We start from the raw sequence: 55,563 nt of genomic DNA on the forward strand, positions 1-55,563 counted from the left end.
CGGGCCCAAGCTCCCCAGCGGTCTAGGCAACCTAGGTGACAGCGGGCTCACGAACGGAGCGGGTTGGGGCGCTAGCGCCCCAACCCGCAAACCCATCATGCACCAAATTCAAGATACAAGGTGGCAGCCGCGCCAGCGGCTGACGGAGGGGGCTGCCCACCCATCCCCGCAAAACCGTTTCCTAAATCCGTCCGATCTGACAAGGCGGACGCCATGATCCGTGCGCCCCGCCCTGCCCTTTCACCGCCCCGCAACCGGCGCCGGGGGCCGCCTTCGCCGTTTTGCTCCAGAACCGTGTCAACCGTGTCAACCACCCCGTCATGCTGACGCCCCGATGCTCACGCTAGCCACCACCACTCCGGGCGAGCCCGAGATCTTTGCCTCGCTGCAGGGCGAAGGGCCGTCGCTGGGCCGGCCGAGCGTGTTCGTGCGGCTGTCGCGCTGCAATCTGGCCTGCCACTGGTGCGACACGGCCTACACCTGGCGTTTTGCCGGCGACAATCGCCCGCACCGCGACAACCTGGCCTTCGACCGCGCGGACAACCAGGTCACCCTGGATGAGGCCGAGGTGGCGGCGCGGATCGGTGCGCTGGGGGGCAACCGGCTGGTCGTCACCGGCGGCGAGCCGCTGTTGCAGGGCGCCGCACTCGCCCGGCTGGTCGCGCTGCTGCCCGCCATGCATGTGGAGATCGAGACCAATGGCACGGTCGCGCCCCATGCCGCGCTCGATCCGCAAGTCCACCAGTACAACGTCAGCCCCAAGCTGGCGCACAGCGGCAATCCGGCCGACCTGGCCCTGCCGCCCGAACGCCTGGCGGCCTGGGCCGTCGACCCGCGCGCCTTCTTCAAGTTCGTGGTGGCCAGCCCCGACGATCTGGCCGAGGTGCGGACACTGGCGGAGCGCCATGCCTTCGCCCCGGATCGCGTGTTCATCATGCCCGAGGGCACTCACCCCTCGATCCTGACCGAGCGGCTGCGCTGGCTCGCCCCGCTGGTCCTGGCCGAGGGCTGGCGGATCACGGACAGGTTGCACATTCACCTTTACGGCGACACACGGGGAACATGACCAAGGCCCTCTCCGAACCCGCCGCGGCCGATTCCGCCCCCGCCGAACGCCCGGCTGACGGTGCCCCGGGCGGCACACGTCGCGGGGACCTGACGCAGGGCCCGATCCTGCGCACCCTGCTGCTGTTCTCGATCCCCACGCTGATCTCCAATCTGCTGCAGACGCTCAACGGATCGATCAACGCGATGTGGGTGGGCCGGCTGATCGGCGAAAGCGCGCTGGCCGCCACGGCCAATGCCAACGTCATCACCTTCCTGCTGTTCTCGGCCGTGTTCGGCTTCGGCATGGCGACGACGGTCAAGGTCGGCCAGCACTTCGGCGCGCGCAATGTCGACGCGGCGCGGCGCACCTTCGGGGCGGGCACCGGGTTCTGCACCCTGGTCTCGCTGGCCGTGGCGATCGCCGGCTGGTTCGCCTCGCCGACGCTGTTGCGGCTGATGGCGACGCCGGGGGGCAGCATGGCCGAGGCCGACGCCTATCTGCGGGTGATCTTCCTGTCATTGCCGTTCGGCACGGCCACCATGATGCTGTCGATGGGGCTGCGCGGCGCGGGCGACGCGCGCACGCCGCTGTATGCGATGATCCTGACCGTGGCGATCGACGTGGCCTTCAACCCGCTGCTGATCCGCGGCGCCGGGCCGATTCCGGCCATGGGCATCGCCGGATCGGCGCTGTCGACCGCGCTGGCCAACATTGCCGGGGTCCTTCTGCTGGTGGTGGTTCTGTACCGCAAGGACCTGCCGCTGCGGCTGCGCGGGGCCGAGCTGCGCTACCTGCGGCCGGCCTGGGACGAGCTGGGCTACATCATCGGCAAGGGCCTGCCGATGGGGGCGCAGATGCTGCTGATCGCCGCGGCGCAGCTGGTCATGGTCGGGCTGGTCAACCGCGAGGGGCTGGACACCACGGCGGCCTATGGCGCCTCGATGCAGCTGTGGAATTACCTGCAGATGCCGGCCTTCGCGATCGGATCGGCGGTCAGCGCGATGGTCGCCCAGGCGATCGGCGCGGACAACCACCGCCGCGCCGGAGCGGTCACCCTGTTCGGGGTGACCACCAACCTGGTGATGACCGGGGTGCTGGGCCTGCTGATCGTCACCTTCGACCGGCCGCTGCTGGCGATCTTCCTGGGACACGACAGCCCGGCGATCCCGATTGCGCGGCATATCCAGCTGATCTGTACCTGGTCGTTCATGCTGTCGGGCGTGATGATGGTGATGACCGGGACCATGCGCGCCTATGGCGCCGTGGTGGTGCCGCTGCTGATCCTGTTCGTCTCGTTCTATCCGGCGCGGATGGGGTTCTACTTCGGAACCTATCACTGGCTGGGCAGCGAGGCGCTGTGGTGGTCCTATCCGGCCAGCTCATCGGTCGCGCTGGTCCTGACGGTCTGGGCCTACACGCAGGGCAACTGGCGCCACAACCGGGGCAGCGCCTATCGCGCGGGCGGTCCGCCGGCGGATTGACCTGGCTAGCGGCCCTGGGCCCGCCAGCGCAGCACGGTGCGGGCGACCATGTCCTCCTCGCCGCCCGAACAGCGCCACAGCTCGGTGATCGACGGGTCGGCCGAGGCGGGGCGACGCGGTTCCTCCAGCTCGTCGAAGCAGACGCGCACCGGGATCGAGACGCCCTCGCCCGAAATGATGCACTCGCGGTTGCGCAGCGAAGGGATCGAATCGAGGAAGCCGCGCGCGCCTTCGGGCATGGCGGCCCGGACGAAGGCCTGGTCGCGATCGTTGTTGAGCCGCATGGCGATGATCGTGCCGCACTGCGACAGCACGCCTTCGGCCAGATCCGAAGGGCGCTGGGTGATCAGCCCCAGGCTGACCCCGTACTTGCGGCCTTCCTTGGCGATGCGCGACAGCACGCGGCCGACCGACGAACCGTCGGCATTGCGCTCGTTGGGAACGTAGCGGTGGGCCTCCTCGCAGACCAGCAGGACCGGGCGGGTCTCTTCATCCCGGGCCCAGATCGCGAAGTCGAAGATCAGGCGCCCCAGCACGGCGACCACGGTGGAGGTGACCTCGGACGGAACACCCGAGACGTCGACGATGGAGATCGGCTTGCCCAGCGCGGGCAGGCGGAAGATCTTGGCGATGAAGTCGGCCATCGTATCGCCGACCAGCACGCCCGAGAACATGAACTGGTAGCGCGGATCACCCTTCAGCTCGTCGAGCTTGGTCTTGATCCGCATGTAGGGCACCGAACTGGTGCTCTTGTCGAGCTTGCCCGCCTCGTTCTGGAGGATCGCGGCGAGATCGGACAGCAGGTAGGGGATCGGGCTGTCCACGGTAACCTTGCCCAGCCCTTCCGCCAGGCGGCTCTTGAGCCGGGCCTGGAGCAGGCACTTGCCCAGGATGTCGGCGTCGATCTCGCGGTCGGTCCCGTGCGAGGTGAGGAGGACCTCGCAGTGCTCCTCGAAGTTCATCAGCCAGTAGGGCAGCTGCAGGTTGGTGGTGTCGAAGATCACCCCGGTGTTGCGGAACGCGGCGGCATACTCGCCGTGGGGATCGATCATCACCACATGACCCTGCGGGGCCATCTTGCAGATGCGGTGCAGGATCAGCGCGGCCCCGGTCGACTTGCCGGTGCCGGTCGAGCCGAGCAGGGCGAAATGCTTGCCCAGTAGGGCATCGACATAGAGCCCGGCGCGGATGTCGCGGGTGGGGAAGACCGTGCCGATCTGGATCGCGAAACGGCCGTCGCTGGCATAGATCTGGCGAAGGTCGCTGGTGCTGGCCGGATAGACCAGCGCGCCGGGGATCGGATAGCGGGTGACGCCGCGCCGGAAGCCATGGATCCGGCCGGTCAGCTTCTCTTCCTCGCCCTCGCCCAGGAAATCGATGTTGGCGAGCACGCCGCTGCCCGACTTGGGGTCCTGCCGCTGGGTCCGCACGCTGGCCAGCAGCCAGCCGCGCCCGACCCGGATCTTGATCGCGCTGCCCACCTGCCCGGCCAGGGCAATCGAGGGGTCCTCGTCGTCGCTGCATTCCTGCAGGCGCTGGAGATCGAAGGCGATCAGCGAGGACGAGCCGGCGATGTCCAGCACCACTCCAATCGGATCGCTCGCGTTGTCGTGCACCGGGATCGCGCCGGGGCCGCCAGGCAGCTCCGTCACGCTCGCTGACGCGCTGCCGTCAAACCCGCCGCTGCTCATGCTGTTCATGCTTTCGCCGCCCGTCGCTGTCGCCTGTCAGAACGTTAGCGCAGAGAGGGTTAACGTCGCGCAAATGGTTGCCTCGGGAAACGGGGCGTCAGGTGCGGGTCAGCAGCCGACCGGCGATCCAGCCCATCGCCACCGAGACCGCGACGGCAAGCAGCCCGTAGATGAACGAGGAGCGCTGCGCGAACTCGGCAACGATCCGCTCGAACCCGCGCTTCTTGACCTCCACCCGGGCAATCGCCGAGGCCACCACGGAGCCGCGCGAAACGGCGAAGGTCTCGGCCGTGTAGGTGCCGGTCTGAACATTCGACGGCAGCTTGATGCGGGCCTGGTACAGCACCTGCTCGTTCACGGTGACCCCGGTGGGGTCCTCCTGGTACAGCTTCTGGTTGGTCATCAACTGGACCAGCCCGGCGGCAAAGCGGATCTGCTCCTCGGTCTGGAAGCTGCCGATCGGGGACAGTTGCAGGAACGGCAGGCCCAGCTCGTAGATCGCGGCGGTGCGGGGATCGACGATGCGGTCGAGCGGTCGGGACGAGGCCACCGCGTAGAACGACGGCGCCGAGCGGAACCGCGCGCTGGCCGCATTGACCCAGATCCCGGCATGCTTCTGCTTTTCGCGCAGGGTGATCGACTGGGTCGGTCCCTTCAGCACCACGACAATATCGTAATCCCGTCCGGCGCGGGTGCCCTGCGGATCGAGGATCGCGCCATAGAGCAACAGTTCGGTGCCGGTGAAACCCTGCCGCACCTGCACCTCGTGCTGCGACACCTCGGGCACAAGGATCGGATCGCGCGCGGCGCCGAGCAGGATCAGGCAGACCAGGGCGAAAAGGCGGCGCAGCATGGCTAGAGCGGGGTCACTGTGTAAATGGCGTCGGGCTGGTAAGTGAGCCCCAGCGCCATGCGCAGGGCCACGCTCAGCACGATGATCGCCAGCACCAGGCGCAACCGCTCGGGGCGGACCCGCAAGGCGATCCGCGCGCCGAGCTGGGCCCCGGTGACCGAACCGAGCAGCAGCAGGACGGCCAGGACGATGTCCACCGCCTTGGTCGTCAGGGCATGCATCATCGTGGTGGCCATGGTCACGAACAGGATCTGGAACAGCGAGGTGCCGACCACGACGCTGGCGCTCATGCCCAGAATGTAAAGCATCGCGGGCACCAGCACGAAGCCGCCGCCGATGCCCATCAGCATCGTCAGGACCCCGGTGGTCATCCCGAGGAGCAAGGGCGCAAGCGGGGAGATGTAGAGACCCGAGCGATAGAACCGCCAGCGCAGGGGCAGGTTGGCCACCAGGGGATGATGCCGCCGCTTCCGCGCCGGCAGGGCCTCGCCGCGGGTCTGGGCCTTGATCTCGCGCCAGGAATCGCGCGCCATGAATCCGCCGATGCCGCCCAGCAGCACGACATAGAGGACATTGATCACCGTATCGATCTGGCCCAGCGCGGTGAGCAGCCGGAACAGCACGGCCCCGATCCCGGTGCCGATCACTCCGCCCGCGACAAGCACGCCGCCCATCAGGTAGTCCACCCCGCCGCGCCGGCTGTGCGCAAAGACGCCCGATACGCTGGCCCCCGTCACCTGGCTCGCCGCCGAAGCCGCCGCGACCGTCGGCGGGACCCCGTAGAAGATCAGCAGCGGCGTGGTGAGAAATCCGCCACCGACCCCGAACATGCCCGACAGCAGCCCGGTCAGCCCGCCCAGCGCGACAATAATCAGGCCATTCACCGCAAGGTTGGCGATCGGGAGGTAGACGTTCATCTTGCGGCCGGAGCCTAGTCCCTCTCCCGCTGCCGGGAAAGCACCAATGCGGAGGTCATCGGGCATAAACCGGCACGATCCGGCCGGGTCAGAACGATGTGGCGAGGACGAAGGCCGGTCCCGAGCCGGGCGCCGCGTTTCCGGCCACGCGCTGGCGCCAGTCCGCCTGCAACCGGGCGCGGATTGCCGGCCCCAGCGGGACCGAAAGGCTCACGGTCGCTCCCACGTCCACCCTGCCGGCCCCGGTCTGTCCCGCGCTCCACGCCGCCAGCCCCAGCCGCAGGTCGGTCGCGGCGTTCGACGACACCGCGCGTTCGATCAGGACCTGCCCATCCCCATAGGTCACGGCGCCCTTCCCGCCCACCCAGCCTGCCTGGGCATAGGCGCTGGCGGCAAAGCCACCGGGCAGCCGGTGCGGCCCGGTCTGGCCGACCAGCCCCGCTGCGGGACGCACGACCACGCTCCGTCCGGTCTCGACCACCCGCACCTCACCCAGCACATCCAGACGCAATCCGTTGCGCGGTCGCCAGTCGAGCCCGAGCGCCACATCGCGCGACCGAGCGTTTAGTGCCGCGCTGCCGCGCAGATAGGCCTGCAAGCCGGGCCCAGGGGCAGAGCCAAGCCGATGGCGCAGCACGGCCCCGGCCTGGCTGCCCCCATAGGTCGGCACGGTACCGGTCGGGACCCCGGCCACGGCACGCACCAGCACCCACGCATCCCCGCCGAGACGCGAGTGCTGCCGACGCTCAGGTTCCGGCCAGTCCTCCCCGGATGGCGGACCAATCTGGATCTCAGGCACGTGAGCGGCTGCGGCCGGATCGGCCGGGGACTGATTGTCCGGCGGTCCAGGGTCGGCCCGGTCCAGAGACATGACCACATCACCGGTTCCATTGCCTGAAGCCGGACAGGGGCTCCCCCCGACGTGGCGAGCGAGGGTCATGCCCTGCGACATCCCGCTTGCCGGTCGGGCCAGGTGACCCTCCGCACCGGGTCCCGCAGCCAAGCCCGCCTGCACGGCTTCGGGCTGAAGGCCGCCCGGGACCAGTGAGCCGGGCCGGTCCCCGGGGGGCACGAAGTCGGTCAACATCCGCATGCAGACCCAGCCGCCCAGCACCACGACGAGCGTGGCAACCGGTTGCCCGCGCAAGCCGCCGCCCTGGTTCATCGGGGCGACCGGGGCGCCGCGGGATGGCTGTCATGCCGCGTCTTGTCCCATACCGTCGGAGTGCCCCGCAGCGAACCCAGGTAGGCCCGCAGGGCGCGGTGCGCAGAGGCGATCGCGATGACGTTCGACAGCGGGGCGCGAGCCAGGCTGCGGAGCCCCTCGACCAGGCCGCGTTCGTGGGTCGAGAACAGAAAACGGCAGACCAGGCGCCACACCAGACCAGCACCGCTGGCCAGCAGGAACAGGTCGGTCCAGGGTGTAGGGGCCAGCGCCGCGATCCCGGCAGGCGGACCGACAGCCGCCAGGATCAGGCCGGTAACAAGGCTGGCATAGGCCGCCAGCAGCACCAGGGCGGCCATCGGCGCACGGCGGTCCCGCAAGGCCATCCAGCGATCGACCAGTGTCCCTGACCAGCCCAGCCGATCCCAGCCCTGATAGGCGATGCCATGGGTCCAGCGCGTCTTCTGCCGCACCGCGCAGGCAAAATGGGCGGGGAAGTGCGCCCGGGTCGCAACCAGCGCCCCCCCTGCGTCGCGCACCCGCACGAAGCGGCTGCGTCCGCCCATCCGGGCTATGCGCCAGCCGATTTCGTAGTCCTCGGTCAGGCACTCGGGGGCAAAGGGTCCAGACGATCCGCCCCCATCGGTCTGGCGCTGCTGGTCCAGGCGGGCCAGCACCGACCGAGCGATGGCGCACCCCACTCCCGCCGCCGGCAGGGCCCCTCCCAACGCATCCCGCACGACCATGGTCTTGGTGTGAGCCTCGGCGAACTCGTCGATGTAATGGCCTGCGACCCAGGGGGAACCAGCGAGCGGCTCTGCCCGGACCGGCAATTGCACGAAGTCCACGCTGGCCAGCACCTGTTCGAACAGGACCAGTTCCGCCGGATGGACCATGTCCTCGGCATCGTGCAGCACCACCGCCTGCACGGACCTGCCCGCTGCGACCTCGTCCCGCTCGAGCGCCCGATAGAGGCGGTTGAGGCAATCGGCCTTGGTGCTGGGCCCAGCGACACCGATGGGCACGGCGCACAGTCGCGGGTCGCCATGACCGGCCGCCAGCACCGCCCGGGCGGTGTCCGGGTCATTCGCATAGCAGCCGACGTAGATCCTGACCTTCCGCTGCGGCCAGGCATCCAGCGCGTGCTGCACCGTCGTGCCGATAACCTGGGATTCGCACCATGCGGGAATGAACACCGCCATGGGCGCCGACAGTTCGCGCTGTTCGAACCCCCGTGGCAGACAACGGGCCTGCACCCGGCCTCGCAGCACCAGCATCAGCCACAGGAAATCGACCAGCAGATCGTCAATCAGCCCGACCAATAGCCAGAACGCTGAAAACACCGTCAGTTCGCGATAGGCGCTGACCAGCCATGGCAAAATCTGCCCCGAGTGCGGCCACGGATCGGGCAACACCCAACCTTCCAGCACCCAAACCCCCGCAGCACCGCGCGCCCCGAATGAATGTAATATATTCTATTACACTATCGAACGCTTGCCAAGCCGGGGCTTGCTGCCGCACGGTGCCCGGCATGTCCCGTTCCCGACACGCGTTCACCCGGCTGTCCACCCGCCTGATGCGCCTGGCCGGGGGGGAAGCCGGCGCCGCCCTGCTGCTGATGGGTGCAGCCGCCGCGGCGATCGGCCTGGCCAACTCGCCCTGGCATGACGGCTATCACCATGCCCTGCACGGCCCGCTGGCCTGGACCCCGATCGCCAAGCTGGCCTCGCTCGAACTGTGGATCAACGACGGGCTGATGGCCCTGTTCTTCTTTGTCGTCGGGCTCGAGATCAAGCGCGAGGTGCTCGATGGCCAGCTCGCCAGCCCGGAACGGCGGCGCCTGCCCGTGCTCGCAGCCATCGCGGGTATGGCCTTGCCCGCGCTGGTCTACCTCGCCGTCACCGGAGGCCAGCCGGCGCTGGCCCCGGGCTGGGCCATCCCGGCGGCGACCGACATCGCCTTTGCGGTCGGGGTCCTGGCCCTGGTCGGCCGCGGACTTCCCGCGTCGCTGCGGCTGTTCCTGCTGACCGTGGCGATTGTCGATGATCTGGGCGCGGTGGCGATCATCGCGCTGGCCTACACGCCGTCGATCGCACTCGGCTGGCTGGGGATTGCCGCCGCGATCCTGCTGGTCTTGGCGCTGCTCGGCCTGCGCCGTTTTCCCCATGCCTCGGTCTATGCCGTGCTGGCCGCGGGGCTTTGGTTCGCCGTGCTCCATTCGGGCGTTCACGCCACCGTGGCGGGAGTCCTCGCGGCCTTCACCATTCCGCTGGCCCCGTCCCGCGAGAATGGCGACAGCCTGCTGCTGCGGCTGGAACATGGTCTGGCTCCCTGGAATGCCTATCTGATCGTGCCGCTGTTCGGCTTTGCCAATGCCGGCGTGGCCTTGGGCGGCGGCCAGACGGAGGGCCATTCGGCGGCTCTGCCGCTGGCGGTTGCTGCCGGGCTGTTCGTGGGCAAGCAGGCGGGCATCTTCGGCGCGATCCTGCTGGCCGAGCGGACCGGGTTCGCCGAACGGCCCGCCGGGGCCACCACCCGGCAGTTGTGGGGCCTGTCCGTGCTCTGCGGGATCGGATTCACGATGAGCCTGTTCATCGCGAACCTGGCCTTTCCCGCCAACCCGGAGCTGGTCGACCAGGCCAAGCTGGGTATTGTCGGCGGGTCCATCCTGGCAGCCCTGCTGGGCTTCGTCCTCCTTCGCGCAGGCCGGGAACCCGATTGATCCGCTGCGTTCTTGCCGGACCGGGCGGACCGTGCGAGGAGCCCGGCAAGGAGGACCGCCACGATGCCCAAGTTCCTGCACGCGATGATCCGGGTGACCGATCCCGAGGCGACCATCGCGTTCTTCCGGCTGATCGGACTTGAGGAGGTGCGCCGGCACGACAGCCCCCAGGGCCGCTTCACCCTGATCTTCCTGGCAGCCCCCGGCGACGCGGGCGTGGCCGAGGTCGAGCTGACCTACAACTGGCCGCCGGAGGACGGTTCGCCAGCGGAGGTCTATGGCGGCGGCCGCAACTTCGGCCATCTGGCTTACCGGGTCGAAAACATCTACGACACCTGCGCCCGGTTGCAGGCCGCCGGCCACACGATCCACCGCCCGCCGCGGGACGGACACATGGCCTTCGTCAAGAGCCCGGACGGCATCTCGATCGAGCTGCTGCAGGACGGACACCTGCCGGCTCAGGAGCCTTGGGCCTCGATGCCCAACATCGGCACCTGGTAGACGCCGAAACGAAACCTTTCCCGCTGCGTTCGTCGCAGATTGGCACGATTGGGCCGTCGGAGGCACGGTTGGGCGATCCGGAAAGCCTGCACTCGTTTGCTGCGGGATGACGGTGTTGCCGCGCCGGGTCGTGAAGCATATGGCGGGCCGATCCGGAGACAAGGCGTTCTGTTCAACTTGCGAAACCTCCTGCGTGCGCGCGGCCGGGACAAGGCCGCCGCGCCGTCGATCCCGCCGGGGCAGCGGGTCTATGCGGTCGGCGATGTGCACGGCCGGCTGGACCTGTTCACGCCGCTGATGGCCCGGATCGAGCAGGACGACGCCGACCGCGGGCCGGCCGAGACCACCATCGTGCTGCTGGGTGACCTGATCGACCGCGGGCCCGACAGTGCCGCCGTAGTGGCCGCAGCGCGCGCGCTGGCGGCGCGGCGCAGGGTTCGGCTGCTGACCGGCAACCACGAGGAAATGCTGCTGCGCGCGATGAACGAGGCCGACGTGCTGCGCCCGTTCCTGCGCCACGGCGGTCGGGAAACCCTGCTGAGCTATCCGCTGGACCCGCACCTGCTCGACACGGCAGACGACTACGAGGTGATCCGGCTGGCGATGCGGACCGCGATTCCCGCGGACGACATTGCCTATCTGGAGCAGGGCGAGGCGATGGTCCGGATCGGTGACTACCTGTTCGTCCACGCCGGCATTCAGCCCGGCGTGGCGCTGGACGCCCAGTCCGAACACGATCTGCGCTGGATCCGTCAGCCGTTCCTGTCCCACGCGGGCGATCATGGCTGCGTGGTGGTGCATGGCCACACCATCGCCGAGGACGTGGAGGTCCGGGCCAACCGGATCGGCATCGACACGGGCGCCTTCTACACCGGGCGCTTGACCGCGCTGGCGCTGGAGGGCACGTCGCGCTGGCTGATCGAGACCCGCGTCGACCCCGATGGCGGGGTGAGCTGCCACAGCAGGAGTGTCGAATGAAAATCGCCATGGTCGGTTCGGGATACGTGGGCCTGGTTTCGGGCGCCTGCCTGGCCGACTTCGGTCACGATGTGACCTGCATCGACAAGGACCCTGCCAAGATCGAGCGCCTGCAGGCAGGAATCATGCCGATCTACGAGCCCGGCCTGGCCGAGCTGGTGGCCGGCAACGTCAAGGGCGGACGGCTGTCGTTCACCACCTCGCTGGCCGAGGGGATCGACGGGGCCCAGGCGATCTTCATCGCGGTGGGCACGCCGTCGCGGCGCGGCGATGGCCATGCCGACCTGTCCTTCGTCTATGCCGTGGCCCGCGAGGTGGCCGAACACCTCAAGGGCCCGGCCGTGATCGTCACCAAGTCGACCGTGCCGGTCGGCACCGGCGACGAGGTCGAGCGGATCCTTCATGACGCCGGGCTCCCCTTCCCCGTCTCGGTCGTCTCCAACCCCGAATTCCTGCGCGAAGGCGCCGCGATCGGGGATTTCAAGCGACCCGACCGGATCGTGGTCGGCGCCGAGGACGAGTTCGGCCGCCAGGTCATGCAGGATGTCTACCGCCCACTGTTCCTCAACCAGGCCCCGCTGCTGTTCACCAGCCGGCGCAGCTCCGAACTGATCAAGTACGCCGCCAACGCCTTCCTCGCCACCAAGATCACCTTCATCAACGAGATCGCCGACCTGTGCGAGAAGGTCGGCGGCAATGTGCAGGACGTGGCGCGCGGGATCGGCCTGGACAACCGCATCGGCAGCAAGTTCCTCCACGCCGGTCCCGGCTATGGCGGATCGTGCTTTCCCAAGGACACGCTCGCTCTGCTCAAGACCGCCGAGGACTATGACAGCCCGCTGCGGATCGTCGAGGCGGTCGCCAAGGTCAACGACAGCCGCAAGCGGGCGATGGGCCGCAAGGTGATCGAGGCGATGGGCGGCGCCGAGCTGGCCCGCGGCAAGACGGTGGCGCTGCTGGGCCTCACCTTCAAGCCCAACACCGACGACATGCGCGACGCCCCCGCCATCGCGATCGCGCAGACCCTGCAGGACGCGGGCGTGGCCGTGGTGGCCTACGACCCCGAGGGCATGGAGATGGCCGCCCCGCTGATGCCCGGGGTGCGGATGGTGGGCAATGCCTACGAGGCGGTGACCGGTGCCGATGCGGTGGCCCTCGTGACCGAATGGGATGCCTTCCGCGCGCTCGATCTCGATCGGGTCAAGGCCCTGGTGAAGGAACCGGTGCTGGTCGATCTGCGCAATGTCTATCGCCCCGACGAGGTTCGCGCCAAGGGCTTCGCCTATACCAGCATCGGCCGGGCGTAGGACAGCGCGACGTCACCGTCGTCCCGGGCCGCGCCCGGTGGCGACGGGGCTGCCGAGTTGCACCGGGGAGCCTGTAAGCCGGGTTCTGTCCGACCGACGGTATCCCTGAAGAGAGACCGTATCGGCCGGGGCAGCCATTCCTCTCGGCGACGCATTGCTGCGGCGCTCCAGCGACCAACCCGGGCGATCAGGTCCGAAACAGACCCGCTGTTGCCAGCACGCCGCCCCTATTCGGTCTTGCTCCGGGTGGGGTTTGCCTTGCCGCTTCCGTTGCCGGTCGCGCGGTGCGCTCTTGCCGCACCCTTTCACCCTTGCCGCCCGGCCGGAGCCGGGTTTGGCGGTCTGCTCTCTGTGGCACTGTCCCTGACCCCGGCCTGCGCCGGGGCCGGCGGGCGTTACCCGCCACCCTTGTTTCGTGGAGCCCGGACTTTCCTCGGCAGGGTTGCCCCTGACGCGGCTGCCCGGCTCCCCGGTGCGCGCCCGCCCTAACAGGTTCAGCGCGCATGGCCAAGGTCGCGTTCGAGCAGGAGCTCGAACAGCAGGGCCCCGCATTCGCCATCGGGCACCCCGTCGATCAGCGAGGTGCGGAACCGCCGCTGGAAGGCGCGCACCGCCGCCGGCCCGTCCGAGATGTCATAGCCGAACCGCTCGAGCGCCAGGGTGAAGGCGCCCGGATTGTCATAGAGCAGCCGCATCGAGGGCCTGGGCACCGGCAGGCAGAGGTTGTGCCGCGCCAGGATAGGCCAGGGGAACCGCTCGCCCGGGTCCTGCTTGCGCGCCGGGGCGACATCCGAATGGCCCACCACGTTGGCGCGCGGCACCCGGTGCCGCTGGCGGATATCGGCCACCAGCGGCAGCAGCGCGTCGATCTGGGCCTTGGGAAAGTCGCGATAGCCGAACTCGTGCCCGGGGTTGACCAGCTCGATCCCGACACTGGCCGAATTCACGTCGGTGATCCCGCGCCAGTAGGCCTTCCCCGCGTGCCAGGCCCGCTCGCCCTCATCGACCAGTTGGGTGACCGTGCCGTCCTCGTCGATCAGGTAATGGGCCGAAACCTCCGCGGCCGGATCGCACAGCCGCTCCAGCGCTTCGGCCGCGGTGGGCATGCCGGTGTAGTGCAGCACGATCATGTTCACCGGCAGCTTGCGTTCGTTCCGGTTGGGGGAACGGACATGCCGTTGGACAAGCCAGCTGCGGATATCCATCAGGTGTTCACCGCGTCGGCAGGACGGCGCCCATCACCAGCGCCTCTCCGGTCAGCATCGACTGCAGCGAACCGCCCATGCCATCGGCCAGTTGGCGCAGCATGGCGGCCGGAGCGGTGCGACTGGACAGTTCCGCCGGGTCCAGCGTGCCTTCAAGCGCCTTGCCGACCAGCGGATCGAAGGCCACCCGCGGCCCTGCGGCGCGGATCACGATCTCGGTCTCGCCCTCGCGCAGTTCGGCCCCGAGATCGAGCGTGCCGCCGCGCACCAGCGCCTCGATCCCGATCATCGCCAGGTTGAGCAGCATCTTGATCGCCGGCTTGGGCAGGGCATTGCCCGACAACGCCCAGCGCGCCTCGATCCGGCCGTTGTTGCCGATCAACGCGTCAATCACCGCGCGGGCCTCGTCCACCGGGACCATCTCGCCAAAGCCACCCGCCGCCCCGAAGGCCAGGCGGAAGAACTTCAGCTTGTCGGCGCTGGTCTTGGCGCTCTGTTCAAGCAGTTCGACGATCCGCCCGCGCATTGCCGGGTCCTTTTCGTCGGCAAACAGCTCCAGCCCGTTGGTCAGGGCACCGACCGGGCTCAGCATGTCGTGGCACAGCCGCGAGCAGAGCATGGCAGCGAGGTCGAGCGAATTGTTCATCTGTGGGCGATCTCGACTGAACAGGTTGACACAGTTGACAGGGTTCTGCGGTGGAACCCATGGCCCCTGCATCAGCAAAGAACCAAGGCTTCGGACCTAAGTCTTAGCCCTCATGAACGGAGTAGGGAAGCGGCGCGAATCCGTCCAGTCCATCCTCCCACAGATTGACCGCACCGCCGGCGACGATGGCCCAGATCCGGCCGTCGCCGCAGGCCATGGCCCGGTCGGTGGGCGAAGGCCCGGCCAGCCCGTTGGGGTGCGAATGCCAGTAGCCCAGCACCTGCGGCCCGCCCTGGCGCGCGGCGCGGTGCGCGGCGATCAGGGCGGCGGGATCGATCTCGAAGCGGGTCAGCGGCTCGGGCGCGACGTTGGCGGTGACCGGCGCCGTGCGGACATGCCGCCCTTCCCCCAGCAGCAGCCCGCAGGCCTCGGCCGGGGCAGCGGCGGCGGCGGCGCGGCACATGGCCGCCAGTGCCGTGGCGGACAGCGTCACTCCGCTCACGCGTTGCCGACCACCCAGCAGGCCAGCGCCATCAGCAGCCCGGCACTGCGGTTGGCGCGAAACCGGGCCAGCGCGTTGTCGCCATCGTCGGGCCGCAGCGTCGCCACCTGCCACAGCAGGTGCAGCGCCAGCGGCGCCAGGGCCAGCAGAGCCAGCGGGTCCGGCCGCAGCCCCCAGAAGGCCAGGGCCCAGCAGGCCAGGGCGGCACCATAGAACAGGGTCACTCCGCCCCGCACCCGCGCGCCCAGCGCCCGCGCGCTCGACCGGATCCCGACCAGCGCATCGTCCTCGCGGTCCTGCAGGGCATAGATCGTGTCATAGCCGATCACCCAGGCGATCGCCCCGGCATAGAGCAGGCCCAGCACCGGCAGGTAATCGTCCCGCACCTCGACCCAGCCGACCAGCGCCCCCCACGAGAAGACCAGGCCCAGCCAGGCCTGCGGCCACCAGGTGATCCGCTTCATGAAGGGATAGGCCGCGACCGGAAGGATGGCGCCGAGCGCGACGAGCTGCGCCGGCCAGCGCAATTGCAGCAGCACCACCAGCCCCACCGTGCAGAGCAGCAGCAGCCAGGCCCAGGCGGCCCTGGCGCTGACCCGCCCGCTCGCCACCGGCCGCGCCGCGGTGCGCGCCACCTGGCGATCGAGATCGGCATCGACCAGATCGTTGTAGACGCAGCCCGCCCCGCGCATCGCGATCGCACCCAGCAGCAGCCACGCGATCAGGTCCCACCGCGCCGCGCCGCCCGCAAGCAGGACGCCCCAGGCACAGGGCCAGAACAGCAGCCACCACCCGATCGGCCGATCGAACCGGGCGAGCAGCGCCAGGTCACGCGGGAACTGCGGCAACCGGGCGACCAGGCCGCGGTGCTGGCTGTCGGGGACGATCTCGGCGGTCATGGCCTTGCGCATAGCGGGGGCTGCGCCGTCTCGCTAGGTGTGGGATGGGGTCACCGAAAGCCCCCTCCGTCTGCCCTGCGGGCAGCCACCTCCCCCGTTGTGCTGCGCAAAACGGGGGAGGATCTGTCGTGAGGATTGCGATCCTCCCCTGTTTCGTCCGCAGGACGCAACGGGGGAGGTGGCAGACGCCGTAGGCGGCTGACGGAGGGGGCCATCTCGACTTCCCCCGCCATCAGCGGTTAAGCAACCCCGATGACGGCACCCCACAACCCCGCAATCCCGGCCTGGCCGCCGCGTTCCGCGCCGCGGCTGTTCGTGCCCGGGCCGCTGGACGTGGGTCAGGCGGTGGAGATCGACGGGCCTCAGGCGCATTACCTGGGGCGGGTGATGCGCATCGGCGTGGGCGATGCCGTGGTGCTGTGCGACGATGCAACCGGCGAATGGGCCTGCCGCGTGGCCGAGGCGGGCAAGCGCAGCGTGATCGTGGTGCCCGAAACGCTGACCCGCCCGCGCGAGGCCGTGCCCGATTTCTGGTTGGTCCCGGCCCTGCTCAAGAAGGACCGCTTCGATCTGGTGCTGGAAAAGGCGACCGAACTGGGCGTGCGGCGGATCGCCCCGGTCCTCACCCGGCGCTGCGTGGCGGACAAGCTCAACCCCGAACGCGCCCGGGCCATCACTGTGGAAGCCGCGGAACAATGCGCCCGCACCGCCCTGCCCGAACTGGCCCCCGTGGCGAAGCTGGAGGCGCTGCTGCGGGACTGGCCGGCGGACCGCACGCTGTTCTTCGCCGACGAGACCGGCGGCGATCCGGCCGCCGCGACCTTCGCCGCCCACCCCGGCCCGGCCGCCTTGGTGGTCGGCCCCGAAGGCGGCTTCGACGAGGCCGAACGCGCCGCGATCCGCGCCCTGCCCCAGGCCCGTGCGATCACCCTGGGCCCCCGCATCCTGCGCGGCGAGACCGCGACCCTGGCCGCCGTGGCGCTGTGGATGGGGGTGGCGGGAGACTGGGGCGGGTCGATCACCGTCATGCCAGCGAAGGCTGGCATCTCGGGCCTAGAAGCGGAATGCTGACGGCGGGTGGCGGCACGAGGTGACAGATGCCAGCCTGCGCTGGCATGACGGCTGGTGAGAGGTGAACAGCACGCTGATCTCTCCCGGACCGCCCTTCGTCATGCCAGCGCAGGCTGGCATCTCTAATGTGTAGTTGCCTGGACGATGTGCTCAAACAGGTCGTTCCAGTTCGGGTTGGTTTCCTCGATCAACCTGATCTTCCAACCACGCTGCCAAGCCTTCAGGGCCTTCTCGCGGCTGATCGCCTCCTCGATCGTCTCATGCCACTCGGCCAACACCAGTGTCTTAATGCCATAGCGACGGCAGAAGGCCGAACCGGTGCCGGTACGGTGTTGGCTCATGCGAGCCGGAAGGTGACTGGTGACACCCATGTACAGGACACCGCGCGGCTTGTTGGTCAGTATGTAGGTCCAGCCGCCCTTGCGCATGTAAATGAGCGTTTCACAATTGGGCGAAAGATGCCAGCCTGCGCTGGCATGACGACGTTGTTTTCCGGAAGGGTATCGATCCGCGCCAATACCCCCTTCGCCGCGTCATGCCAGCGCAGGCTGGCGGCTCTGGCCGAATCCCCCGCCCCGACGATTCCGCTTCCCCTTGCCCGGCGGAAACATTAACGCGCGGGGCATGAGTACGCGCCAGGCATCCGACGCCAACGACCCGCTGATCGAGAGCCGCGATCAGCTCGCCCAGCCCATGGCCAAGGGCGAAAAACCGCGCGAGGCGTGGCGCATCGGGACCGAGCATGAGAAGATCGTCTATTCCACTCGGGACTATCACGCCCCCAGCTATGACGAACCCGGCGGCATCCGCGATCTGCTGCTGGCGCTGACCGAGTTCGGCTGGACCCCGATCGAGGAAGGCGGCAAGGTTATCGCCATGGCCGGGCCGGACGGCACGGTCAGCCTGGAGCCGGCCGGCCAGCTCGAGCTGTCGGGCGCACCGCTGGAAAACCTGCACCAGACCTGCGCCGAAACCGGGCGGCACCTGCAGCAGGTCAAGACCATCGGCGACCGCTTCGGGCTGGGCTACCTCGGCCTGGGCATGTGGCCCGACAAGCGCCGCGACGAGCTGCCGATCATGCCCAAGGGGCGCTATGCGATCATGCTGCGGCACATGCCGCGCGTGGGCACCATGGGCCTCGACATGATGCTGCGCACCTGCACCATCCAGACCAACCTCGACTATTCGAGCGAGGCGGACATGGTGCAGAAGTTCCGCGTGTCGCTGGCGCTGCAGCCGCTCGCCACCGCGCTGTTCGCCAATTCGCCCTTCACCGAGGGCAAGCCCAACGGCTACCTCTCTTATCGCAGCCACATCTGGTCGGACACCGATCCGGCGCGCACCGGCATGCTGCCCTTCGTGTTCGAGGACGGCTTCGGTTACGAGCGTTACGTCGACTACATGCTCGACGTGCCGATGTACTTCGTCTTCCGCGACGGGAAATACATCGACGCTGCCGGGCAGAGCTTCCGCGATTTCATGGCGGGCAAGCTGCCCGCGCTACCGGGTGAGCTGCCCAGCCTGTCCGACTGGAACGATCACCTGTCCACCGCCTTCCCCGAGGTGCGGCTGAAGTCCTTCCTGGAAATGCGCGGCGCCGACGGGGGACCGTGGAACCGCATCTGCGCCCTGCCCGCGCTGTGGGTCGGGTTGCTGTACGATCAGGGCGCGCTCGACGCGGCGTGGGATCTGGTCAAGGACTGGGACATGGCCGGGCGCGAGACGCTGCGCTCGTCCGTCCCCAAGCTGGGGCTCGACGCTCCGCTGCCGGGCGGAGGCACGCTGCGCGACATCGCCGCCGAGGTGCTCGCCATCGCCCGTTCGGGCCTGCGCGCCCGGGCCAAGCTCAACGAGGTCGGCGACGACGAGACCGGCTATCTGGGCCCGCTCGACGACATCATCGCCAGCGGCAAGGTGCCCGCCGAGATGCTGCTGGAGCGCTACCACGGCGAATGGCACGGCGATCTGGCCAAGCTTTATGAGGCCAAGAGCTTCTGATGCTGCTGCTGATCGGCCACCTGCGCTTCCCGTCCGAAGCGCGGGCGGGCGTGCTGGCTGCGCTGGCCGAGGTCACCCATGCCACGCGGGCCGAGCCGGGCTGCCTGTTCTACGATTTCGCCGAGGACGTGCTCGAGCCCGACCTGTTCCGGGTCAGCGAGGGCTGGCACGATGCCGATGCCCTGCGCGGACACTGGGCCAGCGCGCACATGGAGCGTTTCCGCACCGCGCGCGAGGCCCTGGGCATGAGCGAGCGGGTTGTGACGCTCTACGAGACGGCAGGGCCGACGGAGATCTGAGCAGGAGCCGGACGGGTCCTACCCCCGGCACCGCTCCGCCAGCAGCCGCGTGGCCTGGCTGAGGTCCAGGTCGGCCAGCAGCAGTCCGGCCTGTCCATAGGGCTGCCAGCACAGCACCGTGCCATCGGGCCGGGCCACGGCCGAGGTCATCGGCGCGCCCTCGCTCGCGCAGTTGACCGAGGCGACGTAGATCGTGTTCTCGGCCGCGCGGCACAGGACCGCCTTTTCGTGAAAGGTGTTGGCCGGATCGCCATGGGTGGTCGGGCGGTATGACCCCGGTTCGGCCACGGCGGCAAAGGGATGGAACACCAGTTGCGCGCCTTGCCGGGCGGCCTGTCGCACGGTTTCGGGATAGCGGAAACCCTCGTGGCAGATGACCACGCCGAAGGTCAGCGGTCCCACGGTGAAGACCGGGCGACCCGTCCCGTGGCAGGGATAGATCCCTTCCTCCCCCGGATCGAGCTGGACCTTGTCCTGCCAGCCGAGCAGCGCGCCATCCGGACCGATCACCGCCGCCGCGATCTGCAGCCCGGCCGGAGTGATCCGCTCGGTCCCCAGCACCACCGCCACCCCGGCCGCCGCCGCCGCCGCCCGGACCTGTTGCAAGGCCCGATCGAGGAAAGCCGCATCGGCCGGCGCCATCGCGCGGCCGGGCCAGCGATAGCCGGGCACGAAGCATTCCGGAAAGCAGACGACCAGCGCCCCGGCCTGGGCGGCTGCCGCGACGCCCCGGCAGGCCAGCTCGATCGAGTCGGCCGGCCCGACCGGCTCGCGCAGGTTGGCAAGGGCGATGCGCACCATGGTCATGGCACGGCAGGATAGATGCGCCAGCCGCGCTGGCAAGGCCGCAGCGCGGCTATTCCGCCGGCTGGACCACCGCGCGGCGCGGCGTGGCCGCGCGCAGGGCGCGGCCCAGCGCCCGGGTGATCGTGGGGTTGCGCTCCATCCAGGCGTGGTATTCGCGGTATTTGGCGTCCTCGGCGAGGAGGTGCCTCTCCTCGGTCCTGGCGCGCCAGAAGTAGACCGCGCTGACCAGCGCGAGCACCACCGTATCGCGGATCGCGTCGTTGGGATTGCGGGTGGTGACCAGGAACGGCAGGGTGGAGAGCCACCAGAACAGGTTCTTGGACAGATAGGCCGGATGGCGGCACCAGCGATAGGGTCCGTTGGTCAGGACGCCGCGGTAGGTGAGGTTGGAGAAACGCAGGCCAAAGGCCACGGTCGCCCAGGCGTAGATCGCGGTGAGCACGACCAGCACCATGCCCCAGACCCACAGCAAGACGGTGCGGCCTTCCATCCAGTAGGCCCAGTCGGCCGTCCCGAAGTGATAGTCGAGCGGCCCGCCGCCGCCCATCAGGATGAACGGTGGATAGCACATCAGCGCCGCCACCCAGGCCTGCAGGTGCGGGTTGGCGCTGCGGATCTGCGCGTCGAGCGGCTTCATCGTGACCAGGTAGCCGACCATGGCGATCTGCACGTCGATCAGGAACAGCAGCTCGGTCAGCCAACGGCTCCATTCGACCGGATCGCTGCCGACATCGTCGATCTGGACCGAGGTCACCGCGTTCCACCCGCCCGGCAGGATCGAGATCATGAAGGCGCAGAAGAAGCCCTTCACCAGCCAGGCGCGCCAGTGGATGCGGACCTGCTCGGGATCGAACGGCTCGCGGCCGACCAGCATGGCGCCGAAGTGCCAGGCCCCGTCACGCGGTTCGACCAGGACCCGGTCGAGCCACAGGACATAGGGGATGGACAGCACGAACAGCGGCACCGCAGCCGCGCCGATGACCTCCATCGCGAACAGGTACTGGCCGTCCCAGTACCAGCGCGCGATGCAATAGGTGAAGCCGATCAGCGCCCAGGTGGCCCACAGCCCGGCCAGCTTGGTGACCGACAGATCGACCACGGCCGAGAGCGGCCGGGGCCGGTCCCAGTCGATTCCGGTCGACGGGCGGCGGTGGACACGATCGACCAGCACCGACCAGAGCACCATCGGGGTGCCGGAAAACAGCAGGGCGGCCAGCGCCGCATAGGGCCCGGACAGCGGCTCGCGCGGCCCGGGAAGATCGAAGGCCAGCGCGATCGCGGCCCAGTTGCGGCAAATCAGCAGCCAGGTGAACAGCCCGGCCAGACCGACCAGGCCGGTGGCGGAGGAAACGTCGCTGACGGGTCGCGGATCGCGCTGCATGGCGCGCAGGCATAGCCGGCAAGGGTGCAGAAACTATGAAGAGTGGCGGCGCAGACCGCGCGCGCCGCCGGCAACGGTCAGACTGCCTCGGGATAATGCTCGCGGAAATGGCCGATCATTCGCGGCAGGAACGACGGCGTCAGCTCCCACCCGGAAGGCCGGAACTGGACCAGACCATCGGCCTGGAGCAGCGACAACCAGCGCACCGCGACGGTGGGACTCAGCTCGGCAGCAGCGGCCAGCGCCTCGAGCGAGGTCTGTGCCGGGTCTCCGCGATGGGCCAGCAGGTGCAGCAGCAGATCCCACGCGACATCGACCAGCATGCCGCTGGGCAGCAGCACGCGCCGCGCCCGGCGCCGGGCCTGGACCGTGCGCGCCAGCCGGGCATAGCGACCGAGGACGAGCTCCGTCGGCAACTCGTGCACCTGGCCAAGCTCGGGGCTGCTGTTCATCGTCGTCTCCGCCGGGGCATCACGCGGTGCCGGCTTCCCTGCCGCGATCCTTAGTCGACAAGACAGGGCCGCGAGTTACCGGGCTTGGGTAACGGCGAATTCACCATGATCCGGCCCGGCGCGGGCCAGCGGCTCCGCGATGAGGCGTCATGCGCCTCAGCCCCGCGGGATCAATGCCGCGCGGCGTTCTGGTCGAGATAGCGCGACAGCGCGTCGAGGGCGGTGGCGGTATAGGCCGCCGCCAGGTGCGCCTGGCTGCCATCAAGCAGTTGCAGCGCCTCGGTCAACAGGCGCTCCGCCTCGGCCAGAGGCGATTCGTCTACCTTGCATTGCGTATCCGGCGTCATGCTGCGCGATCCCGCGGCCTGTTCCGTCGACTGGCGATTCGGAACGTGTGGTCCATGCGCCAGCCAAGCCCGATTTCCCCGCCCCCGCAATCGCTTGCTGGACCGGTGTCGCAATCCGGGACACAAGGTTACCGGAGATTTTACGGTCTTGGCAGTGCCTGACCCCCCTCAGCGGAAGGCGCTGATCTTGCCGCCGTCGTCCAGGATGTAGAGCGTGCCGTCGGCCACCACCGGCGCCAGGGTGACGCTCTTGCCCAGCTTGGTGAACAGTGCGGGCTGTCCGTCCTCGACCTTCACCGACGAGATTTCGCCGCGCGAATTGGCGATCCACAGCTTGCCGCCGGCCAGCACCGGGCCGGTCCAGAAGATCGGGTTCTTCTTCTTCTTTTCGTTCTGGTAGCGCGGCAGCTGGGTGGACCAGCGGGCCTTGCCGGTGCCGCGCGCGATGCACAGCAGCTTGGCATCGTCGGTCAGGGTGAAGATCCATTCCCCGGCTATGGCGGGCGTGGAGATGCCGGCCAGGTTGAGCTCCCAGATGCGCTGCCCGCTGACCAGTTCATAGGCCGCCATGCGCCCGCCCTGACCCAGGGCATAGACCCGGCCGCGATCGACGATCGGATCGGCATCGATATCGGTCAGCACGCCCACGCTGGTCGACAGCGAGGTCCGGGCCAGCGCGTCGGACCACAGGGTGCGGCCGTTCTCGTAGCGGTAGGCCACCAGTTCCCCGGTCGAGAAGCCGGCAACGACGGTGCCCTGCCCGGCCGCGGGAGCGGCGACGCCGAACACGCCCGACTGGCCGACCGAGGCGCTGACCGTCCACAGCACGGCGCCGTCGGTCGCCTCGATGGCGACCAACTGGTTGTCCTGGGTCATCGCATAGACCGCGCCGAAGGCGACGGTGGGCGATCCGCGCAGCGGACCAGCCGGCTTGACCCGCCAGATCTGGCTGCCGGTGGCGGCATCGAGCGCCGCGACCTCGCCCAGCCCAGTGGTGACGTAGAGCCGGTTGCTGTCATAGCTGGCCCCGCCACCGAACACGGCGGCGGCGCTGTCCCCCTTGATGCGGAACGGGGTGGACCACTGGGCCTTGCCGGTCTTGGCATCGAAGGCATGAACCAGCCCGTCGGTGTCCATCACGAACAGGCGCCCGCCGCCGATCACCGGCGCCGCGGCGAGCCGCTGGCGCGGGGTGGTTCCGGCGATCGAGGCGGTCCAGACCCGCTGCGGCGCGTCAGCCAGAGCCAGGTTGCCATAAGCCTTGCCCGGCGTGTTGCCCGCTTGCGGCCATTCCGGGTTCGGCTCGGCCACGGGGACCACCACACTGACCTGGTTGAGCGATTCGTCCACCTTGGCGCCGCTTTCCACTCGCGACAGGATCGGAATGCGATTACCCACGGTCGGCGTGGTCACCCGCTTCTTGCCGCCGCAGCCAGACAGCGCGAGAGCCAGCACAAGCGGGGCTAACGCGAGGGCGGCGGTGGTCCGGCGAAGGGCGCTGGGACGGGTCATGCAGGCATCTCTCCAGGACTTCAGGGGGCTCGACACCCGTTATGGGCGCCCGTTATCGGCGCCCGCGCCGCCGTTCGCGGCTTCGTTCACATCATCGATCGCATCAACCCCGAGCTGGCCAGCCATCTGGCGGGCGCGGTCGCGCAGGGTCGACGGCACCGCCTTGTCGCGCGCGACCGCGGCGAACAACGGTCCCGCCAGGTCGGGGCGGTTCTGCTTGAGGTAGGCCGCGCCGAGCATCTCGCCCGCGCTGCCGAACCAGGCACCGCCCGGCACGGCGAGCGGCTTGAGCCGGGACACCACCTGGTCCACCGGGATGGTGTCAAAGCCCAGCGCCACGTCGCGCAGGGTCGCCAGATCGCGATAGGCCTGCGGCGCCTTGGGGTCGGCGGCCACGGCGGCGAAGCGGGTGCGGGCATCGGCCAGCTTGCCCTGTTCGATCAGGACCCCGGCCTCCATCAGCCGCGCCGCCGCGCCGATTCCGTCACCTGCGCCGGTCAGATCCTTCAGACGGGTCTGCCCGGCGTCGAGCCGCCCGGCCTCGATCTGGTCGAGCGCCAGGGTGAGTTCCTCGCCGCGGGCTCCGGCGGTCGCCTTCTGGCTGTTCTCCCACCACAGGTATCCGGCCAGTCCGACCAGGAACACGACGATGACAATGGCCACGTTGCGCCCGTGGCGCTTGATCGCGTTGAGCAGTTCCTGCTCGCGCAGCGCCTCGTCCACCTCGCGCAGGAAGCCCTCGCCCTGTTGGCCGGCACCTCCGGCACCCGGCGCGGCACCGGCCGGAACAGGGGGACGGCTACGGTTGGAGTGGGGACGAAGGACCAAGTCTCAGCCTCTGGACAGCAAGGGAAGATGCCGGGTGTTTAGCGGATGACGGAGCCAATTCAACGTCAATCGTTGCCCGATCCTTGCCGGATCGTAGCCGATCGTGACCCGCCCGCGCTGCCGCCCGGTCCACCGGTCGGGGAATGGTCGAGGCGGGCTGAAGCGGGCCTGAACGGGGGCATGGCAGCGCCAGCCCCTGCGCCAGTCGCGGCTTCGTCAGGATGCGGTGCGGCACGAGCCAGCGGCCGACGCCGGCCTGGGCCGGCATCAGGGGCGTTGTCAGGGAAAGCGGCTCGCGCCAAGGGCCTCGGCATAGACCGCGCGGTAAGCGGCCACCATGGTCGCCTCGTCGTACTCGGCCAGGGCGCGGGCGCGGTTGGCCTCGCCCACGGCACGGCGCAGGGCGGGATCGGCGCAGAGCCGCGCGAGCGCCTCGGCCAGCGGGTCATCCCGGCCCGGGGGGACCACGAAGGGGCGATTCTCGGCCGCAACCATGGTCGCGACGTCACCGACGTCGGGCGAGGCCACGGCTAGTCCGGCGGCCATCGCCTCGACCACCGAGATCGGGAACTGTTCGCTGTCCGATGACAGGGCGAACAGGTCGAACAGGCCGACCGCCCGGGCCGGGTCGGCGACGAAGCCGGGCAGGTGGACGCGGTGGGCCACGTTCAGCCGCAGCGCCTCGTCGCGGATCGCGTCGCGCTCGGGGCCGTCGCCCAGGATCACCAGTTGCCAGGCCTCGGGCAGGGGCGCGAAGGCACGGACCAGGCGCGGCAGGTTCTTGACCGCGCGGAGCCCGGCCAGCGTGCCCAGCCACAGCTCGCCCGGGCGCTTCACCACCCGGGGAATCGCATCGGGCCGCGGCTTGCGGGCATAAGCGGCGATGTCGATCCCGTTGCCGATCCGCCGCACCCGCGGGCGCGGCTGCTGCCAGACCTCCAGCGCGATCCGTTCGAGCCGCTCCGACGGCACCACCAGGGCGGAGGTCCAGCCCAGGGCGATCCGGCGGTACCAGTTGCGCATCGGGCGCAGCCCCGCCGCCTCATCCTCGTTGAAGCCGTCCTCATGGTGGACCAGCGGCGGCAGGCCCAGCGCGCGGGCGAACAGGGTGTGCGCCATGACCCCGTCCATCGCGCCCCAATTGTAGGTCAGGACCAGGTCATGCCCCCGCATCGCTTCGGCCAGGCGGTGGAGGCGAGCCAGGCCGGGGCGGCCAGCCAGCGGCGGGAAGTCTTCGGGATAGGTCACCGGCACGGCCCGGTCGACCGCCGCACGGGCGCCCAGCGCCCCGGGCTGGGCCGAGACCACGGTGTGGCTCAGCCCCGGACCGAACACCGACATCAGCCGCGCGGCGCGCAGCTCCTTGCCGCCCGGGTTGAAGCTGGAATGGAGGTGCAGGATGCGCATCGCCGCAGGCGGGGCCGATCAGCCCACGCGCTCCAGCAGCCGCGCGATCGCGGCGACGGCCTCGGGCTCATCCAGGGTCGGCGCATGGCCGATGTCGGCGAGGGTCACGGCCTCGGCGGCGGCATTGCGGCGCAGCATCTCGTCCAGCGTGGCGACCGAGAACAGGTCGGACAGGGCCCCGCGGACGATCAGCAGCGGCCGCCCGACCAGCGCATCGTAGGCCGGCCACAGGTCCAGCGCCTCGCCCTTGGCCAGCGCGGCGAACGGCTCGGCGATTTTCATGTCATAGTCGAACACGATGCGGCCGTTCTGGCCCAGCGTCATCACGCGCTTGGCCATGGCAAGCCAATCGCTGATGCCATAGCGCGGAAAGGCCTCGCCCTGGCTGTCCTGCAGGGCCCGGGCCGCGTGCATCCAGGTGGGAAAGCTGCGCCCCTGCCCGACATACTCGAAAATCCGCTCCAGCCCGGCTGGTTCGAGCACGGGCCCGATATCGTTGAGCACCGCGCCGGCGACGCGCGCCGGACCGCCCGATGCCAGCATCATCGTCATCAGTCCGCCCAGCGAGGTGCCGATCGCCACGAACCGGGTAATCCCGGTCTCCTCGAGCAGGGCCTCGATGTCCTCGACGTACTGGGCCGGCTGATAGGTGCGCGAATCCCGGGCATAGGCGCTGTCGCCCCGCCCGCGCAGGTCCGGGCAGATCACGCGCCACTCGGGCGAGAGCCGCTCGGCCAGATTGGCGAAGTCGCGCGCGTTGCGGGTCAGCCCGGGGAGGCACAGCACCGGCGGACGCTCTGCATCGGCGGGGGTCCCGGGATAGTCGCGGTAATGCAGGCGCAGCCCGTCCCGGCTGGACCAGAAGCGATCCTCGAACTGACTCATCAAAACGGCCCGTGATCCTTTTCTGGTCGTACCCGCCTTGCACCCCCGGGTCCGTCGCCCCACTATCGCCTGATGTTCACGGAACCGCAAGCCGCCGCCTATCGCCCCGATCCGCAGGTCCTGACCCTGGCGGACTGGCTCGCCGATCCGGTCGCCGCGGCGGACTTCCCCGCGACGACCCTGCGCTTCCGCAACGATCGCTGGGCCCCCGCAGTGGGGCTCGACGGGCTCGACGAGGCGGCCTGGCTCGGCCATTTCGGCCGCTTCGCGCCGCTGCCCGACAATCTGCCCCAGCCGCTGGCGCTGCGCTATCACGGGCATCAGTTCCAGGTCTACAACCCCGAGATCGGCGACGGCCGCGGGTTCCTGTTCGCGCAACTGCGCGACGGCGCAGGGCGGCTGCTGGACCTGGGCACCAAGGGTTCGGGCCAGACCCCGTGGTCGCGCTTCGGGGATGGCCGCCTGACCCTGAAGGGCGCCATGCGCGAGATCCTGGCGACCGAAATGCTCGAGTCGCTGGGGGTCTATACCAGCAAGACCTTTTCGGTGATCGAGACCGGCGAGCGGCTCTACCGCGAGGACGAGCCCTCCCCCACCCGGTCGGCGGTGCTGGTCCGGCTGAGCCACAGCCACATCCGCATCGGCACGTTCCAGCGGCTGCTCGCCTTCGAGGAGCAGGACCAGATGGCAGCCCTGGTCGATTACTGCCTGGCGAACTTCCCCGGACCACCCCCGCCCGCCGACGCCCCCGGGCGCGACGAGCCGGCGGTGATCCTGCTGCACCAGGTGGTCGAACGGCTGGCCGACATGGCGGCGGGCTACATGGTGGCGGGCTTCGTCCACGGGGTGCTCAACACCGACAACATGAACATCACCGGGGAAAGCTTCGATTACGGCCCGTGGCGCTGGCTGCCGCGGTTCGATCCGCTGTTCACCGCAGCCTACTTCGATCACGGCGGGCTCTATGCCTATGGCCGCCAGCCGACCGCGATCCACTGGAACTGCGGCCAGCTGGCCGTGGCGCTGCGCCTGCTGGCCGATGCCCCGCCGCTGATCGCCGCGCTGGAGCGGTTCGGCCCCCTGTTCAACGATTCGCTGGCGCGGCGGTTCTGCTGGCGGCTGGGGGTGGAGCCGCAGGGCACCGAACCCGACCTGGCCCTGCTCGCCGCGGCCGAGCGGCACATGGCCGAGGCGGGGCTCTCGCCCGACCTGTTCCACTGGCGCCACCGCGCCGGACGCAATGCGCCGGAGGGCGAGCTGGGCGACCGGCTGGGCACCTACCGGCCGGCGGCGAGCTGCGACGATCCGCTCTGGCGGGCCGCAGGTCCGGTCACCAACCATATAGACGAGGTCGAGCGGATCTGGGCCGCGATCGACCAGCAGGACGACTGGTCGGCCCTGACCGCGCAGGTCGCGGCGATCCGCGCCCTGGGTGCCGCGCTGGGCCCGGCACCCGGGCCAACTGGCCACTTGTCCGGGGTCTAGGCTTGCCGAAATATTTACAAGTCAGCGGCTAAGCCAGCGTTGTCGACGCGCGCGTGAGGCTCCAATGACCGTAATGGCTCCCTGCGCCACCCCGCCAGACGCGATCAAGGACCGGATGACCGACGAAATCGTCTCGACTGCCCCCGCCACCGGTGAGGTGCTGTGGCGTGGCCGCCCCGGCGATGTCGACGATGCGGTCACCCGGGCCGGGCGTGGCTGGTCGGCCTGGGCCGCTCAGCCGCTCGCCAATCGCATCGAACTGCTGCGCCGTTTCGCCAACGAGGTGCGCAAGGACCAGGACAGCCTGGCCGAGCTGATCGCGCGCGAGACCGGCAAGCCCTTGTGGGAGGCGAAGACCGAGGTCGAGGCGGTGGTCGCCAACGTCGAGGGCTCGGTCCGCGCCTATGCCGATCGCACAGGGCAGCGCCGACTCGACAGCGCGCTCCAGGGCACGGCTGCGCTGCGCCACAAGCCGCACGGGGTGATGGCGGTGCTCACCCCCTACAGTTCCCCGGCGCAGATCCCGGCCGGCGCGATCATACCTGCGCTGATTGCCGGCAATGCCGTGGTGTTCAAGCCCAGCGAGAAGGCCCCGGCCGTGGGCGAGGCGCTGGTGCGCTGCTTCCACCGCGCGGGGATCAGCGCCAACGTGCTGCACCTGCTGGTCGGCGGCCCCGCCACCGGCCAGGAGCTCGTTTCGCACCCGGGGGTGCACGGTGTGCTGTTCTCCGGATCGGCCCATGCCGGCATCGCCATCAACCGGCGGCTCGCCTCCAACCCGGGCAAGCTGATCTCGCTCGACATGGGCGGCAACAATCCGGTGGTGGTCTGGGACACGCCCAAGATCGAGGACGCCGCGACCCTGGTGGTCCAATCGGCCTTCGCCAGCGCCGGCCAGCGTTCGACCAATGCCCGGCGCCTGATCATCAAGGCCGATCTCTACGACGCGGTGGTCGGCGAGGTGAAGCGCCTGGCCGATCGCATCATCGTCGGCGCACCGTTCGACAACCCGGCCCCGTTCATGGGCCCGGTGATCGACAATACCGCCGCCGATGGCCTGACCGAAAGCTTCGTCTACCTGCTGTCCAACGGCGGCCGCCCGATCAAGCACATGGTCCGCCCGCAGCCCGACCTGCCCTTCCTGACCCCGGCGATCATCGACACCACGGGCATGAGCGAGCGCCCCGACGTCGAACTGTTCGGGCCGCTGCTGCAGGTGATCCGGGTGGACGATTTCGACGCCGCCATCGCCGAAGCCAACAACACCCGCTTCGGCCTGTCCGCCGCGCTGATCGGCGGATCGCCGCAGGACTACAACCGGTTCTGGGCCAATGTCCGCGCCGGGGTGCTCAACTGGAACCGGCCGACCAACGCCACCTCGCCGGGCGCGCCGCTGGGCGGGGTCGGCCTGTCGGGCAACCACCGTCCCGGCGGCTTCTACGCCGCCGACCAGTGCGCCTACCCGGTCGCCTCGACCGAGGTGGAACAGCCCCGCCTGACCCTGGGACTGGGCCTGCGCGAAGGTTGAGCTGTCAAGGCGGTTACAGCCCCACGGTGACCAAGGTCACCTCGGTGCCGTCAGCGCGGGTCCGGACATAGGCGGCGAACCCGGCTTCGCCGCCGGACGCGAAGATCCGGGCATAGTCCTGCCCCGCGTCATGACGGGGGCTGAGGCGCGCGACCCCGGCCAGGTTCCAGTAGACATCGATCACCTCGCGCGGGGGGAGCGCGGTGAGAAAGGTCACCGCGCGCAGCCGGCAGCCGAGCAGGTCATGGCCAGCCCCGTCGATCAGGTGCCCGCGCGGGAGGAGCGGCACGGCTTCGGGCAGGCTGGCACCCCAGATCGCCGAACGACCGGCGGACACGGCGCAGCGCGGATCGCGGCGCAGTTCACGCACCAGCCGGGCGGCGGTGTCGGCCAGGGTCGCCCCAGGCTCGGTCCCGGTCATGGCCGGAGCGGGATCGGGCGCAGGCTGGGCATCGGCGCCGACCAACCGGACGATCCCAGCTCGGACCTTGGCCAGTTCGTCATCGGTGCGGTCGATCAGCGGGATCGGCGCGCTCGCCGGACCGGCCAGGGTGAACAGCGCGCCCTCCTGGCTCAACCCGACCAGATCGGGATCGGTCATCAGCGGCTCTTGCAGGACGGCGGCGATCACCGGATCGCGCGGTGGTGGTGGCGGCGGCTCTCCCCGGCCACACCCCGTCAGGGCCGCCAGCGCGGACACCGGACCCAGCATGACCATGACCTTGTTCGCGAGCCGCATGCGCGCCAACCTCCTGCCTTCGTCCTCTCGGCGATCATGGTTAAATTCCGGTGTGCGGCGCCGGAGGACCATCTCCCCTGATCCCCCTACCGCCGGGACGCGCCGCGCCCTACCTAGGGATCATGACCGCCACCCGCCTCTCCACCCGCGCCGTGATTCGTCTCAGCCCCGAACCGGGCGAGGATGCCCGCGCCTTTCTCCAGGCGCTCGTCACCCAGGACATGGCCGGAGCCCTCCCCGCCTGGACCGGGCTGCTCACCCCGCAGGGCAAGGCCCTGTTCGACTTCCTGGTTTGGCCGGCGGGTGAGGACCTGCTGATCGACTGCGAGGCCTCTGCCGCCGACGCGCTGGTCAAGCGCCTGTCGCTGTACCGCCTGCGCCGCCGGATCGCGATCGCCCGGGACGACCGTTTGGCGGTCCACTGGAGCCCGCTGCCCGGGTCCGGTCCCGACGGCGCCGCCCCCGACCCCCGCCTTGCCGCGCTCGGGGAGCGCTGGATCGCCCCGCTTGCCGCAGACCCAGAAGCATCGGCCGAGGCCGCCTGGCTGGCCCATCGCCTGAACCTTGGCGTGCCCGAAGGCCGGGCCGAGCTGGGCGACGGCGAGACGCTCTGGCTGGAATGCAACGCCGCCGAGCTCAACGGGGTCAGCTTCACCAAGGGCTGCTACGTCGGTCAGGAAAACACCGCGCGGATGAACTGGCGGCAGAAGGTCAACCGCCGCCTGCTGGTGGTCCCGCTCGACCGGTCCGATCCGGCCCGGCAGCGCATCGCCTACCCCGAGCTGGGACTGGCGATCGACCATCTGCGGATGGACGATGGGGCCGCAGACCTGCTGCCGGCCTGGTTGTCTCTGGCCGAGGACTGACGGTCAGGCCCGGACGATTCGCGCGGCATAGCAGCCGCGCACCGCGTAATGGGCATGGAGACAGGCCACGTCCCGGCGCTCCAGCATGGTCAGGATGTGCGGCTCCAGCTCGGTGCCAGGGGCCAGGCAGGCGTCCACCATCTCCCCCGCCGCCGAGAAGGCCCGCAACGAGATCGGCCGACGAAGGATCGCATCCGGCAGGGCGCCGACCAGATCGAGTGGCCGGTCGGACTGTTCGCCGATGAAGATCGCGTGGGATGCGCGATAGGGGGTGGGCGCCGGCTGGTGTTCGAAATTGAGCAGCAGCGCGGTCTCGCCCACCTCCAGATCGCGCACGGCGATGCGGTCGGGAAAGCCGGGCGTGGCATCGACCAGGCAACGCCGCACGCTCTGGGCGGCAAGCGTGCCGTCGCTTTGCCCGATCAGATGGCGGAAAAGGCGGGGATCGAGCCCCTGGATGCGATAGGCCATGTGACACTCCCTGCGTGAGAGCGCCTGCTGCCCGGGACGGAGCCCGCTGTCGTCCCGATGCTTGCGATCAATCCCGCGACGGCCCGGCGGCGCGCTTCATCCGGGTGTTACCGCACAGTTCGGCGTGCGGATCCCGGCCCGTAGCGCCGCCTCGATCAGCATGCGCTCGGCCTCGTCGCGCGCCGCGGTGCGCGGCAGGTCGAGCGACTGGCTGAGCGGACCCCCCAGCAGGGCGTCACCCAGCGCCATCAGCACCAGGCTCTGGGTCACCTCGCGCATCGATCCGGTGCCGGGTTCGTGGACATCCTCGACCAGCCCGCCAATCGCCGCGACGATCGGATCGAGCGCATCCTCGTTGCCCGACAGCAGCATCCATGAGGCGAGCGCCCCGCCGCCCTCGCGATCGAAGGCATCGAAGGTCAGATCGACCACGGCCCGCGGCGAAACCAGACCCTTGCGCGCGGCCAGCACGGTTTCGGCGATGGTGGCGCAGATTGTCGCGGCGAGATGCTCGGCCAGGGCCTTCTGCAGCCCGGCGGCCGAACCGAAGTGATGCAGCAGGTTGGCGTGCGTGCGCCCGATCCGGTGCGCCACGGCCTTCAGGGTGACGGCGGCCGGCCCCGCCTCGATCAGCAGCGCACGCGCCGCGTCGAGCGCCAGCGAGCGGCTCTCCTCCTGGGTCAGGCGCTTCCTAATTGACATTCCTGTCAGTAAATCCCAGATTGCTTATCATGAACGCCCCGACCTTCCTCGCGCCGCCCCGCGAAGGGGTACCTCCTGACGCCGCGCCTGCCAAGGCCGACGACGGCACCCTGACCGTGCGCGACCTGCGCTTCGGTCGCACCACCAGGCCGGGTCGCTGGTGGTTGGGCGGGGATCCGGTGGCGACAGCCTGGCACAACGCGCTGTCGGCCACCTTCCCCAAGGGCGAGGCGTTCTTCATCGAATCCGTCAAGTCCTGCCGCGATGGCGCGCCGCCCCGGCTCGCGGCCGAGATCCGAGATTTCATCCGCCAGGAAATCAACCACACGCGCGAGCACGTGGCCTTCAACCGCGCCGCGCTCGAAGCGGGCTACGATTTCTCGCGGATCGATGCCCATGTCGACTACATGCTGGGGCTGACCAAGGGCCGCCGGCCCGAGGTCAATCTGGCGGCGACCATGGCGCTGGAACACTTCACCGCGATGATGGCACACGAATTCCTGGCCAACCCGGCCCATTTTGCCGGGGGCGAGGCCGAAGTGGCGAACATGTGGCGCTGGCATGCGATCGAGGAGATCGAGCACAAGGCCGTCGCCTTCGACACCTATCTCCACGCCACCAAAACCTGGCCGGCGCGGCGGCGGTGGTTCCTGCGCTGCCTGATGATGCTGATCGTGACCAGGAACTTCCTGCACCACCGGTTTGTCGACGCCATCGACCTGCTGGCCCAGGACGGCATCACCGGTTGGCGGGCCAAGGTCCGCCTGTTGGCCTACCTGACGGTCCGGCCCGGCGTGCTGCGGCGCATCTTTCCCTCCTGGCTCAGCTATTTCCGGCCCGGCTTTCACCCCTGGGATCATGACGACCGGGCCCTGATTGCCACGGCGGAACGCGAACTGGCGGCGGGCTGAGGCCCGCGCGCCGCCCGTCGCATGGCGATCAGGCCGCGCGCATCAGCGGATCGGGGTCCCCGTCGCAGTCGTTCGGGGCATCCAGTCGGATGGCGTGATGAACCGCCGGCACCGCTACGCCCCGCGCCCGCGAAAAGCACGATTCGATCCGCCCGCTCGGAAGGAAGCCGGCCTTGCGCAGCACCCGACCCGAGGCCGGATTGTCGTGGAAGTGGGCGGCATGGATCTCGCTGTGGCCCAGGGTCCGGGCCAGGACCAGTGCCGCACGCACGGCTTCGGTGGCAAAGCCGCGGCCCCAGTGCGCCCGGCCGATCCAGTAGCCCAGCTCGGTCCGCCCGCCCGCACCGGCCATCAGCGCGACCGTGCCGATCGTCTCTCCCCCCTTGCTGCCCGGCAGGGTGACCAGAAAGTGCGGATGGCGCGCGTCCTGCGCTTGTCCCGCATACCACTGCGCGTCCTCGGGCCGATAGGGCCAGGGCACGGCCGCCAGGTTGCGGCAGATCTCCGCATCCGACACGGCGCGGAACAGGTCGCTCCAGTCCTCCGGCCAGGCTGGCCGCAGGAACAGGCGTTCGCTGCGAAAGAACATCGGTGCCTCCTTCACTCCCGCCTCAGCATGCGCAGCTAGGCGGAATCCGTGACATTGCTGTGGCACTTGCGGCAGCCTGCCCGGTGAACCGGTCAGAACGGGCCGCAAGGCCGACGGGCGAGGAAGACACGAAAAAAGGGAGACGGGCCGGGCCCCTCTCCCTCGACTGGCCGGTTCCCTATGTCGCGCTGGGCGACGGTGGAACCGGCGGGGCCATCCCGTCAGGATGGCCCTTTACCGACCATCCGATTACTCGGCGGCTTCCGCCATGGCGTCGACCGAGACGTACTTGCGGCCGAGTTTGCCCTGGTGGAAACGCACGCGACCGGCACCCAGCGCGAACAGGGTGTGATCCTTGCCGATCCCCACGTTGGCGCCCGGGTACACGCGGGTCCCGCGCTGGCGAATGATAATGTTGCCGCCGATCACTTCCTGACCGCCGAACTTCTTCACGCCAAGGCGCTTCGACTCCGAATCGCGACCGTTACGCGACGAGCCGCCTGCTTTCTTGTGTGCCATTGCAATCTACTCCGGAAATCAGGCAGCGCCGACGGCGGTGATGCGCAGCAGGGTCATCTGCTGGCGGTGGCCGTTGCGGCGGCGATAGTTGTGCCGGCGACGCTTCTTGAAGACGATCACCTTCTCGCTCTTGGCCTGCGCGATGATTTCGGCCGAGACCACGACGCCCTTGGCATCCTTGATCTCGCCACCTTCACCGGCGAGCAGGACGTCGCCCAGGGTGATCGTGTCACCGGCTTCGCCAGCCAGCTTCTCGACCGCGATCTTGTCTCCGGCGGCAACCCGGTACTGCTTGCCGCCCGTGCGCACGACTGCGAACATGGTGTTCAATCCATTCTATCTGCATTGCCCGCCCTGCCCACCGACCCGAGCCGCCCGAAAGATCAGGCCACCGGAAGAGGACAAAGCGCCGACCGCCCGCGCAGGCGGGTGCCGGAAGAAGCAGCGCCGTTAGGGCAAGCGCCCCCGGCTGTCAACCAAGCAGACGCGCTTTTGCGGCTCTGGCGCGGGCCGTGGGGAGGGTTTATGGCCGACACCATGATCCCGCTCAAGACACTGGCTCGGCGGTATGCGCCCCGGGCCGCGCGCAACGGTCCGATTCTCGCCGGCCTGGTCCTGGCCAGCCTGGTGCTCGACGGCTGTGCGCAACGCGGAACCTATCCGTCGCTCGCCCGGCGCCCGCAGGAGATCGACGGCGGGCGAATCGCCGGGACCCTGCCCGCCCCTGCCGACACCACACCTGCCGACACCACACCTGCCGACACCACACCTGCCGACACGACCCCGGCCGACACGACCCCGGCCGCCCCGGCCAGTCCGGTCGCCACCACCTCGCTGGCCGAACTGCGCAGCCGGGCGGAAGGCTCGCACCAGCGCTTCGCCGCGCAACGCGCCAAGGACGGGCCGGCCATCGCATCGGGGCGCAAGGCCGGCGAAGGCAGCGAAGCCTGGGCGCTCGGCAGCGCGGCCCTGGCCGACCTGATCGCGGAGCATGATGCGACCGTGGCCGTGCTGGCCGAGATCGACAGCCTCTATGCGGCCGAACGGATTGACGGCGGCGATGGGGGAGCCATCGCCGCCGTCCGCGACCAGGTGACCGCATGGGTCGCCGATGAAGATGCGGTCCTGGCCGAGCTGGTCGGGCCCTAGGTCGGCAGGGTCGGGCGCTGCAGGAGCCCGGCTATAGGAACCCGGCTACACGGCCGGGGCTGACCGCACCTTGACGCAAATCAATCGAGCCAGCCGCCCAGCTCGCGGCGGATCAGTCCTTCGAGCATGGCCATCCCGGGCTCACCAGTGTTGAGGCAGGACAGCGCGGCATAGTCGGTCCCGCCGGCCTCGGCGAACTGCTCCTGGCCGCGGATCGCGAGTTCTTCCAGCGTCTCGAGGCAATCGGCGCTGAACCCCGGCGCGGCGATGGCCAGGCGCCGCGTTCCCGCCGCCCCTTCGCGGGCGAGCACGTCGTCCGTGGCGGGTTCGAGCCACTTGGCCCGGCCAAACCGCGACTGGAACGAAATCTCGATGCGCAGATCGGGCCAGTCCGGGGCCAGTGCCGCCTGCAGCAGGCGGGCCGTCTTCTGGCACTGGCAGTGGTAGGGATCGCCCAGGAACAGCGTCCGCTCGGGCATGCCGTGGAACGACAGCACCAGCACCTCGGGCCGGAACGCGAGGGCGGCAAGCTGGCGGCCCAGATCGTCGCGCAGCGCGGCGATGTGCAGGGCATCGTCGTAATAGGGCGGCAGGGTGCGGATCGCCGGCTGCCAGCGCATCCCGCGCAGGGTATCGCCCAGCGCGTCCATCACGGTGGCCGTGGTCGCGCCCGAGTACTGCGGGTAGAGCGGGGCGACCAGGATGCGATCGCAGCCCGCATCCTTCAGCGCGCGCAGCTCGTCGCCCAGTGCCGGGCGGCCGTAGCGCATGCCCCAGCGCACCATGACACGCGAGCCCAGCCGCGCCTGCAGCCCCTCGGCCTGGGCCTTGGTGATCGTGGCCAGCGGCGAGCCGTCAGGCCCCCAGACCTGGGCATAGGCGTGCGCGCTCTTCTTGGGCCGGATGTTGAGCACGATCCCGCGCAGGATCGGCTGCCACAGCAGCGCGGGAATCTCGACGACGCGCGGATCGCTGAGGAATTCGGCCAGGTAGCGGCGCACGGCGGGGGTGGTCGGCGCGTCCGGCGTGCCGAGGTTCACCAGCAGGACGCCGGTGCCGCCCGTCGGGGCGGCGGGGTGATCGGCGGGACGCAACATCAGACTTCCTCGGCAAAGAGCGGCAGTTTGCGGAACCGGATTCCGGTCGCGGAATGGAGGGCATTGGCGATCGCCGGAGCCACCGCCGCGACCGCGAGCTCGCCCGGATCGAACGGATCGCCGGGCCCGTCGATGAACTCTACGACAATTTCGGGGGTGTTGGCGAGGACCGGCAGCGAAAGTTCCGGCAGGCGGCCCAGAACGGGCAGACCGCGCAGGTAAGCGGTGCTCGCCCCGACGGTCTGGCCCATGCCAAATATCAGGCCGCCCTCGATCTGCTGGCGGGCGATATCGCGGTTCACGATCCGGCCGAGATCGGCCACGGCGGTCAACCGTTCGACCCGCACGCCCCCTTCGTCGCGCCGCACCGTGGCGATCACCGCGATACGGCCACCTTCATCCGCGGCGACGGAAGCGCCGAATTCGGCATCGCGCGGGGTCATCCGCACACAGGCCAGGCCCTGCCCGCTCCCCGCAGCCCCGGCATCCCAGCCGGTCAGGGCCGCGCAGCGCTGCAGGCAATCGACCAGCCGGACATCGTTGCCCAGCATCTCGATCCGGTAGGACAGCGGTTCGCGCCCGGCGGCATGGGCCAGCTCGTCAACGAAGCTTTCGGTGAAAAAGGCGTTCACCGCCGCGCCATTGCCGCGCAGGCGCCCGGCCGGGACACCTGTCGAAACGGGCACGTGGTCCACCGCGACATGGGCCAGGCGATAGGGCGGCAGCGCCCCTTCCAGCGCCAGCGGGTCGGCCTGGCCCGCGGTCGCGGCCAGGGCCGCCTCGGCCGAACGCCCGCCGAACAGCCGCTCGCCGAACTCGCGCGCGGCGGGCGGGGTGGCCACCCGGGCGTGCCAGGCCAGCACCGCGCCGCCATCGGGCATGGTCCGCGCCCACAGCAGGGCCGCTGCCGGGGCGCGCGGCTTGCTGGCGACCTGTTCCTGCCAGCGTGACCAGATCAGTTGGACCGGCTTGCCCACCGCGGCCGCGATCAGCGCCGCCTCGACCGCATGATCGTGCTCCAGCCGGGCGTCGAAACCGCCCCCGGCCAGGACCGGATAGAGGATCACGCGGCGCGGGTTCAGCCCCAGCGCCGCTGCCGCCGCCCGCCGGGCCGCCTCCGGCGCCTGGCTGGCAAGCCACAGCTCGAGCATGCCGTCACGCAGCCGTGCGGTGCAACTGGCGGTCTCCAGCCCGGCATGGAGCCCGAAGCCCACGTCATAGCGCGCGATCAGGCTGGGACGATCCCCCATCGCGCCCTCGGGATCGCCCAGGGTGGCGATCCGGTGCGTGCGCGCCCGCTTGACCGCCTTGTCGAGCGCGGCATCGATCCGGGCGCTCTCGACCGGGCGTTGCACGGCGAAGCGCGGGGCGAGGTCGCGCAGAGCCTGCTCCGCGCTCCACCAGGTGGGGCCGACCGCCGCGAGCCAGCGCTCCCCCGGCACCAGCCGGACCCCGGGGCGCAGCCGCGCCGGATCATGGCGGCCCAGCTTCGCCTCGCGCCCGTGCGGGGCATGGCGGATTGCGGCGAAGACCATGCCGGGCAACCGCACGTCAGCCGCGTACAGGGCCCGCCCCTCGGCCTTGGCGGGGAGGTCGAGCCGGGGGTAGGACCCGCGCGCGACGCCGGTCGCCCCGCCGGGCGACGGGGGTGGCGACGGAGGTCCAGGCGGGAGGCCAGACGGGTCGGCGGCCGGAGCGGCGGCTCCGCTCTCGGCCGGATGGGGTTCGGCCGGAGGTGGGCCGAGCGGCAGGGGATCGGGGGGATCGTGGCGCGCCGCATCCTCGGCCAATTCGGCGAAGCGCAGGCGCCGTCCGCCATGGCGCACCGTCCCGCGGATCACCTCGCAGGTTTGCCAATCCACGTCCCAGCGCTGGGCCGCGGCCTGCTGCAGCAGGGTCCGCACCGCGCAGGCCGCCTCGCGCGCCGGGGTCTCGTAAGCGGCCAGGGCCGTGCCGTCGGCCGTGGCCGTGAAGCGGTTGCGCTCGGCAAAGCTGCGCGCCAGGCGGCTGCTGCGCGCGGCCGTGCCGCCGCCCGTGTCCAGTCCCGCGCCGAACGGCATCCACAGCGCCGCCCACTTGGCCGCCAGCGGCACATTGGCATAGGCCCCGCTGACCGGCGCCGGTTCGGCCACCACTTGCGACCAGTCCGCCCCCAGCTCCATCGCCACGATCTGGGCCAGCACGGTCGAGATCCCCTGCCCCATCTCCAACTGGGGCACGGCCACGGTCACGGTCCCGTCAAGCGCGATGCGCAGCCAGGCGTTGTAGACCGTCTCGCCCTCGCGCGCGGGCTGCGGCAGCGGAAAGCGCCGGGGCATCAGCCCCCAGGCGACCAGCAGTCCGCCGCCCGCCGCCGCGCCGATCAGCAGGCCCCGGCGAGTCACCCGGGGTAGCGTCAGCGGCGGCAAGCTGGGAGCGATCCGCGGCATCTCAGCCCGGATTGGCCGGCGCGGTCGCCGGCGCATGGGCCAGCCAGTCGGCCAGGCGCCGGGCCACCGCGGCGAAAGCGCGGCCCTGCGGAGTGTCCCCGGCGGCGGGCGGCTTGCCGGCATCGCTGTCGCGCCGGATCGCGAGATCGAGCGGGATGTGGCCCAGGAACGGCACGCCCGCCGCCGCCGCGGCCGCCTCGGCCCCGCCATGGCCGAAGGGATCGCTCGCCTCGCCGCAGTGGGGGCAGACATAGCCCGACATGTTCTCGACCATGCCGATCACCGGCACGCCGGCCTGGTCGAAGAAGTTCATCGCCCGGGTGGCGTCGATCAGCGCCAGGTCCTGCGGGGTCGAAACGATTACCGCGCCGACCGGCTTGTGCTTCTGCACCATGGTCAGTTGGACGTCGCCGGTGCCCGGCGGCAGGTCGATCAGCAGCAGCTCGATATCGCCCCAGTGGGCCTCGACCAACTGGCCGAGCGCGCCCGAGGCCATCGGCCCGCGCCAGGCGATCGCCCGCCCGGGTTCGACCAGGTGCCCCATCGACAGCACCGGCACGCCCCATTCGCTGGGCACCGGGAACATCACCTTGTCGTGCGCTTCGGGCTTTTTCCCCTCGTTGCCGAGCAGACGCGGCTGCGACGGGCCGTAGATGTCCGCGTCGACCAGGCCGACCTTGTGGCCCAGCCGGGCCAGCGCCACGGCCAGATTGGCGGAGAGCGTGGACTTGCCGACCCCGCCCTTGCCCGACCCGACCGCCACGATCCGCGGGCGCGGCCGCGGCGCGGTCGGGGCAGGTCCGCCCGCACGATCACCCATCAGCGCCACGCGGACCTCGGCCACGCCCTCTACCCCGGCCAGGGCAGCCCGCACTTCGGCTTCCAGCGCGGCGCGGGCGACCTGATCCAGTCCGCCGGCATCGAGCACGAGCGTCGCCACGCCATCGGCTAGCCGCACGGTCGAAACGCGCGGACGTGTCCCTTCGGGCAGGGCATTCATCAGTGGTGCGGTGGTTTTGTCGCTCACGCTTCGTTCCCGTTGGCCCCGGCCCGGTTTCCGCCTGGAGGCTGCCGTATCGCCGGCCGCCCTAGCAAGGAACCCCACACAGGAAAATGCGCCGGGGGGCCCTGTTTTTGTCAACAACTCATTCCTATAACGGACCCCATGAAAATGATCGGCGATGCAATCGCGCGCGGCTGGCTGGCCATGGCGGGTAACGGGAACAAGACGGACGACAGCGCCGGTTCAGGCGGCGGGTCCCCGTGGGGCGGCAGCGAACCTCCGGCGGAACCGGGCGGTGATGACGAGCCTCCCCGGGCCGATCCACCTGCTCCGGGCAAGAACGCCGGGCCGCGCAATCCCTGGCTTCCGGGCGGCGGCGCCCCGGGTGGACGTTCCGGCGGCGGTGGCAGCGGCGGTGAGCCGCCGCGGCGCGGTCCCAGCCTGGAGGACCTGTTCCGCGGCCGCACCGGCGCCCCTGGCCCCGGAAATGGCGGCGGGCGCGGCTTCGGCGGCGGCATGCCCCGCCTGCCGCAGCGCCCGGACGGCCGTTCGTGGCTGCCGGCGATCGCCGGTGGCGTCGCGCTGATCTGGATCGCGCTCACCACCACGCACATGGTCGGGCCCAAGGAACAGGGCATCGTGGTCACCCTGGGCAAGTATTCGCGCACCATCGGCCCGGGCGTGTCGCTGACCCTCCCCTGGCCGATCGAGAGCGTGACCGTGGCCGATGTCACCTCGATCAAGCGCGACACCATTCCCGAAGGCGAGGCCGAAAAGCTGATGCTGACCAGCGACCAGAACCTGGTCGACATCTCCTATCTGGTGCGCTGGAACATCAAGGACCTGAAGCTCTACACCTTCCAACTGGCCGATCCCGACACCACGGTGAAGGAAGTGGCCGAGGCCGCCATGCGCGCCTCGATCGCCGAGGTCCCGCTGACCGAGGCGATGGGCGGCACCGGCCGCGGCGACATCGAGCAGGCCGTGCGGGTGCGCATGCAGGCCGTGCTCGACGCCTATCGCTCGGGCGTGCTCATCCAGGGCGTCGAGATCAAGAAGGCCGATCCGCCGGGCAAGGTGATCGACGCCTTCCAGAAGGTCACCGCCGCCCAGCAGGATGCCCAGCGCGAGATGTCCAACGCCCAGGCCTGGGCCCAGCAGATCACCGCGCGCGCCCAGGGCGACGCGGCGGCGTTCGACAAGGTCTACGAACAGTACAAGTTGGCCCCCGAGGTGACCCGCCGCCGCATGTATTACGAGACTATAGAGCGCGTCCTGTCCAACAATGACAAGGTGATCGTCGCCGCGCCGGGGGTGAATTCCTATCTGCCCCTGCCCGAGCTGCGGAAGAAGGCCGAAGCGGCACAGCCCGCGGGAGGGACGCAGTGATGGCGCTGAGCGATTTCTGGCGCGACAACAAGCCCGCCGCGATCGGCGCCCTGGTGGTGGCGATCGGCGCACTGTCGTGCTTCACCATCGTCCCCGAGACCGAACAGGCCGTGGTCGTGCGCCTGGGCGATCCCGACCGGGTGATCAACCGCTACCGCCCGAACGCCGATTTCGGCCAGACCGGCGCGGGCGTGGTGTTCCGCGTGCCGTTCATGGAGCGGCTGGTGCGGATCGACAAGCGCGTGCTCTCGGTCGACATGGAGCGCCAGCAGGTGCTCTCCACCGACCAGCAGCGGATCGAGGTGGACGCCTATGCCCGCTACCGGATCATCGATCCGGTGCGCATGGTCCGCTCGGCCGGCAGCACCGTGCGGGTGGGCGAGCAGCTCCAGCCGATCCTCTCCTCGGTCCTCCGCCAGGAACTGGGCAAGCGCACCTTCCAGTCGCTGCTCACCGCCGAGCGCGGCCAGGCGATGAAGAACATCCGCGACGGGCTGGACCGGCAGGCGCGCGAGTATGGCGCCCAGGTGATCGACGTCAGGATCAAGCGCGCCGACCTGCCGGATGGCACCCCGCTCGAATCGGCCTTCGCCCGGATGGCGGCCGCGCGCGAGCAGGAGGCGACCACGATCGTCGCCCAGGGCCAGCGCAACGCCCAGATCACCCGCGCCACGGCCGAGGCCAACGCCGCCAAGATCTACGCCGACGCCTTCAACAAGGACCCGGCGTTCTATGATTTCTACCGGGCGATGCAGAGCTACGACACGACGTTCTCCAACACCAAGAACGCCGGGACCAGCACCATCCTGCTCTCGCCCGACAGCAGCTATCTGCGCCAGTTCAAGGGGAGCACGCCGTGAGGCTTTGCCTCTGAACCCAGACCACCTCCATCCGTTCGTGTCGAGCGCAGTCGAGACACGGTGCGCGGCGTGTCTCGACTGCGCTCGACACGAACGGAGATTGGATACCGGAGAATGATCTGCAACGGACACTAAACCGGTCCACCGATTTGCCATTCAATCTGCGTTAAGCCGTTTCGGGGTGAAACCGCGCTGACCCTCGCGGAGCGTGACAGCCCGCCAGAGCAAAGGAACACAAAGGACGTGAAGCCCGTGCGATACGCTTATGGAGTGACCTCGGCGCTGCTGCTTGGCGGTGCGGCGCTTTCGCTTGTCACCGGCCTCCCTGCCGGAGCCCAGGTGGCGCAGAACGATGCCCAGCAGATGCAGCAGGTGGTGCCGCGGGCCGGTGCGCCGGCCAGCTTCGCCGACCTGACCGCGCAGTTGCAGCCGGCAGTGGTGAACATCTCCACCCGCCAGCGCGTGCGTGTGCAGCAGCAGGACGGCAACCCCTTCGCCGGGACGCCCTTCGCCGATCTGTTCGGCGGCGGCCAGGGCGGCGGCACGCCCCAGACCCGCGAGGCACAGTCGCTCGGCTCGGGCTTCCTGATCTCGGCCGATGGCTATGTGGTGACCAACAACCACGTGATCGCCGCCGATGGCCAGGGCGAGATCGAATCGATCACCGTCAAGCTGACCGACGGCACCGAGTTTCCGGCCAAGCTGATTGGCCGCGATCCGGCCTCGGACCTGGCCGTGCTGAAGATCAGCGGGACCAAGCCCTTCCCCTTCGTCAAGTTCGGCGACAGCCGCGGCGTGCGCGTGGGTGACTGGGTGATCGCGATCGGCCAGCCCTTCGGCCTGGGCGGCACGGTCACCGCCGGGATCATCTCGGCGGTCTACCGCGCCACCGGATCGGGCACGGCCTATGACCGCTACCTGCAAACCGACGCGGCGATCAACCGGGGCAACTCGGGCGGGCCGATGTTCGACATGCGCGGCAACGTGATCGGCATCAACAACGCGATCTTCTCCCCCACCGGCGGCAGCGTGGGCATCGGCTTCGCCATTCCCGCCGAGACCGCGGCCCCCATCGTCGAAAAGCTGAAGGCCGGCCAGGCGATCGAGCGCGGCTATCTGGGCGTGCGCCTGCAGCCGCTGGGCGAGGACCTGGCCGATTCGCTGGGTATCCCGCACAACCGCGGCGAGTTCATCCAGGCGGTCGAACCCACCGGCGCCGCCGCCAAGGCGGGCATCCAGGGCGGCGACGTGATCCTCAAGGTCAACGGCAAGGAGGTCAGCCCCGAACAGACGCTGTCCTACATCGTCGCCAACACCCCGCCGGGCACCCGCGTGCCGATCGAACTGATCCGCAACGGCCAGCGCATGACCGTGCAGGTCACCGTCGCCCGCCGTCCGAGCGAGGACGAGCTGGCCCAGGCGCAGAGCTTCGACCAGCCGCAGGGCCAGGACGGCGATCAGTACAACCGCCCGCCGCAGAAGCAGGGCGAAGGTCTGGTCGAACAGTCGCTGGGGCTTTCCGCGATCCCCCTCACCCCCGCCATCGCGCGTCAGCTCGGGGCAGGCGAAGGGACCCGGGGTCTGGTCATCACCGCGGTCGACCAGTCGTCCGACGCGGGCCAGAAGGGTCTGCAGCGCGGCGACATCGTGCTCTCGGCCAACTACACCGAGGTCACCACCGTGGCCCAGCTCGAAGGCATCGTCCGCGCCGCCAAGGCCCAGACCCGCAACGCCGTCCTGCTGCGCGTCCAGCGCCGCGGCCAGCCGCCGATCTACATGCCGGTGCGCCTGCGCTGATGCCGCGCGGCGTCGGTTGAAGGCAAGAGCCCCGCTTCCGGAAGGAGGCGGGGTTTTTGGTGGGGTGTGCGTGCACGGTTCTACAGGCTTGGTCTGACCTGAGGAGGTTGGATGACCTCTTTCCGTTCGTGTCGAGCGAAGTCGAGAGGCCTTGCGGCGTGTCTCGACTTCGCTCGACACGAACGGAGTTGATACAGTGCAGCTGACTTTGAGCCTGTAGCAGCCCACGCGAGACAGGTGATCTGGGCGATTGATCAAGTCCCAGCGAGAAACCGTGCGGCATGGTGGGGCCAGCGCGGTCGGGCGGCCTTCGACAGGCTCAGGCTGAGCGGGTGTTGGTGCTGGACGATGGGTGATGGCTGGTTATCCCGGCAACAGGATCGCACCAGCATCGACCCTTGGCCTATCCAAATCCGATAGCCCTCTCAATCGTCGTCCCGGGCTTGACCCGGGACCCGGCTTCTCTCCCTGCACTGACCTTGCCAAGGCTAGCCAGGCCCCGGATCAAGTCCGGGGCGACGATGGGAAATGGCTGCGGTGGCGGGGCGCTGCGCCCCCTACTGCCCCCGCCCGCGCCGCCCGGTCGCCTGATCCAGGAAATCATCGTTCGCCGCCGGCGGCGCGCCGTTGGGCGGCAAAGGCTGGCCATTGTCCTCCAGCCGGCCGCGCTGGCTGTCGGCCAGGGGCCCCTTGGGCGCCTCGTTGCGCGCGGGGTCGATCAGGTTGCCCTGTTCGTCGACATAGTAATAGTCCTCGGGGCTGCCGGTACGGGCCTCGTCATCGGGTTCGAGCTGCCAGTCAGGCAGGACCAGTTCGGTGTCGAAATTCTCGGCCGGACGGCGCGCGGTGGCCTGGCGCATGTACTGGGCGAAGGCGCGCGCCGGGGCGGTGCCGCCCATCAGCCCGGGGATGGGTTTGGCATCGTCGCGGCCCATCCACACCCCGGTGGTGATCCCGCTGGAGAAACCGATGAACCAGCCATCCTTGTTCGAGCTGGTGGTGCCGGTCTTGCCCGCCACCGGCCGGCCGATCTGCGCGGCGCGGCCGGTGCCGATGTTCACGGCGGTCTGCAACAGGTCGGTCATCGCCGCGGCGACGAAGGGCTGGAGCACCTGCTGGCCGGGGACCGGCTTGTGTTCGTAAAGCACGCGCCCGTCGGTGGTGGCGACCTTGGTGATGCCGTAGGGCTCCACCGCCATGCCCTTGGCCGAGACGGCCGCGAACGAGCGCGTCATGTCGATCAGGCGCACGTCCGAGGTGCCCAGCACCATCGAGGGCATGGTGTTGATCGGGGTGCTGATCCCCAGCCGCCGGGCCATGGCGGCGACGGTGCCGAAGCCGACCTCGTTGCCGAGCTGCGCCGCCACGGTGTTCTTCGAATAGGCGAAGGCGGTGCGCACGTCGATCTTGCCGGCATAGTTGCGGCCATCGTTGTGCGGGCTCCAGCCGTTGATCGTCACCGGCTCGTCGACCACGGCATCGTCGGGCTTGTAGCCGGCCTCGATCGCGGCGAGGTAGACGAACAGCTTCCACGCCGAACCGGGCTGGCGCACCGCGTTGACCGCGCGGTTGTAGTTCGAGGTGACGTAGTCCGTCCCCCCGACCATCGCCAGCACGGCGCCATCGCGGTCGATCGACACCATCGCGCCCTGCGCGCCCTTGGGAGCGTTCCTGGCCACGGCATCGGTCGCGGCGTGCTGCATGGCGGGATCGAGCGTGGTCCAGACCTCGATCGGCTCGCTGTTCTCGGGGACCAGCAGGTCGAGCTGCGGCAGGGCCCAGTCGGTGAAGTAGCGGACCGAGTTCTGGCCCTGCTCGGCGGCGAAGCGGACCTTGGCGAAATCGACCCCGTCGGCCTCTCCGGCCGTGATCGAGCCGGCGTCCTGCATGGTTTCCAGCACCACCTTGGCGCGCTTGACCGCGGCCTCCGCGTCGGCAGTGGGCGAATAGCGCGAGGGCGCCTTGACCAGCCCGGCGATGATCGCGGCCTCGGGCAGGGTCAGCTCGGTCCCCGGATGGCCGAAGAACTTGCGGCTGGCGGAATCGATGCCATAGGCGCCGCCGCCGAAATAGACCTTGTTGAGGTACAGCTCGAGGATCTCGTCCTTGCTGAACTTGGTCTCGAGCGCGATCGCGAGGATCGCCTCGCGGGCCTTGCGGGCGAAGGTGCGGTTGTTGTTGAGGAAGACGTTGCGGGCGAGCTGCTGGGTGATCGTCGACCCACCCTGGCGCCAGCGACCGCTCTGCGCGCGGACGAACAGCGACCGGGCGATGCCCACCGGATCGACCCCGAAGTGATCGTAATAGCGGCGATCCTCGACCGAGATCATCGCCAGCTTCATCTCGCGCGGGATCTGGCCGACCGGGATCCACTTGCCGTAACTCGGCCCGAGCGAGACCAGTTCCGATCCGTCGCGCGCGCGGACGACGATCATCTGGCCTTCCTGCTGCGACTTCAGCGCCGAGAAGCTGGGCAGCGACGAGGCCGCCACCCCGACCGCGACCGCCAGGGCCAGCACCACGGCCAGCGCCGCCGCGGCACCCCAGGCGAACAGGCGACGGACAAAGCGCCCGAACCCGCCGCTCCGTTTGCCGGGACCGGGGCGGGACGGCTTGGGCGGCGTGCCGGAAGGGGTGCGCCGGACGTCGGTACGGGCCATGCGGTCTGTCTAATCCCTCTGCGGGCCGCCTCGGGCCCGTCCCTTGTCAGCCCCATGCATAGGCGAAGGCGAACACAGCGTTAACAGAAAATGCGCGACGCCCCTGGGACGCAGGCTCAGTCCTTCGGCTTGAAATCGAGCGAGGCGCTGTTGATGCAATAGCGCAGCCCGTCCGGGCCGGGGCCATCGGGGAAAACGTGGCCCAGATGCCCTTCGCAGGTGGCGCAGCGCACCTCGGTGCGGACCATGCCATGCGAGTGGTCGACGTGCTCGTCCACCGCGTCGGCCGCAACCGGGCTGGTGTAGCTCGGCCAGCCGGAGCCCGAATTGTACTTGGTCTCGGACGAGAACAGCGGCGTGCCGCAGCCCGCGCAGAGGTACATGCCCGGCGCCTTGTTGCTTTCGTACTTGCCGGTGAAGGCCCGCTCGGTCCCGCCGTGGCGCAGGATCTGGTACTGCTCGGGGGTCAACCGCTCGCGCCATTCGGCATCGGTCAGGGTGAGCTTGTCGGTCATCGGCGTTCTCCTTCGCCCGCCCAGATGGGGAGCGGGCGGCCCGCTTGCAAGCAAGCCACCCTCCCCCGGCGGCGCCGATTACAGGCGCTTGAGCAGGGCCAGCAGCCGGGCCCAGGCGCGCTCGGCCTCGGCCTTGTCGTAGACCGGCGAGTCCGGCACGGTCCAGCCGTGGTCGGCGGCATAGACCTCGACCTCGGCCGGACGACCGGCGGCGCTGGCCGAGGTCTTGAACACGTCCTTGTCGCCCGGCGCGCGGGCATCGTCGTTGCGGGCGACGGCTATGAGGTAGCTGGCCTTGGTCCGTGCCAGCAGCCGGTGCGGGCTCTCGGGCGATTCGGTGACCAGCCCGCCGCCGTGGAACGATCCCACCGCCTTCACCCGATCCGGTGCCGCCGCCGCCGTACGCACGGCGAAGGGCCCGCCCATGCAATAGCCGGTGGTGGCGATCCCGCGCTTGCGATCGACCTGCGGCTGCCTGTCGAGCCAGGCGACGAAGGCCGCCCCATCGCGCAGGGTCCCCGCCGGGCTGAGCGCGGCGATCATCGGCTTGAGCGTCTGCTGCCCGGCCGGGGTGCGCCAGCTCGCGAAATCGGCCAGGACCGGGGCCTTGGCGGAGCGGTAGTACTGGTTGACCAGCAGCACGGCATAACCCGCCGCCGCCAGCCGCCGCGCCATCGCCTTGTTGGCATCGCGGATTCCGGCGATGTCGGGCCACATGACCACGGCCGGATGCTTGCCCTGGGCCGGGTGGAACCAGACCGCATCGGCCGTCCCGTCCGGCGTGGGAATGGCGACCGTGCTCTCGCTGACGGCCAGGTCGGCGGCCTGTGCCGGAGCCCAGGTCGCGCTCCACGCGGCCACGGTCGCTGCCCCGCCGGCCAGGCCAAAGCCCCGGCGCGACACGCCTTCCGCCGCCCGCTGCTCGTCCTCCAAGGTGAATTCATCGCACATCGCCAGTCTCCCGGATCGCTCCAGCCCCAGCCTAGAGCAACGGCGGCGCGGTGCAACAGGTCCGAAAGCGGGTGCGGGATTGACCGCCCCAAGGCCCGCCCCCCGCTGGCCGCGCGACCAGGTCACCTGCGCATGGAACGGCAAGCTTGGGTGGGGGGCTGACGTTCGGCGCACGGGGACGGGGCCGGCCAAGCCGGTGCTGACCCGAAAAAGATGATCGTCGTCCCGGGCTTGACCCGGGACAGGGCTGTTCTTCCCCAACCGTTGCCACGCGAGCCCTGCCCCGGCTCAAGGCCGGGGGGACGATTAGAGGGCGGTTGTGTGCTCTGTGCGGAGAGGATCGGAATGACCGCAACCAGGCAAAACCAGACTGTCCCTACCAGCCGGCCCGGCCTAGGATCGCGACATGAGCGAACCCGACATGATCGCCGCCTGGCAGCGGCTCGACGCCGCGACGACCACCTCGGGGGCGTTGCGGCCCGATGATCTGCCTGCGCTCGCCGCGCTGGGGGTCTGCCACGTGATCAATCTGGCCCTGGCCGATCATCCGCAGGCCCTGCCCGACGAGGCCGAGCGGCTGGCCGCACTGGGCATCGCTTACAGCCACATTCCCGTGCCGTTCGAAGCGCCGGACGAAACCCATTTCGCCGCATTCCGCGCAGCGCTGGAGGGCGCGCGCGGGCCCGTCCATGTCCATTGCATCCTGAACTGGCGGGTCTCCGCATTCTTCTACCGCTATCACCGCGAGGTGCTGGGCATGGCCGAGGATCGTGCCGCGGCGCTGCTCACCCGGCAGTGGGACCCGGGCACTCACGCCCACCCCGCCGCCGCCACCTGGGCGCGCTTCATCGGGCGATGAGCGCAAGGACGCCGGGATTGCCGAAGACTCTGCCGGCCGACCTGCGGGACCGGCTGGCAGGCTATCGCTGGCAGCGGGTCACCTCCGGCGAGTCCGGGGCGTCGGTCTGGCGCCTGACGGATGGCCGGCCGGGAGCCACACTGTTCCTCAAGACGGCGGCGGATCGAGGGGCGGACGACCTGTCCGGCGAGGCGGACCGGCTGCGCTGGCTGGCCCATCATCTGCCCGTCCCCGACGTCGTGGCCTTTGTGGCCGAGGCCGACCGCGCATGGCTGCTGATGACAGCCGTTCCCGGTCGTAACGTGGCGCAAGTGCTACGCCGTTCAGGTCCGGCCGAACGGATCGCCGTGGTCGATGCCGTGGCCGCCTTCCTGCAGCGGCTGCATGCGGTTCCCCCCGGTGACTGCCCGTTCCCGGCCGAGCCGACGGTCCGTCTGGCGCAGGCCCGGGCGCGGATCGACGCCGGGCTGGTCGATCCCGACGATTTCGACGACGAGCGGGCCGGTTGGACCGTGGAGCGGGTGTGGAGCGCGGCCCAGGCGGCTTGCCCGACCCGGATCGACCCGGTGGTCACTCATGGCGATTTCACGCCTGAGAATGTGTTGTGGCACGGCGGCCGGGTGAGCGGTTCCATCGACGCCGGGCGGCTGGGCCGCGCCGATCGTCACCAGGACATCGCCCTGTTCTGGCGCGGCCTGGCCGATCATGGCGCGGACCTGCAGGACCGGTTCCTGGCAGCGATGGCACCACCCACGCCCGACCGCGCGCGGATCGACTTCCACCTGCTGCTCGACGAACTGTTTTGAGCCCGCCGGTCGGACACCGGCGGATCAGGCGGCCAGGGCGGCCTCGCACTCCGCGATGAGCTCGGCGATGATCGCGGCGGCCGGTTCCTCGCGCGTGACCATGCCGACCGACTGGCCGGCCATCAGCGAGCCGTTTTCGACATCCCCATCGATGACCGCGCGGCGAAGAGCCCCGGCCCAGAAGTGCTCGATCTTGAGCTGCGCCTCGCCCATCTCGATCTTGCCCTCGTCGAGCAACTGGGCCACCTCGCGCTGCTTGGCGGTGAACTCCTCGGTGCCCTTGTTCTTCAGCGCCCGCACCGGAATCACCGGCAGGCGCGGATCGACCTGGACGCTGGCCACGGCATCGCGGGCGTTGGCGCGGAAAAACGCCTGCTTGAAGGCCGGATGGGCAATCGATTCGGTGGCGCAGGCGAACCGCGTGCCAAGCTGGACCCCGGCAGCGCCCATTTCGAGATAGGAGGCGATCATCTCGCCCCGACCGATCCCGCCGGCCACGAACACCAGATGATCCGCGGCGAGTGCGGGAAGGAATTCCTGGGCCAGGACCGAGGTCGCGACCGGGCCGATGTGGCCGCCCGCCTCGGACCCTTCGATCACCAGGGCATCGGCGCCCGAGCGCAGCAGCTTCTTGGCCAGGGCCAGAGTCGGGGCGAAGACCAGCACCTTGGCGCCGAACGCCTTGATCGCCTCGACCGAGCCCTTCGGCGGGATGCCGCCCGCCAGGACGACATGCCCCACCCCGTGCTTCTCGCAGACCGCGATCAGATCGAACAGTTGGGGATGCATGGTGATCAGATTGACACCGAAGGGCCGTGTGGCGAGTGCCTTGGTCGCGGCGATCTCGGCATCGAGCAGTTCGGGGGTCATCGCGCCACAGGCGATCACGCCGAAACCGCCCCCGTTGCTGATCGCGGAGACCAGGTTCCGTTCGGACACCCAGCTCATCGCGCCGCACAGGATGGCATGCTCGCTGCCGAGAAATTCGGCTCCGCGCGCCATCAGCGCCCTGGTCTTGTCCGTCACATCGTTCTCCGTCCGCCCGAAAGGTGGAGGCCCTATAGAGACTGGGCCGGGCCGCGAAAAGCCATCCCCGCGGCTTTCGCACTTTCGCACACAGTCATGCGCAGAGGCGATTTGTCGTGCGGCCCGGAACGGCGTACAACCGGGGCGTGCGGCGTGCGCAACATGAGCCGCACCGTTCTGGGCGGGCACGCCAGTCGTGCCGCGTCCGGCCTGCCGGTCGCCCTTCCTCGGGGGCCGGAGGGTCGCAGGCCAGGCCAGGGGGACATCAGGTTGGCCTGGTCCCAGGCTCCGGCACCGGGCCTTTGCGCCCGGGCCGGGGCTTGTACCGGAAGACGGTGTCCCCGCCTGTGCCGGGACGGGATCAGAACAGGCGGGTCAGCGAATAGAACAGGGCGCCGACCGCCGCCGAGGCCGGGATGGTGATCACCCATGCGGTCACCACGTTCTGCGCCACGCCCCACCGCACCGCCGAGGCCCGACGGGCCGTACCGGCGCCGATGATCGATCCGGTGATGGTGTGGGTGGTGGACACCGGAATGCCCAAGGTCGATGCGGTAAACACCACGATCGATCCGGCCAGCGAGGCCGAGAAGCCCTGGTGCTGCGACAGCTTGGTGATCTTGTTGCCCATCGTTTCGATGATCTTCCACCCGCCCGACAGCGTGCCGAGGCCCATCGCGATGTAGCACGAGATCGCCACCCAGTGCGGCACCTCGAAATCGCCGTGCAGATAGCCGGTCGAATAGAGCAGCACGGTGATGATCCCCATGGTCTTCTGCGCGTCGTTCAGCCCGTGGCTGAGCGAATAGGCGGCCGAGGAGACCAGGTGGAGCACCTTGAGGCTGGATTCGGCCCGCTTCGCCGTGACCTTGTGCAGCGCCCAACTGCTGAGCAGCATGACCAGCAGGGCCAGGAACATGCCGATCATCGGCGAGGCGACAATCGCGATCAGGGTCTTGTTCAGCCCGCCCCACTTGATCCCGGTGAACCCGGCATGGGCCACGCCCGAACCGATGATACCGCCGACAAGGGCATGGCTGGACGAGGACGGAATGCCCTTCAGCCAGGTGACGACATTCCAGAACATGGCCCCGATCAGGGCTCCGAACACCACCTGCGGAGTGACAAGATCCTTGTCGATCAGGCCCTTGCCGATCGTATCGGCCACGGCGTGGAGGCTGGGAAAGGCCAGGGTCAGGAAATAGGCGGAAAAGTTGAACACGGCCGCGAAAGCCACGGCGCGAACCGGGGACAGCAGCCGCGTGGCGACAACGGTGGCAATCGCGTTCGCCGCATCATGCAGACCGTTCAGGAAATCGAACGACAGCGCGATCAGGATCAACCCGACGAGTAGCGGCAAGGCGAGTTCGTGCACTGTCAGGGCCCTCAGGCGTGGTCGATCACGAGGCCGTCGATCTGGTCGGCCACGTCCTCGAAGGCATCGACGATCCGCTCGAGATGCTTGTAGATCTCGCGCTCGGTGACAAAGCGCAGCGTGTCGGTGGAGCCGTGGTCCTTGAGCGACAGCTTCAGACCTTCGGCATGGACGGCGTCGGCGTGACCCTCCATCCGCACCAGGCGCTCGGTCAATTCGTGCAGGCGCTTGGCGTTGCGGGCGACGTCACGCAGCAGCGGCATGGCCTCGGCCGTGACGCGGGCCGCATCGAGCGCGATCGCCGCCATGTCGCGCATCTGCGGCGCGAAGCTGTCCACTTCGTACAGGGCAATCGCCTGGACCGTGGCCTGCATCTCGTCGACGGTATCGTCGAGCGCGCCGACCAGCGCGGTGATCGCGCCGCGATCGAACGGGGTCAGGAAGGTGCGACGAACGTCCTGCAGCACCTCGCGGGTGATCTCGTCGGCGTCATGCTCGCGCTCGATCACCTCGCGGATGTGCTCGTGCCCGGGCGGGCCGCCTTCGAGCACGCGGGCCGTGGCCTCGGCAGCGGCCAGCACGGTCGCGGCGTGCGCCTCGAACAGCTCGAAGAAGTTGCCGCTTTTGGGCAGGAGCCTCTGAAACCAAGCAAACATTGAAAATACCCCTGAAGATGTCCTGGCCACCGCCTCGCGCCATCCCGTGCGCGCGGCGGCCCGTGTGAAGTCCCCCGGCGCGAACGACCGGAACAGTTCGCGCAGGTCCGGTTCGTCGACCGCACCCGCCGCCTCAACCAGCGAGAACCAGCGGCGTTCGCGCTCGTTCTGCTCCTGCCAAGAATCGAGCTCACGGGTGAAGGCGAGCGGATAGACGTCGACGTCGGCCATCAACGAGGCGCCGCTGCGCACGCGCTTGCGGAAGCGGTAGGAACCGAGCGGGACCGGACAGACCGCCCCCAGCACCCCTGCCTCTTCCTCCGCTTCCTTGGCGGCGGCGACGTGGGGGGCGCTGCGCGATCCCACGTTGCCCTTGGGCAGAACCCAGCGGCCCGAGCCGCGCGAGGTCACCAGCAGGACCCGGACCCCGGCGTCACCGCCAAGGCCGTCGGTGCGGTAGGGCAAGGCAGCGACCTGACGAATGACTCACTCTCCCAACCGACCCGCAAGGTCACACAGGATTGCACAAGCACCGGAATGTGAAACATTTGTGACAGGCCACCCGAACCCCGTCAAAAGGATCACGGCTGGTCCGGTTGCGCAGTCAGGCTCCGTCCAGCCCGTAGGCCGTGTGGAGCACGCGCACGGCCAGTTCGACCTCGTCGGCGTCGATCAGCACCGAGACCTTGATCTCGCTGGTCGAGATCGCCTGGATGTTGATACCGCGATCGGCCAGGGCCTTGAACATGGTCGAGGCGACACCGGCATGGCTGCGCATGCCCACGCCCACCACCGAGATCTTGGCGACCTTGGGATCGGTGGTCATCTTCTCGAAGCCGATCTTGGCCTGCTGTTCCTCCAGCACCGACTTCGCCTTGTCGAGGTCGGCGGAGGGGACGGTAAAGGTCACGTCGGTGTCCGTGTGCTCGCGCCCGACGTTCTGGATGATCATGTCGACGTTGATGTTGGTCTCGGCCAGCGGACCGAAGATCGTCGCCACCGCGCCCGGTCGGTCGGGCACGCGGGTGAGGATGACCTTGGCCTCGTTCTTGTCGGCGGCGATTCCGGTGATCAGCTGGCGTTCCATATCCAGTCCTTCGAGCTCTTCGTCAGACACGATCATCGTGCCGGGGAGGGTGTCGGCGGCGGGAGCGTTCTCGTCGATGAACGAGGACAGCACCTGGACCCGCACATTTTCCTTCATGGCCAGGCTGACCGAGCGGGTCTGCAGCACCTTCGAGCCGACCGAGGCGAGTTCGAGCATCTCCTCGTAAGTCACGCTCTTCAGCTTCTGCGCCTTGGCGACGATGCGCGGGTCGGTGGTGTAGACGCCGTCCACGTCGGTGTAGATGTCGCAACGATCGGCCTTGACCGCCGCCGCCACGGCCACGGCCGACGTATCCGACCCGCCCCGGCCCAGCGTGGTCACCCGGTTGTCCTCGGTCAGGCCCTGGAAGCCCGGGATCACGGCGATCTCGCCCGCGGCCATGCTGGCGAGCAGGGCTTCCGAATCGATCGTCTCGATCCGCGCCTTGGCGTGGGCATCGTCGGTGCGCACCGGCAACTGCCAGCCCAGCCACGAGCGCGCCTTGCAGCCCAGGGCCTGGAGATGCAGCGCCAGCAGGCCAGAGGTGACCTGCTCGCCGCTGGCGACGACCACATCGTACTCGGCCGGATCGTAAAGCGGGTTGGCCTCGCGGCAGAAGTTCACCAGTCGGTCGGTCTCGCCCGACATGGCCGAGACCACCACGGCCACTTCATGCCCGGCTTCCTGCTGGCGCTTGACGATCCCCGCGACGCGGCGGATGCGCTCGGTCCCGGCCATCGAGGTGCCGCCGAATTTCATCACGATGCGCCCCACGCGAAGGCCCCCCTGTCCACCATCAGCCGATGCGCCCAAGGGTCCCATGGACCGCGGGGCGGGGGCGCTTTAGAAAGGGGGCATGGCTAATGCAACACCGATGAGTCCGCCCGCTCCCGCCACGGCGTCATCCCCTGCCCCGGGGGCCACGATCCGGCCGGAGGAAGCCGCGCATTTCGGCCGCCTGGCCGAGGACTGGTGGAACCCCAAGGGCTCATCGGCGATGCTGCACAAGTTGAACCCGGTTCGCCTGGGCTTCGTGCGCGCGGCGATCGACGCGCACTGGCTGGGTGATTCGCGCGGGCTGCGGCCGCTCACCGGCAAGCGTGCGCTCGACGTGGGCTGCGGCGCGGGCCTGCTGGCCGAACCCCTCGCCCGGCTCGGGGCCGAAACCACGGGCGTTGACGCCGCGGCCGAG

At 69.6% G+C, this 55,563-nt stretch carries 54 protein-coding genes and 1 other RNA gene (1 of these 55 only partly in view); 20 read left to right on the forward strand and 35 right to left on the reverse strand.

Annotation, left to right across the window (positions count from 1 at the left end):
* Positions 1–334 precede the first annotated feature (334 nt).
* Both H7F49_RS06785 and H7F49_RS06790 read left to right on the forward strand, forming a co-directional pair.
* Entirely contained in the window at positions 335–1,066 is a 732-nt protein-coding gene (locus H7F49_RS06785; protein ID WP_185682828.1) for a 7-carboxy-7-deazaguanine synthase QueE, read from the forward strand.
* The gene (locus H7F49_RS06790; RefSeq protein ID WP_185682829.1) at positions 1,063–2,529 is read left to right on the forward strand and encodes an MATE family efflux transporter; all 1,467 of its coding nucleotides are present in this window, start codon (positions 1,063–1,065) and stop codon (positions 2,527–2,529) included. The genes H7F49_RS06785 and H7F49_RS06790 overlap by 4 nt, the downstream gene beginning before the upstream one ends.
* Positions 2,530–2,534: 5 nt before the next feature.
* On the opposite strand, the gene H7F49_RS06795 is transcribed toward H7F49_RS06790, so the two are convergent.
* From H7F49_RS06795 to H7F49_RS06815, 5 genes are all read right to left on the reverse strand, one after another.
* Positions 2,535–4,229, reverse strand: coding sequence for an ATP-binding protein (locus H7F49_RS06795; RefSeq protein WP_407940292.1), 1,695 nt, complete (start codon positions 4,227–4,229; stop codon positions 2,535–2,537).
* A gap of 88 nt (positions 4,230–4,317) precedes the next feature.
* Complete coding sequence (locus tag H7F49_RS06800; RefSeq protein WP_185682830.1) at positions 4,318–5,073, reverse strand: TIGR02186 family protein; 756 nt, start codon at positions 5,071–5,073, stop codon at positions 4,318–4,320.
* 2 nt (positions 5,074–5,075) lie between these two features.
* Positions 5,076–5,990: a sulfite exporter TauE/SafE family protein gene (locus H7F49_RS06805; RefSeq protein ID WP_185682831.1), complete on the reverse strand. Its 915-nt coding sequence runs from the start codon at positions 5,988–5,990 to the stop codon at positions 5,076–5,078.
* Between the two features lie 88 nt (positions 5,991–6,078).
* Positions 6,079–7,155, reverse strand: a complete 1,077-nt coding sequence (locus tag H7F49_RS19330; RefSeq protein WP_214647697.1) for a hypothetical protein — start codon at positions 7,153–7,155, stop codon at positions 6,079–6,081.
* On the reverse strand, positions 7,152–8,534 hold the full coding sequence (locus tag H7F49_RS06815) for a glycosyl transferase family protein (protein ID WP_185682833.1): 1,383 nt from the start codon (positions 8,532–8,534) through the stop codon (positions 7,152–7,154). Before H7F49_RS06815 ends, H7F49_RS19330 begins: the two co-directional genes overlap by 4 nt.
* Positions 8,535–8,686: 152 nt before the next feature.
* Here H7F49_RS06815 and nhaA point away from each other — a divergent pair, with 152 nt between their 5' ends.
* From nhaA to H7F49_RS06835, 4 genes are all read left to right on the forward strand, one after another.
* A complete protein-coding gene (nhaA, locus tag H7F49_RS06820; RefSeq protein ID WP_407940293.1) occupies positions 8,687–9,877 on the forward strand; it encodes a Na+/H+ antiporter NhaA in 1,191 nt (396 codons plus the stop codon).
* A 63-nt stretch (positions 9,878–9,940) separates the two neighbouring features.
* Positions 9,941–10,378, forward strand: coding sequence for a VOC family protein (locus tag H7F49_RS06825; RefSeq protein ID WP_185682834.1), 438 nt, complete (start codon positions 9,941–9,943; stop codon positions 10,376–10,378).
* A gap of 177 nt (positions 10,379–10,555) precedes the next feature.
* Positions 10,556–11,356: a metallophosphoesterase gene (locus H7F49_RS06830; protein WP_185682835.1), complete on the forward strand. Its 801-nt coding sequence runs from the start codon at positions 10,556–10,558 to the stop codon at positions 11,354–11,356.
* The gene (locus H7F49_RS06835; protein WP_185682836.1) at positions 11,353–12,663 is read left to right on the forward strand and encodes a UDP-glucose dehydrogenase family protein; all 1,311 of its coding nucleotides are present in this window, start codon (positions 11,353–11,355) and stop codon (positions 12,661–12,663) included. The genes H7F49_RS06830 and H7F49_RS06835 overlap by 4 nt, the downstream gene beginning before the upstream one ends.
* A 58-nt stretch (positions 12,664–12,721) precedes the next feature.
* On the opposite strand, the gene rnpB is transcribed toward H7F49_RS06835, so the two are convergent.
* The 5 genes from rnpB to ubiA all read right to left on the reverse strand — a co-directional run bounded on the left by rnpB (position 12,722) and on the right by ubiA (position 15,915).
* An RNA gene (gene rnpB / locus H7F49_RS06840) (RNase P RNA component class A) lies at positions 12,722–13,136 on the reverse strand.
* Between the two features lie 21 nt (positions 13,137–13,157).
* Entirely contained in the window at positions 13,158–13,862 is a 705-nt protein-coding gene (locus H7F49_RS06845) for an N-acetylmuramoyl-L-alanine amidase (RefSeq protein ID WP_185682960.1), read from the reverse strand.
* A gap of 13 nt (positions 13,863–13,875) precedes the next feature.
* Positions 13,876–14,514, reverse strand: coding sequence for a histidine phosphotransferase family protein (locus H7F49_RS06850; RefSeq protein WP_185682837.1), 639 nt, complete (start codon positions 14,512–14,514; stop codon positions 13,876–13,878).
* A gap of 103 nt (positions 14,515–14,617) precedes the next feature.
* The gene (locus H7F49_RS06855) at positions 14,618–15,016 is read right to left on the reverse strand and encodes a Mov34/MPN/PAD-1 family protein (RefSeq protein ID WP_328806575.1); all 399 of its coding nucleotides are present in this window, start codon (positions 15,014–15,016) and stop codon (positions 14,618–14,620) included.
* A complete protein-coding gene (gene ubiA / locus H7F49_RS06860) occupies positions 15,013–15,915 on the reverse strand; it encodes a 4-hydroxybenzoate octaprenyltransferase (protein WP_185682838.1) in 903 nt (300 codons plus the stop codon). The genes H7F49_RS06855 and ubiA overlap by 4 nt, the downstream gene beginning before the upstream one ends.
* 252 nt (positions 15,916–16,167) lie before the next feature.
* Between ubiA and H7F49_RS06865 the strand changes: the two genes are divergently transcribed.
* Complete coding sequence (locus tag H7F49_RS06865; RefSeq protein ID WP_185682839.1) at positions 16,168–16,986, forward strand: 16S rRNA (uracil(1498)-N(3))-methyltransferase; 819 nt, start codon at positions 16,168–16,170, stop codon at positions 16,984–16,986.
* Between the two features lie 122 nt (positions 16,987–17,108).
* On the opposite strand, the gene H7F49_RS06870 is transcribed toward H7F49_RS06865, so the two are convergent.
* The gene (locus H7F49_RS06870) at positions 17,109–17,414 is read right to left on the reverse strand and encodes a GIY-YIG nuclease family protein (RefSeq protein ID WP_185682840.1); all 306 of its coding nucleotides are present in this window, start codon (positions 17,412–17,414) and stop codon (positions 17,109–17,111) included.
* A 196-nt stretch (positions 17,415–17,610) separates the two neighbouring features.
* Between H7F49_RS06870 and H7F49_RS06875 the strand changes: the two genes are divergently transcribed.
* Complete coding sequence (locus tag H7F49_RS06875) at positions 17,611–18,984, forward strand: glutamate--cysteine ligase (protein WP_185682841.1); 1,374 nt, start codon at positions 17,611–17,613, stop codon at positions 18,982–18,984.
* Positions 18,984–19,283, forward strand: a complete 300-nt coding sequence (locus H7F49_RS06880; protein ID WP_185682842.1) for a putative quinol monooxygenase — start codon at positions 18,984–18,986, stop codon at positions 19,281–19,283. Before H7F49_RS06875 ends, H7F49_RS06880 begins: the two co-directional genes overlap by 1 nt.
* A gap of 18 nt (positions 19,284–19,301) precedes the next feature.
* Here H7F49_RS06880 and H7F49_RS06885 read toward each other — a convergent pair whose 3' ends face one another.
* The 8 genes from H7F49_RS06885 to H7F49_RS06920 all read right to left on the reverse strand — a co-directional run bounded on the left by H7F49_RS06885 (position 19,302) and on the right by H7F49_RS06920 (position 26,902).
* A complete protein-coding gene (locus H7F49_RS06885) occupies positions 19,302–20,090 on the reverse strand; it encodes a carbon-nitrogen hydrolase family protein (RefSeq protein ID WP_185682843.1) in 789 nt (262 codons plus the stop codon).
* 49 nt (positions 20,091–20,139) lie between these two features.
* Positions 20,140–21,471, reverse strand: a complete 1,332-nt coding sequence (locus tag H7F49_RS06890; RefSeq protein ID WP_185682844.1) for a methyltransferase family protein — start codon at positions 21,469–21,471, stop codon at positions 20,140–20,142.
* 77 nt (positions 21,472–21,548) lie between these two features.
* Complete coding sequence (locus H7F49_RS06895) at positions 21,549–21,923, reverse strand: hypothetical protein (protein WP_185682845.1); 375 nt, start codon at positions 21,921–21,923, stop codon at positions 21,549–21,551.
* 170 nt (positions 21,924–22,093) lie between these two features.
* The gene (locus tag H7F49_RS06900) at positions 22,094–22,270 is read right to left on the reverse strand and encodes a hypothetical protein (RefSeq protein WP_185682846.1); all 177 of its coding nucleotides are present in this window, start codon (positions 22,268–22,270) and stop codon (positions 22,094–22,096) included.
* Positions 22,271–22,438: 168 nt separating this feature from the next.
* Positions 22,439–23,782 carry an outer membrane protein assembly factor BamB family protein gene (locus H7F49_RS06905; RefSeq protein WP_185682847.1) on the reverse strand — a complete coding sequence of 448 codons (1,344 nt, stop codon included), beginning with the start codon at positions 23,780–23,782 and terminating at the stop codon, positions 22,439–22,441.
* A gap of 39 nt (positions 23,783–23,821) precedes the next feature.
* Entirely contained in the window at positions 23,822–24,610 is a 789-nt protein-coding gene (locus tag H7F49_RS06910; protein WP_185682848.1) for a tetratricopeptide repeat protein, read from the reverse strand.
* Between the two features lie 279 nt (positions 24,611–24,889).
* Positions 24,890–26,017, reverse strand: a complete 1,128-nt coding sequence (locus H7F49_RS06915) for a glycosyltransferase family 4 protein (protein WP_185682849.1) — start codon at positions 26,015–26,017, stop codon at positions 24,890–24,892.
* Between the two features lie 18 nt (positions 26,018–26,035).
* Positions 26,036–26,902: an alpha/beta fold hydrolase gene (locus tag H7F49_RS06920; RefSeq protein ID WP_185682850.1), complete on the reverse strand. Its 867-nt coding sequence runs from the start codon at positions 26,900–26,902 to the stop codon at positions 26,036–26,038.
* Positions 26,903–26,974: 72 nt separating this feature from the next.
* On the opposite strand from H7F49_RS06920, the gene H7F49_RS06925 reads away from it, so the two are divergent.
* Both H7F49_RS06925 and H7F49_RS06930 read left to right on the forward strand, forming a co-directional pair.
* Positions 26,975–28,387 (forward strand): protein adenylyltransferase SelO family protein, encoded by a 1,413-nt coding sequence (locus H7F49_RS06925; RefSeq protein ID WP_185682851.1) that lies wholly within the window; start codon positions 26,975–26,977, stop codon positions 28,385–28,387.
* 115 nt (positions 28,388–28,502) lie between these two features.
* A complete protein-coding gene (locus H7F49_RS06930) occupies positions 28,503–29,915 on the forward strand; it encodes a succinylglutamate-semialdehyde dehydrogenase (protein WP_185682962.1) in 1,413 nt (470 codons plus the stop codon).
* A gap of 13 nt (positions 29,916–29,928) precedes the next feature.
* Here the strand turns inward: H7F49_RS06930 and H7F49_RS06935 are convergent, their stop codons facing one another.
* Positions 29,929–30,654 (reverse strand): hypothetical protein, encoded by a 726-nt coding sequence (locus tag H7F49_RS06935; protein WP_185682852.1) that lies wholly within the window; start codon positions 30,652–30,654, stop codon positions 29,929–29,931.
* 122 nt (positions 30,655–30,776) lie between these two features.
* On the opposite strand from H7F49_RS06935, the gene ygfZ reads away from it, so the two are divergent.
* Positions 30,777–31,520 carry a CAF17-like 4Fe-4S cluster assembly/insertion protein YgfZ gene (ygfZ, locus tag H7F49_RS06940; RefSeq protein WP_185682853.1) on the forward strand — a complete coding sequence of 248 codons (744 nt, stop codon included), beginning with the start codon at positions 30,777–30,779 and terminating at the stop codon, positions 31,518–31,520.
* Between the two features lie 3 nt (positions 31,521–31,523).
* Here ygfZ and H7F49_RS06945 read toward each other — a convergent pair whose 3' ends face one another.
* Entirely contained in the window at positions 31,524–31,991 is a 468-nt protein-coding gene (locus tag H7F49_RS06945) for a DUF1203 domain-containing protein (RefSeq protein ID WP_185682854.1), read from the reverse strand.
* A gap of 96 nt (positions 31,992–32,087) precedes the next feature.
* Positions 32,088–32,693 (reverse strand): TetR/AcrR family transcriptional regulator, encoded by a 606-nt coding sequence (locus tag H7F49_RS06950; RefSeq protein ID WP_185682855.1) that lies wholly within the window; start codon positions 32,691–32,693, stop codon positions 32,088–32,090.
* Positions 32,694–32,722: 29 nt separating this feature from the next.
* Between H7F49_RS06950 and H7F49_RS06955 the strand changes: the two genes are divergently transcribed.
* Positions 32,723–33,604 (forward strand): metal-dependent hydrolase, encoded by an 882-nt coding sequence (locus H7F49_RS06955; protein ID WP_185682856.1) that lies wholly within the window; start codon positions 32,723–32,725, stop codon positions 33,602–33,604.
* A gap of 28 nt (positions 33,605–33,632) precedes the next feature.
* On the opposite strand, the gene H7F49_RS06960 is transcribed toward H7F49_RS06955, so the two are convergent.
* The 3 genes from H7F49_RS06960 to rplU form a co-directional block, all read right to left on the reverse strand.
* Positions 33,633–34,193, reverse strand: a complete 561-nt coding sequence (locus tag H7F49_RS06960; RefSeq protein WP_185682857.1) for a GNAT family N-acetyltransferase — start codon at positions 34,191–34,193, stop codon at positions 33,633–33,635.
* A 249-nt stretch (positions 34,194–34,442) separates the two neighbouring features.
* Positions 34,443–34,712 carry a 50S ribosomal protein L27 gene (rpmA, locus tag H7F49_RS06965; protein WP_185682858.1) on the reverse strand — a complete coding sequence of 90 codons (270 nt, stop codon included), beginning with the start codon at positions 34,710–34,712 and terminating at the stop codon, positions 34,443–34,445.
* Positions 34,713–34,730: 18 nt separating this feature from the next.
* A complete protein-coding gene (gene rplU / locus H7F49_RS06970) occupies positions 34,731–35,033 on the reverse strand; it encodes a 50S ribosomal protein L21 (protein ID WP_185680265.1) in 303 nt (100 codons plus the stop codon).
* A 204-nt stretch (positions 35,034–35,237) separates the two neighbouring features.
* Here rplU and H7F49_RS06975 point away from each other — a divergent pair, with 204 nt between their 5' ends.
* A complete protein-coding gene (locus tag H7F49_RS06975; protein WP_185682859.1) occupies positions 35,238–35,861 on the forward strand; it encodes a hypothetical protein in 624 nt (207 codons plus the stop codon).
* An 80-nt stretch (positions 35,862–35,941) separates the two neighbouring features.
* Here H7F49_RS06975 and hemH read toward each other — a convergent pair whose 3' ends face one another.
* Genes hemH through H7F49_RS06990 form a run of 3 tightly spaced genes read right to left on the reverse strand, consistent with a single transcriptional unit; the run spans position 35,942 to position 40,387 of the window.
* Entirely contained in the window at positions 35,942–36,958 is a 1,017-nt protein-coding gene (gene hemH, locus H7F49_RS06980) for a ferrochelatase (protein WP_185682860.1), read from the reverse strand.
* Complete coding sequence (locus H7F49_RS06985) at positions 36,958–39,387, reverse strand: molybdopterin cofactor-binding domain-containing protein (RefSeq protein WP_185682861.1); 2,430 nt, start codon at positions 39,385–39,387, stop codon at positions 36,958–36,960. The genes hemH and H7F49_RS06985 overlap by 1 nt, the downstream gene beginning before the upstream one ends.
* Position 39,388: 1 nt before the next feature.
* On the reverse strand, positions 39,389–40,387 hold the full coding sequence (locus tag H7F49_RS06990; protein ID WP_185682963.1) for an Mrp/NBP35 family ATP-binding protein: 999 nt from the start codon (positions 40,385–40,387) through the stop codon (positions 39,389–39,391).
* A gap of 171 nt (positions 40,388–40,558) precedes the next feature.
* Here H7F49_RS06990 and hflK point away from each other — a divergent pair, with 171 nt between their 5' ends.
* The 3 genes from hflK (at position 40,559) to H7F49_RS07005 (ending at position 44,436) form a co-directional block, all read left to right on the forward strand.
* A complete protein-coding gene (gene hflK / locus H7F49_RS06995) occupies positions 40,559–41,779 on the forward strand; it encodes a protease modulator HflK (protein WP_235981980.1) in 1,221 nt (406 codons plus the stop codon).
* Entirely contained in the window at positions 41,779–42,639 is an 861-nt protein-coding gene (hflC, locus tag H7F49_RS07000) for a protease modulator HflC (protein ID WP_185682862.1), read from the forward strand. The genes hflK and hflC overlap by 1 nt, the downstream gene beginning before the upstream one ends.
* 252 nt (positions 42,640–42,891) lie before the next feature.
* Complete coding sequence (locus H7F49_RS07005; protein ID WP_185682965.1) at positions 42,892–44,436, forward strand: Do family serine endopeptidase; 1,545 nt, start codon at positions 42,892–42,894, stop codon at positions 44,434–44,436.
* A gap of 557 nt (positions 44,437–44,993) precedes the next feature.
* On the opposite strand, the gene H7F49_RS07010 is transcribed toward H7F49_RS07005, so the two are convergent.
* From H7F49_RS07010 to H7F49_RS07020, 3 genes are all read right to left on the reverse strand, one after another.
* A complete protein-coding gene (locus H7F49_RS07010; RefSeq protein WP_185682863.1) occupies positions 44,994–47,096 on the reverse strand; it encodes a transglycosylase domain-containing protein in 2,103 nt (700 codons plus the stop codon).
* Positions 47,097–47,212: 116 nt separating this feature from the next.
* The gene (msrB, locus tag H7F49_RS07015; protein WP_185682864.1) at positions 47,213–47,611 is read right to left on the reverse strand and encodes a peptide-methionine (R)-S-oxide reductase MsrB; all 399 of its coding nucleotides are present in this window, start codon (positions 47,609–47,611) and stop codon (positions 47,213–47,215) included.
* Positions 47,612–47,689: 78 nt separating this feature from the next.
* On the reverse strand, positions 47,690–48,562 hold the full coding sequence (locus H7F49_RS07020; protein ID WP_185682865.1) for a dienelactone hydrolase family protein: 873 nt from the start codon (positions 48,560–48,562) through the stop codon (positions 47,690–47,692).
* 406 nt (positions 48,563–48,968) lie between these two features.
* Between H7F49_RS07020 and H7F49_RS07025 the strand changes: the two genes are divergently transcribed.
* A complete protein-coding gene (locus tag H7F49_RS07025) occupies positions 48,969–49,421 on the forward strand; it encodes a beta-lactamase hydrolase domain-containing protein (protein WP_185682866.1) in 453 nt (150 codons plus the stop codon).
* Between the two features lie 17 nt (positions 49,422–49,438).
* Positions 49,439–50,227 (forward strand): APH(3') family aminoglycoside O-phosphotransferase, encoded by a 789-nt coding sequence (locus tag H7F49_RS07030; RefSeq protein WP_235981981.1) that lies wholly within the window; start codon positions 49,439–49,441, stop codon positions 50,225–50,227.
* Positions 50,228–50,251: 24 nt separating this feature from the next.
* Here the strand turns inward: H7F49_RS07030 and H7F49_RS07035 are convergent, their stop codons facing one another.
* The 4 genes from H7F49_RS07035 to H7F49_RS07050 form a co-directional block, all read right to left on the reverse strand.
* Positions 50,252–51,229, reverse strand: coding sequence for an NAD(P)H-dependent flavin oxidoreductase (locus tag H7F49_RS07035; RefSeq protein WP_185682966.1), 978 nt, complete (start codon positions 51,227–51,229; stop codon positions 50,252–50,254).
* 385 nt (positions 51,230–51,614) lie between these two features.
* The gene (locus H7F49_RS07040) at positions 51,615–52,628 is read right to left on the reverse strand and encodes an inorganic phosphate transporter (RefSeq protein ID WP_185682868.1); all 1,014 of its coding nucleotides are present in this window, start codon (positions 52,626–52,628) and stop codon (positions 51,615–51,617) included.
* 11 nt (positions 52,629–52,639) lie between these two features.
* Positions 52,640–53,749: a DUF47 family protein gene (locus tag H7F49_RS07045; RefSeq protein ID WP_214647699.1), complete on the reverse strand. Its 1,110-nt coding sequence runs from the start codon at positions 53,747–53,749 to the stop codon at positions 52,640–52,642.
* Between the two features lie 139 nt (positions 53,750–53,888).
* Positions 53,889–55,145 (reverse strand): aspartate kinase, encoded by a 1,257-nt coding sequence (locus H7F49_RS07050; protein ID WP_407940294.1) that lies wholly within the window; start codon positions 55,143–55,145, stop codon positions 53,889–53,891.
* A 100-nt stretch (positions 55,146–55,245) separates the two neighbouring features.
* Between H7F49_RS07050 and ubiG the strand changes: the two genes are divergently transcribed.
* On the forward strand, positions 55,246–55,563 hold the 5' end (the start) of the coding sequence (gene ubiG, locus H7F49_RS07055; protein ID WP_185682870.1) for a bifunctional 2-polyprenyl-6-hydroxyphenol methylase/3-demethylubiquinol 3-O-methyltransferase UbiG. 444 nt of this gene lie beyond the right edge of the window; the window shows 318 of its 762 coding nt (coding positions 1–318); it begins with the start codon at positions 55,246–55,248; its stop codon lies beyond the right edge, outside the window.

Origin of the sequence: Novosphingobium aerophilum, assembly GCF_014230305.1 — a bacterium.
Taxonomy (GTDB): domain Bacteria; phylum Pseudomonadota; class Alphaproteobacteria; order Sphingomonadales; family Sphingomonadaceae; genus Novosphingobium; species Novosphingobium aerophilum.

Excerpts from the sequence above, each read along its gene's own strand:
- H7F49_RS06990 (WP_185682963.1), bottom strand. The coding sequence starts at position 40,387 with ATGAATGCCCTGCCCGAAGGGACACGTCCGCGCGTTTCGACCGTGCGG.
- H7F49_RS06920 (WP_185682850.1), bottom strand. The coding sequence starts at position 26,902 with ATGAGTCAGTTCGAGGATCGCTTCTGGTCCAGCCGGGACGGGCTGCGC.
- H7F49_RS06930 (WP_185682962.1), top strand. The coding sequence starts at position 28,503 with ATGACCGACGAAATCGTCTCGACTGCCCCCGCCACCGGTGAGGTGCTG.
- H7F49_RS07025 (WP_185682866.1), top strand. The coding sequence starts at position 48,969 with ATGAGCGAACCCGACATGATCGCCGCCTGGCAGCGGCTCGACGCCGCG.
- ygfZ (WP_185682853.1), top strand. The coding sequence starts at position 30,777 with ATGACCGCCACCCGCCTCTCCACCCGCGCCGTGATTCGTCTCAGCCCC.
- H7F49_RS07010 (WP_185682863.1), bottom strand. The coding sequence starts at position 47,096 with ATGGCCCGTACCGACGTCCGGCGCACCCCTTCCGGCACGCCGCCCAAG.
- H7F49_RS06800 (WP_185682830.1), bottom strand. The coding sequence starts at position 5,073 with ATGCTGCGCCGCCTTTTCGCCCTGGTCTGCCTGATCCTGCTCGGCGCC.
- H7F49_RS06835 (WP_185682836.1), top strand. The coding sequence starts at position 11,353 with ATGAAAATCGCCATGGTCGGTTCGGGATACGTGGGCCTGGTTTCGGGC.
- H7F49_RS06790 (WP_185682829.1), top strand. The coding sequence starts at position 1,063 with ATGACCAAGGCCCTCTCCGAACCCGCCGCGGCCGATTCCGCCCCCGCC.
- H7F49_RS06850 (WP_185682837.1), bottom strand. The coding sequence starts at position 14,514 with ATGAACAATTCGCTCGACCTCGCTGCCATGCTCTGCTCGCGGCTGTGC.
- H7F49_RS06875 (WP_185682841.1), top strand. The coding sequence starts at position 17,611 with ATGAGTACGCGCCAGGCATCCGACGCCAACGACCCGCTGATCGAGAGC.
- rpmA (WP_185682858.1), bottom strand. The coding sequence starts at position 34,712 with ATGGCACACAAGAAAGCAGGCGGCTCGTCGCGTAACGGTCGCGATTCG.
- hemH (WP_185682860.1), bottom strand. The coding sequence starts at position 36,958 with ATGTTGCGTCCCGCCGATCACCCCGCCGCCCCGACGGGCGGCACCGGC.
- H7F49_RS06935 (WP_185682852.1), bottom strand. The coding sequence starts at position 30,654 with ATGCGGCTCGCGAACAAGGTCATGGTCATGCTGGGTCCGGTGTCCGCG.
- H7F49_RS06925 (WP_185682851.1), top strand. The coding sequence starts at position 26,975 with ATGTTCACGGAACCGCAAGCCGCCGCCTATCGCCCCGATCCGCAGGTC.
- nhaA (WP_407940293.1), top strand. The coding sequence starts at position 8,687 with ATGTCCCGTTCCCGACACGCGTTCACCCGGCTGTCCACCCGCCTGATG.
- ubiA (WP_185682838.1), bottom strand. The coding sequence starts at position 15,915 with ATGACCGCCGAGATCGTCCCCGACAGCCAGCACCGCGGCCTGGTCGCC.
- H7F49_RS06905 (WP_185682847.1), bottom strand. The coding sequence starts at position 23,782 with ATGACCCGTCCCAGCGCCCTTCGCCGGACCACCGCCGCCCTCGCGTTA.
- H7F49_RS06915 (WP_185682849.1), bottom strand. The coding sequence starts at position 26,017 with ATGCGCATCCTGCACCTCCATTCCAGCTTCAACCCGGGCGGCAAGGAG.
- H7F49_RS06950 (WP_185682855.1), bottom strand. The coding sequence starts at position 32,693 with ATGTCAATTAGGAAGCGCCTGACCCAGGAGGAGAGCCGCTCGCTGGCG.
- H7F49_RS06805 (WP_185682831.1), bottom strand. The coding sequence starts at position 5,990 with ATGAACGTCTACCTCCCGATCGCCAACCTTGCGGTGAATGGCCTGATT.
- H7F49_RS06900 (WP_185682846.1), bottom strand. The coding sequence starts at position 22,270 with ATGACGCCGGATACGCAATGCAAGGTAGACGAATCGCCTCTGGCCGAG.
- H7F49_RS06975 (WP_185682859.1), top strand. The coding sequence starts at position 35,238 with ATGGCCGACACCATGATCCCGCTCAAGACACTGGCTCGGCGGTATGCG.
- H7F49_RS06785 (WP_185682828.1), top strand. The coding sequence starts at position 335 with ATGCTCACGCTAGCCACCACCACTCCGGGCGAGCCCGAGATCTTTGCC.
- msrB (WP_185682864.1), bottom strand. The coding sequence starts at position 47,611 with ATGACCGACAAGCTCACCCTGACCGATGCCGAATGGCGCGAGCGGTTG.
- H7F49_RS06795 (WP_407940292.1), bottom strand. The coding sequence starts at position 4,229 with ATGAACAGCATGAGCAGCGGCGGGTTTGACGGCAGCGCGTCAGCGAGC.
- H7F49_RS06865 (WP_185682839.1), top strand. The coding sequence starts at position 16,168 with ATGACGGCACCCCACAACCCCGCAATCCCGGCCTGGCCGCCGCGTTCC.
- H7F49_RS06945 (WP_185682854.1), bottom strand. The coding sequence starts at position 31,991 with ATGGCCTATCGCATCCAGGGGCTCGATCCCCGCCTTTTCCGCCATCTG.
- H7F49_RS06880 (WP_185682842.1), top strand. The coding sequence starts at position 18,984 with ATGCTGCTGCTGATCGGCCACCTGCGCTTCCCGTCCGAAGCGCGGGCG.
- H7F49_RS06825 (WP_185682834.1), top strand. The coding sequence starts at position 9,941 with ATGCCCAAGTTCCTGCACGCGATGATCCGGGTGACCGATCCCGAGGCG.
- H7F49_RS06960 (WP_185682857.1), bottom strand. The coding sequence starts at position 34,193 with ATGTTCTTTCGCAGCGAACGCCTGTTCCTGCGGCCAGCCTGGCCGGAG.
- H7F49_RS07020 (WP_185682865.1), bottom strand. The coding sequence starts at position 48,562 with ATGTGCGATGAATTCACCTTGGAGGACGAGCAGCGGGCGGCGGAAGGC.
- hflK (WP_235981980.1), top strand. The coding sequence starts at position 40,559 with ATGATCGGCGATGCAATCGCGCGCGGCTGGCTGGCCATGGCGGGTAAC.
- rplU (WP_185680265.1), bottom strand. The coding sequence starts at position 35,033 with ATGTTCGCAGTCGTGCGCACGGGCGGCAAGCAGTACCGGGTTGCCGCC.
- H7F49_RS06955 (WP_185682856.1), top strand. The coding sequence starts at position 32,723 with ATGAACGCCCCGACCTTCCTCGCGCCGCCCCGCGAAGGGGTACCTCCT.
- H7F49_RS06890 (WP_185682844.1), bottom strand. The coding sequence starts at position 21,471 with ATGCAGCGCGATCCGCGACCCGTCAGCGACGTTTCCTCCGCCACCGGC.
- H7F49_RS06985 (WP_185682861.1), bottom strand. The coding sequence starts at position 39,387 with ATGCCGCGGATCGCTCCCAGCTTGCCGCCGCTGACGCTACCCCGGGTG.
- H7F49_RS06895 (WP_185682845.1), bottom strand. The coding sequence starts at position 21,923 with ATGAACAGCAGCCCCGAGCTTGGCCAGGTGCACGAGTTGCCGACGGAG.
- H7F49_RS06885 (WP_185682843.1), bottom strand. The coding sequence starts at position 20,090 with ATGACCATGGTGCGCATCGCCCTTGCCAACCTGCGCGAGCCGGTCGGG.
- hflC (WP_185682862.1), top strand. The coding sequence starts at position 41,779 with ATGGCGCTGAGCGATTTCTGGCGCGACAACAAGCCCGCCGCGATCGGC.
- H7F49_RS07035 (WP_185682966.1), bottom strand. The coding sequence starts at position 51,229 with ATGGCGCGCGGAGCCGAATTTCTCGGCAGCGAGCATGCCATCCTGTGC.
- H7F49_RS19330 (WP_214647697.1), bottom strand. The coding sequence starts at position 7,155 with ATGAACCAGGGCGGCGGCTTGCGCGGGCAACCGGTTGCCACGCTCGTC.
- H7F49_RS06870 (WP_185682840.1), bottom strand. The coding sequence starts at position 17,414 with ATGCGCAAGGGCGGCTGGACCTACATACTGACCAACAAGCCGCGCGGT.